The 57,671-nt window shown below is 44.0% G+C and carries 55 protein-coding genes (2 of these 55 running past the window's edge); 50 read left to right on the plus strand and 5 right to left on the minus strand.

Annotated features, from left to right (window positions below):
- From H8S75_RS03955 to hslO, 11 genes are all read left to right on the plus strand, one after another.
- Nucleotides 1-238: the 3' end of an NHL repeat-containing protein gene (locus tag H8S75_RS03955; RefSeq protein WP_025531444.1), read on the plus strand. The gene continues 809 nt to the left of window position 1, outside the view; only the last 238 of its 1,047 coding nucleotides appear in the window; its start codon lies off the left edge, out of view; its stop codon occupies nucleotides 236-238.
- Between the two features lie 243 nt (nucleotides 239-481).
- Nucleotides 482-1,438, plus strand: a complete 957-nt coding sequence (locus H8S75_RS03960) for an ADP-ribosylglycohydrolase family protein (protein WP_187019452.1) — start codon at nucleotides 482-484, stop codon at nucleotides 1,436-1,438.
- 224 nt (nucleotides 1,439-1,662) lie between these two features.
- Nucleotides 1,663-3,045 carry an MATE family efflux transporter gene (locus H8S75_RS03965; RefSeq protein ID WP_187019454.1) on the plus strand — a complete coding sequence of 461 codons (1,383 nt, stop codon included), beginning with the start codon at nucleotides 1,663-1,665 and terminating at the stop codon, nucleotides 3,043-3,045.
- Between the two features lie 63 nt (nucleotides 3,046-3,108).
- A complete protein-coding gene (locus H8S75_RS03970) occupies nucleotides 3,109-3,603 on the plus strand; it encodes a hypothetical protein (protein ID WP_187019455.1) in 495 nt (164 codons plus the stop codon).
- A 211-nt stretch (nucleotides 3,604-3,814) separates the two neighbouring features.
- Nucleotides 3,815-5,524, plus strand: a complete 1,710-nt coding sequence (locus tag H8S75_RS03975) for a sensor domain-containing diguanylate cyclase (RefSeq protein WP_187019457.1) — start codon at nucleotides 3,815-3,817, stop codon at nucleotides 5,522-5,524.
- A gap of 143 nt (nucleotides 5,525-5,667) precedes the next feature.
- Nucleotides 5,668-6,330, plus strand: coding sequence for a VanZ family protein (locus H8S75_RS03980; RefSeq protein WP_187019458.1), 663 nt, complete (start codon nucleotides 5,668-5,670; stop codon nucleotides 6,328-6,330).
- A 140-nt stretch (nucleotides 6,331-6,470) separates the two neighbouring features.
- Entirely contained in the window at nucleotides 6,471-6,779 is a 309-nt protein-coding gene (gene rplU / locus H8S75_RS03985; RefSeq protein WP_002603748.1) for a 50S ribosomal protein L21, read from the plus strand.
- 16 nt (nucleotides 6,780-6,795) lie between these two features.
- A complete protein-coding gene (gene rpmA, locus H8S75_RS03990) occupies nucleotides 6,796-7,086 on the plus strand; it encodes a 50S ribosomal protein L27 (RefSeq protein WP_002603749.1) in 291 nt (96 codons plus the stop codon).
- A gap of 297 nt (nucleotides 7,087-7,383) precedes the next feature.
- Nucleotides 7,384-7,893 carry an SEC-C metal-binding domain-containing protein gene (locus H8S75_RS03995; protein WP_002603750.1) on the plus strand — a complete coding sequence of 170 codons (510 nt, stop codon included), beginning with the start codon at nucleotides 7,384-7,386 and terminating at the stop codon, nucleotides 7,891-7,893.
- 65 nt (nucleotides 7,894-7,958) lie between these two features.
- Nucleotides 7,959-8,726, plus strand: a complete 768-nt coding sequence (locus H8S75_RS04000) for a class I SAM-dependent DNA methyltransferase (protein WP_187019460.1) — start codon at nucleotides 7,959-7,961, stop codon at nucleotides 8,724-8,726.
- Nucleotides 8,723-9,604 carry an Hsp33 family molecular chaperone HslO gene (gene hslO, locus H8S75_RS04005; RefSeq protein WP_187019462.1) on the plus strand — a complete coding sequence of 294 codons (882 nt, stop codon included), beginning with the start codon at nucleotides 8,723-8,725 and terminating at the stop codon, nucleotides 9,602-9,604. Before H8S75_RS04000 ends, hslO begins: the two co-directional genes overlap by 4 nt.
- 174 nt (nucleotides 9,605-9,778) lie before the next feature.
- Here the strand turns inward: hslO and H8S75_RS04010 are convergent, their stop codons facing one another.
- A complete protein-coding gene (locus H8S75_RS04010; RefSeq protein ID WP_002603753.1) occupies nucleotides 9,779-9,976 on the minus strand; it encodes a cold shock domain-containing protein in 198 nt (65 codons plus the stop codon).
- Nucleotides 9,977-10,212: 236 nt separating this feature from the next.
- Here H8S75_RS04010 and H8S75_RS04015 point away from each other — a divergent pair, with 236 nt between their 5' ends.
- Nucleotides 10,213-10,758, plus strand: coding sequence for a DUF5662 family protein (locus H8S75_RS04015; protein ID WP_002603754.1), 546 nt, complete (start codon nucleotides 10,213-10,215; stop codon nucleotides 10,756-10,758).
- Between the two features lie 13 nt (nucleotides 10,759-10,771).
- Entirely contained in the window at nucleotides 10,772-11,581 is an 810-nt protein-coding gene (locus H8S75_RS04020) for a helix-turn-helix transcriptional regulator (RefSeq protein WP_243270161.1), read from the plus strand.
- Between the two features lie 32 nt (nucleotides 11,582-11,613).
- Here the strand turns inward: H8S75_RS04020 and H8S75_RS04025 are convergent, their stop codons facing one another.
- Nucleotides 11,614-12,711, minus strand: a complete 1,098-nt coding sequence (locus tag H8S75_RS04025) for a ribonuclease H-like domain-containing protein (protein WP_187019466.1) — start codon at nucleotides 12,709-12,711, stop codon at nucleotides 11,614-11,616.
- A gap of 240 nt (nucleotides 12,712-12,951) precedes the next feature.
- On the opposite strand from H8S75_RS04025, the gene ruvA reads away from it, so the two are divergent.
- From ruvA to H8S75_RS04180, 31 genes are all read left to right on the plus strand, one after another.
- The gene (gene ruvA, locus H8S75_RS04030) at nucleotides 12,952-13,560 is read left to right on the plus strand and encodes a Holliday junction branch migration protein RuvA (protein ID WP_187019468.1); all 609 of its coding nucleotides are present in this window, start codon (nucleotides 12,952-12,954) and stop codon (nucleotides 13,558-13,560) included.
- 21 nt (nucleotides 13,561-13,581) lie between these two features.
- Entirely contained in the window at nucleotides 13,582-14,577 is a 996-nt protein-coding gene (gene ruvB / locus H8S75_RS04035) for a Holliday junction branch migration DNA helicase RuvB (RefSeq protein ID WP_187019471.1), read from the plus strand.
- Between the two features lie 116 nt (nucleotides 14,578-14,693).
- Nucleotides 14,694-15,134: a cell division protein ZapA gene (locus H8S75_RS04040; RefSeq protein WP_055652982.1), complete on the plus strand. Its 441-nt coding sequence runs from the start codon at nucleotides 14,694-14,696 to the stop codon at nucleotides 15,132-15,134.
- Nucleotides 15,135-15,204: 70 nt separating this feature from the next.
- Complete coding sequence (locus H8S75_RS04045) at nucleotides 15,205-17,436, plus strand: U32 family peptidase (protein ID WP_187019473.1); 2,232 nt, start codon at nucleotides 15,205-15,207, stop codon at nucleotides 17,434-17,436.
- Between the two features lie 6 nt (nucleotides 17,437-17,442).
- Nucleotides 17,443-18,771, plus strand: coding sequence for an FtsW/RodA/SpoVE family cell cycle protein (locus H8S75_RS04050; RefSeq protein ID WP_187019475.1), 1,329 nt, complete (start codon nucleotides 17,443-17,445; stop codon nucleotides 18,769-18,771).
- Complete coding sequence (locus H8S75_RS04055) at nucleotides 18,758-20,185, plus strand: peptidoglycan D,D-transpeptidase FtsI family protein (RefSeq protein WP_187019477.1); 1,428 nt, start codon at nucleotides 18,758-18,760, stop codon at nucleotides 20,183-20,185. The genes H8S75_RS04050 and H8S75_RS04055 overlap by 14 nt, the downstream gene beginning before the upstream one ends.
- Before the next feature lie 179 nt (nucleotides 20,186-20,364).
- Entirely contained in the window at nucleotides 20,365-20,817 is a 453-nt protein-coding gene (locus H8S75_RS04060) for an NUDIX hydrolase (RefSeq protein ID WP_002603763.1), read from the plus strand.
- A 287-nt stretch (nucleotides 20,818-21,104) separates the two neighbouring features.
- On the plus strand, nucleotides 21,105-22,598 hold the full coding sequence (locus tag H8S75_RS04065; protein ID WP_187019479.1) for a carboxypeptidase M32: 1,494 nt from the start codon (nucleotides 21,105-21,107) through the stop codon (nucleotides 22,596-22,598).
- A gap of 109 nt (nucleotides 22,599-22,707) precedes the next feature.
- A complete protein-coding gene (gene cysK / locus H8S75_RS04070; protein ID WP_187019481.1) occupies nucleotides 22,708-23,637 on the plus strand; it encodes a cysteine synthase A in 930 nt (309 codons plus the stop codon).
- A gap of 230 nt (nucleotides 23,638-23,867) precedes the next feature.
- The gene (locus H8S75_RS04075) at nucleotides 23,868-24,710 is read left to right on the plus strand and encodes a tyrosine-type recombinase/integrase (protein WP_187019483.1); all 843 of its coding nucleotides are present in this window, start codon (nucleotides 23,868-23,870) and stop codon (nucleotides 24,708-24,710) included.
- 238 nt (nucleotides 24,711-24,948) lie between these two features.
- A complete protein-coding gene (locus tag H8S75_RS04080) occupies nucleotides 24,949-25,293 on the plus strand; it encodes a helix-turn-helix domain-containing protein (protein WP_187019486.1) in 345 nt (114 codons plus the stop codon).
- 182 nt (nucleotides 25,294-25,475) lie between these two features.
- A complete protein-coding gene (locus tag H8S75_RS04085; RefSeq protein ID WP_432764175.1) occupies nucleotides 25,476-27,623 on the plus strand; it encodes a polysaccharide biosynthesis protein in 2,148 nt (715 codons plus the stop codon).
- A 135-nt stretch (nucleotides 27,624-27,758) separates the two neighbouring features.
- Complete coding sequence (locus H8S75_RS04090; protein ID WP_187019490.1) at nucleotides 27,759-28,790, plus strand: DegT/DnrJ/EryC1/StrS aminotransferase family protein; 1,032 nt, start codon at nucleotides 27,759-27,761, stop codon at nucleotides 28,788-28,790.
- 375 nt (nucleotides 28,791-29,165) lie between these two features.
- Nucleotides 29,166-30,449 (plus strand): DegT/DnrJ/EryC1/StrS family aminotransferase, encoded by a 1,284-nt coding sequence (locus H8S75_RS04095; protein WP_187019492.1) that lies wholly within the window; start codon nucleotides 29,166-29,168, stop codon nucleotides 30,447-30,449.
- A 31-nt stretch (nucleotides 30,450-30,480) separates the two neighbouring features.
- Nucleotides 30,481-31,125, plus strand: coding sequence for a sugar transferase (locus H8S75_RS04100; protein WP_187019494.1), 645 nt, complete (start codon nucleotides 30,481-30,483; stop codon nucleotides 31,123-31,125).
- Nucleotide 31,126: 1 nt separating this feature from the next.
- On the plus strand, nucleotides 31,127-32,392 hold the full coding sequence (locus H8S75_RS04105) for an ATP-grasp domain-containing protein (RefSeq protein ID WP_187019496.1): 1,266 nt from the start codon (nucleotides 31,127-31,129) through the stop codon (nucleotides 32,390-32,392).
- Between the two features lie 297 nt (nucleotides 32,393-32,689).
- A complete protein-coding gene (locus H8S75_RS04110) occupies nucleotides 32,690-33,724 on the plus strand; it encodes a GNAT family N-acetyltransferase (RefSeq protein WP_187019498.1) in 1,035 nt (344 codons plus the stop codon).
- Between the two features lie 51 nt (nucleotides 33,725-33,775).
- Nucleotides 33,776-34,828, plus strand: coding sequence for a glycosyltransferase family 2 protein (locus H8S75_RS04115; protein ID WP_187019500.1), 1,053 nt, complete (start codon nucleotides 33,776-33,778; stop codon nucleotides 34,826-34,828).
- A 28-nt stretch (nucleotides 34,829-34,856) separates the two neighbouring features.
- The gene (locus tag H8S75_RS04120; RefSeq protein ID WP_187019502.1) at nucleotides 34,857-36,050 is read left to right on the plus strand and encodes an O-antigen ligase family protein; all 1,194 of its coding nucleotides are present in this window, start codon (nucleotides 34,857-34,859) and stop codon (nucleotides 36,048-36,050) included.
- Nucleotides 36,047-37,198: a polysaccharide pyruvyl transferase family protein gene (locus H8S75_RS04125; RefSeq protein ID WP_187019504.1), complete on the plus strand. Its 1,152-nt coding sequence runs from the start codon at nucleotides 36,047-36,049 to the stop codon at nucleotides 37,196-37,198. The genes H8S75_RS04120 and H8S75_RS04125 overlap by 4 nt, the downstream gene beginning before the upstream one ends.
- Nucleotides 37,199-37,230: 32 nt before the next feature.
- The gene (locus H8S75_RS04130) at nucleotides 37,231-38,415 is read left to right on the plus strand and encodes a Coenzyme F420 hydrogenase/dehydrogenase, beta subunit C-terminal domain (protein WP_187019506.1); all 1,185 of its coding nucleotides are present in this window, start codon (nucleotides 37,231-37,233) and stop codon (nucleotides 38,413-38,415) included.
- Nucleotides 38,416-38,432: 17 nt separating this feature from the next.
- Entirely contained in the window at nucleotides 38,433-39,857 is a 1,425-nt protein-coding gene (locus H8S75_RS04135; protein WP_187019508.1) for a lipopolysaccharide biosynthesis protein, read from the plus strand.
- Between the two features lie 67 nt (nucleotides 39,858-39,924).
- Nucleotides 39,925-41,265, plus strand: a complete 1,341-nt coding sequence (locus H8S75_RS04140) for an MmgE/PrpD family protein (RefSeq protein WP_187019510.1) — start codon at nucleotides 39,925-39,927, stop codon at nucleotides 41,263-41,265.
- 11 nt (nucleotides 41,266-41,276) lie between these two features.
- Nucleotides 41,277-42,236, plus strand: coding sequence for an aldo/keto reductase family protein (locus tag H8S75_RS04145; RefSeq protein WP_187019513.1), 960 nt, complete (start codon nucleotides 41,277-41,279; stop codon nucleotides 42,234-42,236).
- A gap of 14 nt (nucleotides 42,237-42,250) precedes the next feature.
- The gene (gene aepY / locus H8S75_RS04150; protein ID WP_187019515.1) at nucleotides 42,251-43,375 is read left to right on the plus strand and encodes a phosphonopyruvate decarboxylase; all 1,125 of its coding nucleotides are present in this window, start codon (nucleotides 42,251-42,253) and stop codon (nucleotides 43,373-43,375) included.
- A 90-nt stretch (nucleotides 43,376-43,465) separates the two neighbouring features.
- Nucleotides 43,466-44,368 (plus strand): hypothetical protein, encoded by a 903-nt coding sequence (locus H8S75_RS04155; RefSeq protein WP_002603778.1) that lies wholly within the window; start codon nucleotides 43,466-43,468, stop codon nucleotides 44,366-44,368.
- Between the two features lie 47 nt (nucleotides 44,369-44,415).
- Nucleotides 44,416-45,564, plus strand: coding sequence for an HpcH/HpaI aldolase/citrate lyase family protein (locus tag H8S75_RS04160; protein WP_002603779.1), 1,149 nt, complete (start codon nucleotides 44,416-44,418; stop codon nucleotides 45,562-45,564).
- A 48-nt stretch (nucleotides 45,565-45,612) separates the two neighbouring features.
- The gene (locus H8S75_RS04165) at nucleotides 45,613-46,122 is read left to right on the plus strand and encodes a fumarate hydratase C-terminal domain-containing protein (RefSeq protein ID WP_187019517.1); all 510 of its coding nucleotides are present in this window, start codon (nucleotides 45,613-45,615) and stop codon (nucleotides 46,120-46,122) included.
- Nucleotides 46,115-46,975 carry a fumarate hydratase gene (locus H8S75_RS04170; RefSeq protein WP_187019519.1) on the plus strand — a complete coding sequence of 287 codons (861 nt, stop codon included), beginning with the start codon at nucleotides 46,115-46,117 and terminating at the stop codon, nucleotides 46,973-46,975. Before H8S75_RS04165 ends, H8S75_RS04170 begins: the two co-directional genes overlap by 8 nt.
- Nucleotides 46,976-47,145: 170 nt before the next feature.
- Entirely contained in the window at nucleotides 47,146-47,586 is a 441-nt protein-coding gene (locus tag H8S75_RS04175) for a DUF3796 domain-containing protein (RefSeq protein WP_187019522.1), read from the plus strand.
- Nucleotides 47,587-47,588: 2 nt separating this feature from the next.
- Nucleotides 47,589-47,795, plus strand: coding sequence for a helix-turn-helix transcriptional regulator (locus H8S75_RS04180; protein ID WP_187019524.1), 207 nt, complete (start codon nucleotides 47,589-47,591; stop codon nucleotides 47,793-47,795).
- Between the two features lie 498 nt (nucleotides 47,796-48,293).
- On the opposite strand, the gene H8S75_RS04185 is transcribed toward H8S75_RS04180, so the two are convergent.
- Entirely contained in the window at nucleotides 48,294-49,127 is an 834-nt protein-coding gene (locus H8S75_RS04185; protein WP_187019526.1) for a YihY/virulence factor BrkB family protein, read from the minus strand.
- Nucleotides 49,128-49,342: 215 nt separating this feature from the next.
- On the opposite strand from H8S75_RS04185, the gene H8S75_RS04190 reads away from it, so the two are divergent.
- Both H8S75_RS04190 and H8S75_RS04195 read left to right on the plus strand, forming a co-directional pair.
- Nucleotides 49,343-50,242 carry an SPL family radical SAM protein gene (locus H8S75_RS04190; RefSeq protein ID WP_187019648.1) on the plus strand — a complete coding sequence of 300 codons (900 nt, stop codon included), beginning with the start codon at nucleotides 49,343-49,345 and terminating at the stop codon, nucleotides 50,240-50,242.
- 28 nt (nucleotides 50,243-50,270) lie between these two features.
- Nucleotides 50,271-51,530 (plus strand): MFS transporter, encoded by a 1,260-nt coding sequence (locus H8S75_RS04195; protein WP_187019528.1) that lies wholly within the window; start codon nucleotides 50,271-50,273, stop codon nucleotides 51,528-51,530.
- Here H8S75_RS04195 and H8S75_RS04200 read toward each other — a convergent pair.
- Nucleotides 51,481-52,407 carry a LysR family transcriptional regulator gene (locus H8S75_RS04200; protein WP_187019530.1) on the minus strand — a complete coding sequence of 309 codons (927 nt, stop codon included), beginning with the start codon at nucleotides 52,405-52,407 and terminating at the stop codon, nucleotides 51,481-51,483. The two genes, H8S75_RS04195 and H8S75_RS04200, sit on opposite strands and share 50 nt — an antisense overlap.
- A 116-nt stretch (nucleotides 52,408-52,523) precedes the next feature.
- Here H8S75_RS04200 and H8S75_RS04205 point away from each other — a divergent pair, with 116 nt between their 5' ends.
- From H8S75_RS04205 to H8S75_RS04215, 3 genes are read left to right on the plus strand one after another with little or no spacing between them, the layout of a single operon-like run.
- A complete protein-coding gene (locus tag H8S75_RS04205) occupies nucleotides 52,524-54,254 on the plus strand; it encodes an ABC transporter ATP-binding protein (RefSeq protein ID WP_187019532.1) in 1,731 nt (576 codons plus the stop codon).
- A 1-nt stretch (nucleotide 54,255) separates the two neighbouring features.
- On the plus strand, nucleotides 54,256-56,001 hold the full coding sequence (locus H8S75_RS04210; protein WP_187019534.1) for an ABC transporter ATP-binding protein: 1,746 nt from the start codon (nucleotides 54,256-54,258) through the stop codon (nucleotides 55,999-56,001).
- Between the two features lie 30 nt (nucleotides 56,002-56,031).
- Complete coding sequence (locus H8S75_RS04215; RefSeq protein ID WP_187019537.1) at nucleotides 56,032-56,625, plus strand: hypothetical protein; 594 nt, start codon at nucleotides 56,032-56,034, stop codon at nucleotides 56,623-56,625.
- Between the two features lie 185 nt (nucleotides 56,626-56,810).
- On the opposite strand, the gene H8S75_RS04220 is transcribed toward H8S75_RS04215, so the two are convergent.
- Entirely contained in the window at nucleotides 56,811-57,296 is a 486-nt protein-coding gene (locus tag H8S75_RS04220; protein ID WP_187019539.1) for a hypothetical protein, read from the minus strand.
- Between the two features lie 298 nt (nucleotides 57,297-57,594).
- Here H8S75_RS04220 and H8S75_RS04225 point away from each other — a divergent pair, with 298 nt between their 5' ends.
- Nucleotides 57,595-57,671, plus strand: the 5' portion of a protein-coding gene (locus H8S75_RS04225) for a LacI family DNA-binding transcriptional regulator (protein ID WP_187019541.1). It continues 934 nt past the right edge of the window; 77 of the gene's 1,011 nt are visible here — the first part of the coding sequence; the start codon lies at nucleotides 57,595-57,597; its stop codon lies beyond the right edge, outside the window.

Genomic DNA, 57,671 nt, shown 5'->3' on the forward strand with positions numbered 1-57,671 from the left:
CAACATGGGAATGCCCTCCGGCGTGGATACGGACGGCGAATATATTTACGTCGTGGGGCGCGCGGGCTACCTGACGGTCTTCGACCTGGATTTGAACATGGTGGCACAGCTGGGAACCTTTAATTCCGATCTGCGCGCCCACGATCTGGCGGCCAATAAGCAGGGCGATCTATTCCTGTTCCCAACGCACGCAAATGAGGATCACCAGGTAATTAAACTGCGCCGGATACGGAATTAGTGATAGGAATAGCGAAAAATACAGATATTAAGAAGAAACGTCTCATGATAATAAATGCAGGCGTTTCTTTTGTTTACTTTTTTGACGTTCCCTCTGCCCGTTTTTCCCAAACTCATGACGAGACAAAACAGTACTGCGCTATACTTTTATAGCATTATTGAAACGGCCATGGTATAATTGTCTATATATTTTTGGAAGCAAACGGCATGGTATCGGCAATGGATTATTTTATTGGAGGAAATTTTGAAGAAATTATACGATGGAATGATTGGTCTGGCAATCGGAGATGCGCTCGGTGTACCTGTTGAGTTTAAAACACGGCAGGAAATAGCGGAGAATCCCGTTCGGGAAATGAGGGAATATGGAACCCACCATCAGGCCAGGGGCGTATGGTCGGACGATACAAGCCTGACGCTTGCTCTGGTGGACAGCATTGTAAAATGCAGCGGTATAGATTACAACGATATCATGGAAAGATTTTCGGCATGGCTGCTGTATGGAGATTATACGGCGACGGGCGAGGTGTTTGATGTAGGGAATGCTACAAGCAGGGCAATCATGAATTATGGACACGGGACAGCACCGCTGCAGTGCGGTATGGTATCTGAATACGAAAATGGCAACGGTTCCTTAATGCGTATTCTGCCGATGGCATTTTATCTGTATTTACATGATCAATGGCCTGTGAAAGATCAAATCAGGCTGATCCATGAAGTGTCTTCCTTAACGCATCGCCATATGAGAAGCCTCGTGGGCTGTGGGATCTATGTACTCACTGCAAAAGAATTTATCCGGGAAAAGGGGACTTTAATGGATTCCGTAGAACGGGGAGTCGATGCTGCATTCTCCTGTTATGATGCAGCGGGGAATCCGGAGACGGCGGCCTATGAAAGGCTGAGAAACATAAACGGGTTTAGCGCGTTGCCGGATCATGAGATAAAGAGCAGCGGATATGTAGTCCATACACTGGAAGCCGCCATATGGTGCCTGCTGAATACAGATTCCTATAAAGACTGTGTCTTAAAGGCTGTAAACCTCGGAGATGATACCGATACGGTTGGTGCAGTCGCCGGAGGTTTGGCAGGTATTTATTACGGGAGCGAAAACATTCCAGCTAAATGGTTGAACGCGGTTGTTAAGAGACAATATATTGAAAGCTTATGTGAAGGTTTTAGATTGACGCCCCTCTTAAAACGATAGACATGATTCCGGCAGCAGGGCATAATCCCAGGTACGAGCGGCCGGAGGAGGAATGCACTGCGGCGCTTCGGGCTGTGCGTGAGACTGTGTTACGATATTATTTGGGACATATGGAAAAAAGCTTGTAGTTTCCTTTGATATTCGATATAATAAATATATTCGCCTGAAAACAGAGTCTTGAGATCAGGCGTTTATTTCGAAAGAGAAGGAAGTTGGAAGAACGTATGGGTGGAAAGTTAAAAGCTTTATTTGCGCAGACAGATATGACGGTGGGGAAACCATGGAAGCAGATCGTTATCTTTACGATTCCCATGTTGATCGGCAATATCGCACAGCAGCTTTATAACACGGTAGACAGTATCGTAGTCGGAAAGTATGTAGGAGATAACGCCCTTGCGGCGGTTGGAAGTGCCAGCCCGATTTTAAATCTGCTGCTGGTACTTTTTATTGGTATATCGATGGGAACCAGCATCATGGTGTCCCAGTTTTTTGGAGCAAAGGACAGAGAAAGCTTATCGAAGACCATCGGAAGCACGATCACTCTTACCGCGGTGTCCTCGCTGATCATTATGGTTCTCGGTTCGGTGACGATCCGGCCGCTTTTAAAGATGCTGAACACGCCGGCCAGCATTATTGACTGGTGCACCTCTTATCTGCTGATTCTGATTGTAGGCATCATGGGTGTGGCATATTACAACATGTTCTGCGGTATTTTAAGAGGGCTGGGAGATTCACTGTCGGCTCTGGTATACCTGCTGGTAGCGACGGTCATCAATATTGTCCTGGATCTCTGGTTTGTGGCGGGACTGCAGATGGGCGTGGCGGGGGTGGCTTTAGCCACGGTTATTGCACAGATGGTATCTGCGGTCCTCTGTTTCTTCAAGCTGAAACGGATGACGGATGTCTTTGATCTGAAATTTAAATACTTAAAGCCGGATATGGATAATATCATGACGATCCTGCGACTGGGGCTTCCGTCCGGTATCACCCAGGCCATCTTCTCCATGGCTATGGTCGTGGTTCAGTCGCTGACCAACAGCTTCGGCGAGATGGTGATTGCAGCCAACGTTATCATCATGCGTGTGGATGGATTCGCCATGATGCCGAACTTCTCCTTTGGTACGGCGATGACCACATATTCCGGCCAGAATGTAGGCGCAAGAGAGTTCGACCGGGTACATAAAGGAGCAAAACAGGGAACCATCATCGCGGCGGGAACGTCAGCGGCGATCACAGGCCTGATTCTGATTTTCGGAAAATATCTGATGGGTATCTTCACCAATACCTCCGAGCTGGTGACGCTGAGCGCCAATATGATGAAGATCCTTGCGGTCGGCTATATCGCCATGGCGGTGACACAGAGTCTCTCCGGTGTCATGAGAGGCGCCGGTGATACCATGACCCCCATGTGGATTTCCATCGTAACGACGGTATTTATCCGAGTTCCGCTGGCATACGGCATCGCTCATTTTACGAAGACCCCGGAGCTTCCGGGCGGCAGATATGAGTGTATCTGGGTATCCCTTCTGATTTCCTGGGTACTGGGTGCGGTATTGACCGTGGTATTCTACCGGATTGGTAAATGGAAGAATAAGGGACTGGAGTAATAGTGGGATGATAAGAAGCGGGAATAATACGCGAAATAACGGTTGAATTTGAGGTGGAGCGATATGGATGAATTAAGATGGTATTTATACGATCTTGTCCGCGAGATCATGGAAAAACATGGGATTGAGGAGACGGTCTATTCGCTGGAGACTGTCCGGGAAGGGGCCGTGTGCCTGATCCCCTCCGACCACGGATTTCTGGTAAGCAGCGGCGGAGACGAAGATTCGGAACAGGAAGATTTTTACCGTGGTTGCCGGGAACTTTTCCTGCGGATTTTCAGGGATGATGCGACGGCGGAAACGGCCATGCAGGAATTTTTGACAAGGACGCTGGATCTTCCGGTTATTATGAAAGGGCCGAGTGTATCGGGTCTGGAAGCCCGGATCCGGAAGTGTCAGGAAGAGATGGAAGCGCTGAAGAAAAAGGCGCAGGAGCCCGATGGTCAGAAATGGAAGGCGAAGCTGAACCTCGACCGCATCTATCTGGAGGGCCTTTTAAAAAATTTAAAAGACACTGATAAAACACGGTACGAGAAAATGAAAACAGAAATAATTTAATCGGGAAGTGTATAAAAATCTCTCTTTGGTTTAAAATAGGAGTATACCAAAGATGAGTGAATACTTATCCTCCCCTTTTTAGTGCGGAAGCCAGAAAACGTAAGGTTTACAGGGCTTCCGCATTTTTTATGGAAATCCGGCTGTACAGTTATCCTTCAAGAGGATATAATGAAACAAGATGCGGACATCGGACGAGAAAGGCGGCAGACATATGGAAGGATCGATATTGGAGCACTACAAGAACATACTGGACCTGGTACCTTGTGGTATTTGCCAGGTGGCACTTGATGATGATCTGACAATTTTGTATGCGAACCAGTTTTATTATGATATCTATGGCTATACTTCGCAGGAGGCAGAAGAAGAGGGATTTACAAATGCCAGATTTATTCTGCCGGAAGCGGATTTTCAGATGATCCATAAAAAACTTTTGGATCAGGTCGTGTGCGGTAAGACAAAATTTCAGATGGAATACCGGGGAGTACATAGTACGGGAAAAATTTTGTGGCTGTTGGTCCAGTGCACCTATGACCCCAATATACCCGGGAGCGTACTCTGTTCCCTGATGGATATTGCCGACCGGAAACGGATGGAAGACGAGATCCGCATGAGCATGGAGGAGAGCAAAACTGCCTTTGCACTCACGGATAAATACATGTATATATTCGATGTGGAGAACAGACGGCTTTTTCAGCCGGAGGCAGCTGCGGAAGAATTCGGTTTACCTGTTGTTGCAGACAACGCACCATACAGCATTGTGGAGTCGGGGACCATCGACGAGGAGAGCAGACAGGAATATATTGATTTTTACGAATCTATCATACAGGGAGAGCCAAAGGGACAGACAGTCGTTAAAAAGAGGAAAAAAGATGGAACCACCGGCTGGTATTCCGCGAAATTTGCGATGATTTACGACAGTGAGGGGAGACCCCGCCGCGCTATTATTTCCAGTGAGAACATTACGGAACAGCGGGAGAAAGAGCTGACTTATCAGAAATGGAGTCAGCATTTTAAGGCACAGGAAGGCAAGACCATCGGCTATTATGAGTATAATCTGACAAAAGACACAGTGGAGGCAGGGGACGATCCCCCTGATTATCTCAGGCCATTTGAAAAATACACAGAGACGGTGCGATACATCGCAGAGCGGTTCGTATATGAAGGAGACCGGGCAAGATTCTATAATTTCTTTAACAGAGACAAACTGCTGCTGCGCTATTATAACGGGCAGTTCTCCGGAAACATGGATTACTTGAGAAAAAGGGACGACGGAAGCCTTTACTGGGTCCGTGCAACCGTTCAGCTGATCGCTGACCCATATAATAACGACGTCCGGCTTTTTATGATGACGCTGGATATCGACGAGGAGAAATCGGAAACGCTCAGGCTGCAGCGCCGGGTGGAACACGATGGAATGACAGGAGTCTTAAACCGCGACACCTTTATGACCAGGGTGACAGAGGCACTGGAGGAGAGCGGCCCAGCAGCACGTCACGCGCTGATTATGCTGGACATCGACCAGTTTAAAGTACAGAACGACAGCTACGGACATCAGTTCGGTGATCAGGTCATCAAGGAGACCGCCGGGATACTGAAACATTTCCTCAGAAGAAATGACATCTGCGGCCGGATTGGCGGAGATGAATTCATGGTCTTCTTAAATGATATCACCTCCGAGCAGGATGTGATTCCCAGAATCGCTCAGCTTTGTGACCTGCTTAAGCGGAAGTACCCGGAAAAAGGAGAAGTCTCCTGCAGTCTGGGCGTCGTCTTTTATCCGAGGGACGGAGAAAACTTCAAAGAGCTGTACCGCAACGCGGATATCGCGTTGTATGAGGTGAAAAGGGCGGGGCGGTGTGATTTCAGGGTGTATGAAGGGGAGGCATCAAGAAGCAGCCTTCATTCAGAAACAGGTGTCTGATTTCAATATCTAACAGGTAGTTTTCATTTTAAGAAATTATGTTATAATTAATGGAATACAAAAAAGTTTTAATATGATAGAATGATTACAAAGTAATGCAAATCATACCTATTCCATCTACCAGAAAAGGAGACCACGAAGACATGCTTAATAGCATCACAAACCTAATCCCATGGAACAGCATCTGGAATCCGTACACATTTCCGGGGGCTCAAACCATTGTGATGCTTGTAATCCTGGCAATGGTTGTAACCGTAAGTTTCACAGCACTATTTTTTGGAAGGAAGGCAGCGGCAGGAGTTCTCAAAAAAGAATTGCTTCTTTACTGGCTGTTCACAATCTTCTCAGCCACGCTGCTGGCCAGAAAGGAGACAGCAGAACCGAGGATCAATATGGAATTGTTCTGGACTGTCAGGTATGCGTGGGAACGGCACTCAAGGATACACTGGTTTTATATACTGGGGAATATTGCCCTTTTTATCCCGCTGGGGTACCTTCTGCCAATGAATGGAAAGATCTTTAAATTCTCTCTGCTGACGGTTTTATTTGGGTTCCTTTTGTCGGTGGCAATCGAAGCAGCCCAGTATTTTTTCAGGTTAGGCCTGTGTGAACTGGATGATATGTTTAACAATACATGGGGCACACTTTTGGGATATTCGATCTACCGGCTTACAGTACCCGGATTAAGAGGGCAGTCCAGAATGAAAGAGATTCTGAACTTTGTCAGTAAATGTGGCTGCGCACTTATAATTTTAGGGACAGTGGTCCTGTTTTTTACATTACTTAAAATAAATCTGGCGGGATAGAATGTAAAACAGCCGGAATTTTCTTGACATATTAACCAAATAATGCTATCCTAACTAAGTATGTGCCGCTCAACAAGGTCCTAAGCGTCCGGCTTCCCGGACCACCGAAATTGGCGAGTAAAGAAAACAGGAGGTGCCATATGTACGCAATTATCGCAACAGGTGGCAAGCAGTACAAAGTATCAGAAGGTGACACAATCAAGGTTGAAAAGCTTGGTGTCGAAGCAGGAGAAACAGTAACATTTGATCAGATTCTGGTTGTGAACAACGGAGAACTGGCAGTTGGATGTCCTACCGTAGCAGGAGCTACTGTAACGGGTACTGTTGTAAAGGAAGGCAAAGCAAAGAAAGTCATCGTTTACAAGTATAAGAGAAAATCCGGCTATCATAAGAAGAATGGTCACAGACAGGCTTATACACAGATCAAGATCGATAAGATCAACGCTTAATAAGGGGGACTGACAAATGTTAAATATGAATCTTCAATTTTTTGCACATAAAAAAGGTGTTGGATCTACAAAGAACGGCAGAGACTCCGAGTCCAAGAGATTAGGCGCCAAGAGAGCGGACGGCCAGTTCGTTTTAGCCGGCAACATTCTTTACAGACAGCGTGGTACACATATTCATCCAGGCATCAACGTAGGCCGTGGTGGAGATGATACACTGTTCGCTACCGTGGATGGCGTTGTCAGATTTGAAAGAAAGGGCAGAGACAAAAAGCAGGTTTCTGTTTATCCAAGAACAATCAGCGAATAATAAAGTAAAATCCCTGTGCCTGGCATGGGGATTTTTTCATTTTCAAAAAAAATGGTATCTCCCTGTATAAAAAAATCCAGAATGGGAATTATAATACTATCAACAAAAGAAAAAAGAAATACTTATCCTCCCCTTTTTAGTGTGGAAGGCTGAAAAACCTCGAGTTTATGCAGCTTTCTGCACTTTTTTTTGATTCCGTGTCCAAATAATCAAAAAACGTTTTGCAAATTTGTCAAAGTTGTTATATACTGATTCATGAAGTATTACAGAAATAAGAGATAAAAGGATGGTTGAGCGATGACTATTTTAGAAAATTGGAGAACCCTGGCGTATGGCGATGGGCTGGATGATAAAGCAAGGGAAGAGTTATGGTCTAATTACTTCGTAGTGGAGAAAGGCATCTATGAGCAGATTCTCTCCGCGCCGGAGACTGTAGTGGAAGGAACTGTGAAGGAACTGGCTGAAAAGTACGGTACTGATGTTCAGACCATGACAGGATTTTTAGATGGTATCAATGAGAGCTTAAAGGGATATGAGAATCCGATCGACACCATGGACGAGGATACTGTTGTAAAGATCGAGATCGATCCGGAAAAGTTATATTACAACATGGTAGAGGCGAAAGCGGAATGGCTTTACGGTCTTCCTCAGTGGGAGCAGCTTCTTCCGGAAGAGAAGAAGAAAGAGCTGTACAAGAAGCAGAAAGCTTCCGGAACCATTGTAAAGGGACCGAAGATCGGAAGAAATGATCCATGTCCGTGCGGAAGCGGCAAGAAGTATAAGAAGTGCTGCGGAAAGAACGCATAGTAACGCAAACTGATACCCTGCATGTTATGTGCGGGGTATTTGATTGTTAAGAGGAGGAGATGCAGATGGAGGCCTATACCGGATTTGCAGAGGTGTACGATACCTTTATGGACAATATTCCATATGGAGAATGGTGCCGGTATCTAACCGGACTTTTAAAGAAATACGGCGTAGAAGACGGCCTGGTCCTGGATCTGGGATGCGGAACGGGAAGCGTGACGGAGCTTCTGTCTGAGAAAGGCTACGACATGATCGGCGTCGACAATTCCGAGGACATGCTTCAGATCGCCATGGACAAGCGCGCTGCCTCCGGGCGTGATATTCTATATCTGCTTCAGGATATGCGGGATTTCGAGCTGTACGGCACAGTGGCAGCCGTGGTCAGCATCTGCGACTGCATGAACTATATCCTGGAATACGATGATCTGGTGGAGGTATTTTCTCTTGTTAACAATTACCTGGATCCGGAAGGTATTTTTATTTTTGATTTAAATACAATCTATAAGTATGAAAATGTGCTTGGGGAATCCACCATTGCGGAAGACCGGGAAGAGAGCAGCTTCATCTGGGAGAATTATTACGATCAGGACACCATGGTCAATGAATACGATTTAGCCCTGTTTATCCGGATGGAGGACGATCTCTACCGGAAGTATGTGGAAACTCACTACCAGAAAGCCTATTCTCTGGACACAGTGATAATGGCACTTAGAGAGGCGGGAATGGACTTTGTGGCGGCTTATGACGCATTTACGGAGAATCCCATAAGGGAGGACAGTGAGCGTATCTACGTCGTTGCCCGGGAACGCGGAAAGAAAGAGGAAGAACGATGACGGATTATATTGTACGAGCTACAGCCGGAGACCATCAGGTCCGTGCATTTGCGGCTACAACAAGAGAACTGGTGGAACATGCAAGGCTTGCCCATAATACGAGCCCTGTGGCCACAGCGGCCTTAGGACGCCTTTTAACGGCGGGAGCCATGATGGGTGTTATGATGAAGGGCGATGACGATTTACTGACCCTTAAGGTGCAGGGGAGCGGACCGATCGAAGGCCTGACTGTGACCGCGGACTCTAAGGGCAATGTAAAAGGCTATGCCTTTAATCCGGGAGTCATGCTGCCGCCTAATGAGAAAGGCAAGCTGGATGTGGGCGGAGCCGTGGGAGAGGGCGTTTTAAGCGTGATTAAGGATATCGGCTTAAAGGAACCGTACGTAGGTCAGACAATTTTGGTCGGCGGAGAGATTGCGGAAGATTTAACCTATTACTATGCTACGTCGGAGCAGACGCCGTCCTCTGTAGCACTGGGAGTCCTGATGAATAAGGACAATACGGTGAAACAGGCGGGAGGCTTTATCATTCAGCTTCTGCCGGGCGCGTCGGACGAGATGATCGATAAGCTGGAAAAGAAGCTTGGTGAGATCACCTCCATTACTTCACTGCTGGATGAGGGAAATACCCCGGAGATGATTCTGGATCATATATTAGGGGAGTTTGGCCTTGAAATCATGGATAAGGTTCCGGCGGAATTTACCTGCAACTGTACGAAAGAACGTGTGGAGAAAGCATTAATCAGTATTGGAAAGAAAGAATTAAATGAAATGATTGATGAGGGCGAGAGCATCGAGGTGAACTGCCATTTCTGCAACAAGCACTACAATTTCTCTGTGGAAGAACTGACGGATATCCGCGACCGTGCGGTGAGATAGGGTTTCATAGGGTAAATATCTCTGTGCAGTCAAAAAGAGCCATCCGAAATCGGGTGGCTCTGTCTGTAATCATGTAAAACAATCGTACTTCTTCCTTTATGTTATTTCAATCCACGCATGGGAAATTCGCAGTGGCGGTCACATCTTGAAAAAGGTACATCGCTAAGTCAATGATTAAAATTTGGTAACGTTTACTGCCTGAGGTCCCTTAGCACCATCGACTACGTCGAATTCTACGCTGGCGCCTTCGTCTAAAGACTTGAAGCCATCCATGTTCAGACCTGAGTAGTGTACGAATACGTCGTTACCCTGCTCGTCGGAAATAAATCCGTAACCTTTTTGGTTGTTAAACCACTTAACTGTACCTTTCATTGTGATACCTCCAAAATGAATAAAAAAATTATAGTATATTGAGCTGCAGCATCTCTGCAACTTCCCTAAGAATAGCATAGTTTGGGAAAGGTGTCAAACATTTTCAGCTTAAAAAAATAAGAAATCTAAAAAATAAAAGAAGAAAGAAATTATAGTGGCATAGAGTAGGAAAAGTGTGGTAAAATGGGAACGATTTGAAGCGTATTCTGCGCTTTTAAGAACAGATGGAGGCGGCCATGACGTTACATAATCTTTGGGGACATTTTCATACGATAACGGTGCATAAATTCAGAGTCATGAAGAATTGTTTCCGGGTAGGGCTTTATAAACAGGGACTCCTTCATGATCTGTCGAAATACGGTCCGGAAGAGTTTATTCCAGGGGTGATTTATTATCAGGGGACGAGGAGTCCCAACGCTGCAGAAAGGGAGGAGAAGGGCTTTTCGAAGGCGTGGCTTCACCACAAGGGGAGGAATAAGCATCATTACGAATACTGGATCGACTTTACGACAGATATGTCGAAGGGTCTGGCCGGCCATAAGATGCCGCTGAAGTACGTCATCGAGATGATGATGGACCGGATCGCTGCGTCCAAAACATATAAGGGGAAGGACTACACGGATGCATCCCCCTGGGAGTATTACAGCCATGCAAAGAAGTATATGGTCATAGCGCCGGAGACGGCTAAGCTGCTGGAAGAACTCCTTCTGATGCTGAAGGAACATGGAGAAGAGCGGACCTTCGCCTATATGAAGGCCCTGCTGAAAAATGGTGATTATTGATTGGGGGAAAGCTATGAAGTGCAACATCAGCCGCACAAAGCGGTCTTATGAGTTTTACATGGCGGAAAGCCACTGGCATACGCATTACGAGTTTTATTATCTCTATTCGGGACACTGCAAGATATTTATCAACCATACGCTGTATTACGTTGAGCCGGGGGATATTATCTTCTTAAAGCCGGGGGAGATACACCGGACCACATACCATTCGAGTCCGGTAAATGAAAGGGTTACCATCAGCTTTGACGGGGAATATCTCGACAGTATGAAAGAACTGTGCGGGGAAGAGAATGTGGAATATATATTCCGCAACTCGAAGGTTACCGTTCCAAGTGGAAACCGGAGCAGGGTGGAAGAACTGATCAGCCGGATCGAATACGAGGAGACAGGACAGGATGGATTTTCACCGCTCATGAAAAGAGGGTGTTTTTATGAACTTTTGGTGTCACTGTCCCGCTGTCAGGAGGCGGAGACGGATCACGGCCGGCTGGAACTGGGAGAAGAGACCATCGAGGAAGCTGCCAAATATATCTACGATCATTATCAGAATCCCATTACTCTGGAGGAGATGGCGGAATTAAGCCACATGAGTCCCGCCTATTTCTCCCGGAAGTTTAAGGCGGTCACAGGTTTTGGGTATAAAGAATATCTGACCAATATCAGAATCCGGGAGGCGTCGAGACTTCTTCTCAATTCCGATTGCTCTGTCACAGAGATTGCAGACCGGTGCGGATTTGGAGACGGAAACTATTTTGGAGACGCGTTCAGAAAGGCGAAAGGTGTATCTCCGCGTGCATTCAGAAAGATGCAGGGGGGCGTTTGAACGAATGCTCTTTGGCGTAGCATTCGGCGCCCTTATTTACTGCACAGGTAATCCAGTAAATGACGGACGTAACCGCCGTTACGTTCCTGTTCCGCAAACTGCCTGTCATCATATGGAAAGTATGTGATACGGTCCTTATACTCCTTTTGAAGAACCGGCTCAAAGATGGGAGCAAACTGGGGCAGATAACAGCCGTCACGGCGTGTATAGCAGGTCTTTGCCGTTGCCTTGATGCGGGCTTCCCTGTCCACGTATTCGGCGACGCTCTTATGGATAGCCCGGTCCTCATAGATAAGGTAGTAATAATTTTTGTAATCAGGATAAAAATACTTAAGCTCCCCCTCATACAGATCGACAGAGGCCGTGAGCTGTCCGCCCTTCGCATCAAGATCGGCCACGGAGGAGGAACGGGAAAATGGAACCGGCACGGTATAGTCGCTTTGGTAAATTAGTTTGAGGGCGTGATATTCCCGGCCGAAGAGATCGTTCCGTGTCAGAAGCTCCTGATCTACCAGCGTGAAGCTGTGCTCCAGATAGTCCGGATAATTGAGTATCGGCAGGATGCCAGGCATCCCCCGGAGATCATCGGCATTATGTAAGAGAAGCATGTCCAAAAGCACCTGTTCGTGCGAAAATAAATAATCCTTATATACTTCAATCAGCTGGCCGCCGGAGTAGATATCTTCCCGCTCGACGCCGAGAAACTGTTCGATGGCTTTCTGTTTCATGCTCTCCAGGCCAAGCAGGTTCCGGTAAGGGCGGATTTTTTTATAGATATCCAGACTCGTCACTCCGGAAAAATCGTAAGGCAGGTCGTAGACACGGCAGCGCTTTAAAAGATAAGGAATATCGAAGCCGTCCCCGTTAAAATGAACGACGATAGGGTAACGTTTTAGAAATTCGAAGAAGGTTATAAGCACCTCTTTCTCGGCAGACACGGTGTCGGCAAACCACTGAACCAGGTTCCATCGGCCGCCCTCGTAATAGACGCATCCCACTAAATACAGGTTGGAATATTCTCCGGAAAATCCGGTCGTTTCTATATCAAAAAATAAAAGGTCTTCCCGCTTTCCGAGACGGTCCAAAGGGTATGTCTCAGGGAAAAGCGGTGTTTCGTGTATGGTAATCATTGTGATGTCTCCTGAAATCCGTTTTTATGGAGTCATTATATCATAAGGAGAAAATTCAGGAAAGACTTAAACCTGTCTTTTTAAGTGTGGATTTACCGGAAAAATGGATTCCTCCCAGTTTGTGAAGGGCAACCTCCGGGCAGGAAAACAGAATATTTGTTCGATTAACTGCTTGCATATGAATACACGGTATGATATGATAAAAGGCAAAGCAGAGAAGAGAAAAAGGAGACTGAGCGCGTGATTTCTTATGTAAAGGGACCTCTGGTCGATATCTTTGAAGACACCGTGATCATTGAAGCGGGATACATCGGTCTGGAAATCCATGTACCGTTATCCGTACTGGACCGCTTGCCGGGCATTGGTATGGAGACGATTTTGTATACATATTTTCAGGTGAGGGAAGACGGGATGTGCCTTTATGGTTTCTTAAACCGGCAGGACTTACGGATGTTTAAACAGCTGATCAGCGTCAGCGGGATTGGACCGAAGGGGGCGCTGGGCGTCCTGTCGGCCATGACGCCTGATGATTTGAGGGTCGCTATTATTTCCGGCGACGCGAAGGCAATTTCCAGGGCGCCGGGGATCGGAGTGAAGACGGCCCAGCGGGTGATTCTGGATTTGAAGGACAAGATTGATATGGCGGATGTTCTGCCTGCACACTTTGTGGCAGCGGAAGGCCCCGAGATATCAGCCGGAGGTGTGGCCAAAGAGGCGATCGAAGCGCTGGTCGCTCTGGGATACTCCCAGACCGAGGCGAACCGCGCGGTAGGCAAGGTGGAAGTGACTGACGTCATGACCTCCGAGGATGTCCTGAAGGCATCGCTGAAGCATCTGGCATTCCTATAAAAACAGCAGGTAGATGAGAAGATGGAACGAAGAATCATAACGACAGAAGTTACGGAAGAAGATAAGCGGATTGAGCCCAACCTCCGTCCGCAGAGTCTGAACGATTATATTGGCCAGGAGAAACTGAAGGCCAACTTAAAGGTGTATATCGACGCGGCGAAGGCCAGGGGAGAATCTCTTGACCATGTGCTGTTTTACGGACCGCCGGGACTGGGGAAGACAACATTATCCGGGATCATTGCCAATGAGATGGGCGTGAACATGAAAGTGACCAGCGGCCCCGCGATTGAGAAGCCGGGGGAGATGGCGGCTATATTGAATAACCTCCAGGAAGGCGATGTCCTGTTTGTGGATGAGATACACCGCCTTAACCGTCAGGTGGAGGAAGTCCTGTATCCGGCTATGGAGGATTACGCAATTGACATCATGCTGGGCAAGGATTCCGCAGCGCGTTCGATCCGCCTGGATTTACCCAGGTTTACGCTGGTCGGTGCAACCACCAGGGCGGGACTCTTGACAGCCCCGCTGCGGGACCGGTTCGGCGTGGTACAGAAGATGGAATTTTATACGCCGGAGGAGCTTCAGATTATCGTCTGCCACTCGGCTAAGGTATTAGAGGTGGAGATTGAGCCGGAAGGCGCCGCGGAGATCGCCAAGCGCTCCAGAGGTACGCCGCGGTTGGCGAACCGTCTGTTAAAGCGGGTTCGTGATTTTGCCCAGGTGAAGTACAACGGCGTGATTACGAAAGAGGTGGCAGATTTCGCACTGGATATTCTGGATGTGGATAAGTTTGGACTGGATAACAATGACAGAGCCATCTTAATCACAATGATAGAAAAATTTTCGGGAGGACCGGTGGGGCTTGAGACGCTGGCGGCTTCTCTCGGCGAGGATGCAGGGACTTTGGAGGACGTGTATGAACCCTATCTGCTGATGAACGGGTTTATCAACCGAACGCCCCGCGGCCGTGTGGCGACGGAACGGGCGTATCACCATCTGGGACTTGCTCTGGAATAGCTGCGAACAGGAAGAAATGTAAAAACTCAGTGCAGGAAAACACTTTGACATCCGTGTAAAATATGGTATATTATGATAAGAAAGCGATACAGCAAAAGATAACAGGAGAGCATGACATGGATACCAAGCACTATACCGAGGTTTTAATAGATGGAAGAATATATACTCTGGGAGGCACCGAGGATGAGGGCTACATGCAGCGTGTGGCCAGCTATATCAATGAGATGATCACAACGCTTAAGAGGCAGGAAGGTTTTACGAAGCAGAGTGCAGAGTACCAGACCGCCATGGTAGAACTGAATATGGCGGACGATTACTTCAAAGCGAGAGAACAGATCGCGCAGCTGGAGCGGCAAAAGCATGAGATGGAAAAGGAAGTCTACAGCCTGAAGCATGAGCTGGTGACGACCCAGATGAAACTGGAGGCCGCGAATAAGGAACTGGCAGCAGGCAGAACCTCCAGACAGGCTGCATCTGCCGGGAATGCTTCGGAGAGTAAGAAGAACGCAGGTCAGACCGGCGGCACAGTCCGGACAGGCAGTGAGAATAAGGAATAAAATCGGGGGATGTCTCATGAGCAGGGAGACATCCCCTTATTATTAGAAAAAGTTTATCAGGGAGGATTACGTGAAACAGAAAAGAGTAGAGATTCTCGCTCCGGCGGGGTCATTGGAAAGTATGAAGGCAGCAGTGGCGGCAGGGGCCGATGCAGTCTATATCGGCGGCAGCAGGTTTGGAGCCCGCGCTTACGCGGATAATCCGGAAGAAGACCGTCTTTTAGAGGCGATTGATTATGCCCATCTCCATGGATGCAGACTGTACATGACCGTAAACACGCTCATGAAGGAAACGGAGCTGGCAGATTTATATGCGTTTCTGGAGCCTTATTATATGCGGGGAGTCGATGCGGTTATCGTTCAGGATATGGGGGCGTTTGCACTGATCAGAGAGCGTTTCCCGGAACTGCCGGTCCACGCCAGTACGCAGATGACTATAACTGGAGTGTATGGGGCACGTCTCCTGAAGGAACTGGGCGCGGAGCGTGTGGTGACTGCCAGGGAATTGTCTCTGGGGGAGATTGCGGGAATTCACCGTGATGTGGACGTGGAGATCGAAAGCTTTGTCCATGGGGCGCTTTGCTACTGCTATTCAGGGCAATGTCTGTTCAGCAGCCTGATCGGCGGACGGAGCGGCAACCGGGGGAGGTGTGCCCAGACCTGCCGCCTGCCTTATGACGTGAAACGGGACGGGAAGACTCTGAATGGGAAGGACAGCCGGTATGTGCTGAGTTTAAAGGATTTATGCACCCTGGATCTCATTCCCGATATGATAGAAGCGGGAATCTACTCCATGAAGATTGAAGGCCGGATGAAGAGCCCGCGCTACACGGCCGGAGTGGTGGAAATCTACCGCCGCTACACGGACCTTTATCTGGAACGGGGACGGGCCGGTTACCGGGTGGATGAAAAGGACAGAAAGCGCCTTCTGGAGCTGTTTGACCGCGGAGGCCAGACGGACGGATACTACCGCCGCCATAATGGAAAAGATATGGTGGTATGGAAGGAAAAACCGTCCTTCCGTGAAGGCAACCAGGAGTTGTTCGATTATCTGGATAAGAATTTTGTGGAAAAGCAGCTGCAGGAGCCGATCCAGGGAACGGTTGTCCTGGAGACGGGAAAGCCTGCATTGCTGGAGCTTTCCTGCGGAGACTGCCGCGTGTCTGTGTCCGGTGATCCCGTTCTGGAGGCGTTAAAACAGCCCATGGATGAAGCCCGGATCAGAAAGCAGCTGGAAAAGACCGGGAATACTCCATTTTACTTTGAAACTCTTACCGTAGAGCTTGCCGGGGAAGTGTTTCTTCCGGTGCAGTCTTTGAATGATCTGCGAAGAAGAGGGCTGGAAGCACTGGAAGACGCAGTGCTTAAGCAGTACCGCCGTGAAGCGCCGCAAACGGTGCCGCAGACGGTGGAAACAGTGCCGCAGATGGTGGAAACGGCGGACGAAAAGAATCGCGGTACGGTGGAGACTGCCAACCGCAGAGAAAGCGGTTTGGCGCGTATTTTCGTTTCCCTCGAACGCCCGGACTGTCTCCGCGCAGTTCTCGATAATCCTCATGTGAAGCGTGTCTATGTGGATGCGGCTGAGTTCGGGCCGGAGCTTTGGAAAACGACGGTCTCGGCCTGTCACGACGCGGGAAAAGAGTGTATGCTGACGATGCCCCATATCTTCCGGACCGAGGCGGAACGGTATTTCGAACACAGTCAGAAGGCTTTTTGCGAAGCCGGATTTGACGGAGTGCTGATCCGTTCCATGGAAGAGATCGGATATTTGAAGGAACATGGCCCGGAAATCCCCTGGGTTTTCGACTATGGGATGTATGGAATGAACGACAGAGCGGAATCCTTTCTTATGAAGATGGGTGCCGCAGAGCTGACCTGGCCGGTAGAATTAAACGAGAGAGAGCTTTCCCGGCTCTCCAAATCTGGCGAGCTGATTGCATATGGCCGTCTGCCCATGATGGTGACGGCGCAGTGTATTCACCAGGGAACGGAGAAGTGTGATAAAAAGCCAGGGCTTCTTATGCTGAAAGACCGTATGGGCAAGGAATTTCCTGTGAAGAATCACTGTGCATTCTGCTATAACTCGATTTATAATGCGGCGCCGGTATCTCTCCTGGGAATGGAGAAACAGATAAAGGCACTGGCCCCGGCGGCGGTAAGACTTCAGTTTACCGTTGAGACATTTGAGGAGACGGCGGCGGTGATCCGGTGCTTTACAGACAGCCTGCTGTCGGGGAAACGGGTGGAACAGCCCTTTGGGGACTTTACAAGAGGACATTTTAAACGCGGTGTGGAGTAGGAGCCTATGGTGAATCTGATTGTCGATGTATCCAGGTATTTGATGATACTGCTGATTGCGGTGTATACCTGGTTGAATTTCCGGTATTTTTCTTTCCGGGATGAAGGAAAACAAAAGAAGATATGCGCACGTCAGAACCGGTGCATGTTTCTGATTCATTTTCTGGCATACGGGATACTGTGGCTGAAAACGGGAGATGAGCGCATCCTCGCGTTTTATGTGGCGCAGGTGGTATTTTTTCTGTGTTACATTTACGTTTACCGCCTGTTCTACCACAATGTTTCGCGGCTTTTGGTCAACAATATGTGTATGCTGCTCAGCGTGGGCTTTATCATTCTAACGCGGCTGTCCTTTGACCGGGCGCTGAAACAGTTCGTGATTGTGCTGGCGGCCGCGGTCATTACCTGGATTATACCGTTTATTATGGACCGGGTATGGCAGCTGTCGAAGATTCCGTGGGTCTATGGGATCCTGGGACTGATTCTGCTGGGCGTCGTGCTGATTACCGGGATTAGCAGCTATGGAGCTCAGCTTTCCATCGGAATCGGAGACTTTACCTTCCAGCCGTCTGAATTCGTAAAAATCAGCTTCGTCTTCTTCGTGGCGACCATGTTTTACCGTTCCACGAAGTTTAAGACGGTGTGTATGACTACGCTGGTGGCCGCCCTTCATGTGCTGATTCTGGTGGCTTCCAAGGATTTGGGCAGCGCATTGATTTTCTTCGTAACCTACGTGCTGATGCTGTTTGTGGCTACGGGGAAATGGGTGTATCTTCTGGGCGGAGCAGGTGCGGGGACCGCGGCTTCGGTGCTGGCCTATCAGCTTTTCGATCATGTCAGGGCGAGGGTGCTTGCCTGGAGAAATCCATGGTCGGATATTGAAAATAAGGGATACCAGATTACCCAGTCCCTTTTCGCCATCGGTACGGGCGGCTGGTTTGGCATGGGACTCTGCCAGGGAATGCCTGGGAAGATACCTGTGGTGGAAAAGGACTTTGTATTTTCCGCCGTCTCGGAGGAACTGGGAGGAATCTTTGCCCTGTGCGTTCTGTTCATCTGCTTCGGATGCTTCCTGCAGTTTATGATGATTGCCAGCCGCATGAAAGCGGTGTTTTACAAACTGATTGCCTTTGGCCTGGGAACGGTCTATATCGTCCAGGTATTTTTAACCGTGGGAGGCGTGACGAAGTTCATTCCTTCTACCGGAGTGACCCTTCCCCTGATGAGTTACGGCGGAAGCTCTGTGTTCAGCACGTTTATTCTGTTCGGAGTCATGCAGGGGCTGTATATTTTAAAACAGAATGAAGAGGAAGAGAAACAATATGAAAAAGGCTGACCCGAATCCCAAGGCAAACCGCCATATTCTGATGATTACCTATGCGGTGGCGGCTCTTTTCGCAGGACTGGTCCTGTATTTTGCCTTTTTTCTTCAGATAAAAAGTGAAAATGTGATCAACAATTCCTACAACGCCCGGCTCGACAGTTTTTCGGACCGGGTGGTAAGGGGAGAAATCTTAAGCAGTGACGGAAGAGTTCTGGCTCAGACAAATGTGGACGAGAACGGCGGCGAAACGAGGTATTACCCCTATGATTCCATGTTCTCCCATGTGGTTGGGTATTCTACCAAGGGAAAGACCGGCCTGGAGGCACTGGGTAACTTTTATCTGCTGACCAGCCACGTGAATCTGGCCGAGCAGGTGATCAATGAGCTGTCCTCCGTTAAAAATCTCGGGGACAATGTGATCACGACTCTCGACGTAGACCTCCAGAAGGCGGCGTATGACGCTCTGGGCAGCCGGAAAGGTGCGGTGGTCGCTATGGAACCGGACACTGGGAAGATACTCGCCATGGTCTCAAAACCGGACTACAATACCAATATGCTGGCTGCGGACTGGGACGCTCTCGTGGCAGGCGGCAACAGCGAGGGACAGCTGTTAAACCGTGCCACTCAGGGGCTTTATCCGCCGGGCTCGACGTTCAAGATCGTGACGGCATTGGAGTATATAAGGGAGAATCCGGAGAATTTCAGGGATTACCGGTTCGACTGCAGCGGTTTTTTTCACTATGAGGATTACACGATAAAATGTTACCATGAGACGGCGCACGGCAGTCAGGATTTTGTCAGGGCCTTTGCAAATTCCTGCAACGGCGCTTTTGCGAATCTCGCCCTGATGCTGGATTTAGGAAGGCTTAAGACCACGGCGGATCAGCTTCTGTTCGATACGCCTCTTCCCATCGCCATTCCATACAGTCAGAGCGCCTATACGCTGACGCCGGACGGCGATACGTGGCAGATACTTCAGACCTCCATCGGACAGGGGCAGACCCAGATGACACCCATACATGGCGGCATGATCGCGGCAGCCATCGCAAACGGCGGCACTCTGATGAAGCCGTACCTCATCGACCACGTGGAAAATGTAGGCGGTGATGTCATTAAAAAATTTATGCCCCAGTCATACGGCAATCTGATGACCGCGGAGGAGTCGGCCAGCTTAACAGAGCTTATGCGGGCCGTTGTAACGGAAGGAACCGGTTCCGCGGTGCGTACGGATGCCTATACGGTAGCGGGGAAGACGGGATCGGCGGAATTTGACAAGGACAAGGAGACTCACGCATGGTTTATCGGATTTGCCCCGGCGGAGCATCCGAAGCTGGTGGTAAGCGTGATCGTGGAGGAAGGCGGTTCCGGGGGAAAAACGGCCGCTCCAATAGCCAGATCGCTGTTTGATACCTACTTTTCGAGATGACAGGGTTCCGTTTCACAATCCGCCGGGCACCGAAAACTCCAGACGGATCGTGAAACGGAACATGACAAGAACACTCTTGCATATAAGTTTAAAAAGAGGTATACTATACCCAGTCTGTGAGACACACCAAAACCGGAATCCCGGACAGGGATGCAAGGTTTCAGTCTGGAGGAATTGCAATGATAGAGGCAACGAGCTGTGGCGGTGTGGTTATTTTTCGAGGTAAAATTCTGGTTTTATATAAGAATTATAAGAACAAATATGAAGGTTGGGTTTTGCCAAAAGGAACTGTAGAAGCGGGAGAAGAATATAAGGAGACGGCCCTTCGTGAAGTGAAGGAAGAGACGGGAGTCAGTGCGTCGATTATTAAGTATATCGGAAAGAGCCAGTACTCCTTTAACACGCCGCAGGATATGGTGGAGAAGGATGTTCACTGGTATCTGATGATGGCGGACAGCTATTACAGCAAACCACAACGGGAAGAGTATTTTATCGATTCCGGGTATTATAAGTTCCATGAAGCGTATCATTTACTGAAATTTTCCAACGAGAAACAGATTTTGGAAAAAGCCTATAATGAATATCTGGATTTAAAAAAGAGCAACTTATGGGGCAATAAGAAGTATTTTTGATGCATGGAATCGTGGATATACACGGATCACACGAAAAAATGGATGCAGGAATGCCGGAAATACCGGTTTCCTGCATTTTTCGTTTTTTGACGTTTGCAGGCGGAGAATCGGCAGACGGATAGTAGTAATTTCTGAGTTTTCGTATATACTGTTTGGTAAGACTGTCTCTTACCGTTTGCAGCATGCCTTGTGGGCCGGATTTCCATACTTTACAGGATATGGCAGAAGAGGTATACTGAATACATGTTTGACAGAATATGAATAAAGAAGCAAGGAGATAAGGCATCATGAGCAAAGCATATGAAAGACTGGAAAAAGTACTGGAAAAGACAATGGCGTTACAGACCGCTCTGATTTTGTTTGAGTGGGATAATGAGACGCTGGCACCCGAGGAAGCCGGAGCCCATACGGCCAGAGTGATCGGAGCTTTATCTGAAGAGTATTACAACATGGTGGCAGGCGACGAAATGAAAGAAGCCATCGAAGCGTGTGAGAAGGAAGAGGGCCTCACAGATGTGGAGAAAGCCATTGTGAAAGAGGCGAAGGAGACAAGAGAACAGCTTGTCTGCATCCCGGCGGAGGAGTACCGCGATAACGCACAGCTGGTATCGGAGGCTACGAGAGTGTGGTCTAAGGCGAAGAAGGAGAATGATTTCGACAAATTTGTTCCCACTCTGAAAAAGGTAGTGGACTACCAGAAGAAATTTGCCTCCTACCGCGCAAAGGATGGCGTAAAACTCTACGATTCCATGCTGGATCTATACGAGAAGGACTTTAACATGGAATTGCTGGATCAGTTCTTTGATGAGCTGAAAGAGGCCATCGTTCCCCTGATCCGTGAGATCAAGGAGCGTGGAAAGAAGATTGAAAACGCCTTCTTGACAGGAGATTATCCGGAAGAGAAGCAGAGAGAGCTGGCGGAATTTCTGGCAGAGTACGTGGGATTTGATTTTAATAAGGGCGTGCTGGCAGTCAGTGCCCATCCATTTACGACGAATTTGCACAATCATGACGTAAGAATTACGACCCATTACAGCGACCATGTGGACAGCTCCCTGTTCTCGGTGATCCACGAGGCGGGCCACGGAATCTATGAACTCGGTATCGGCGACGATCTGACACAGACACTGGTGGGCCAGGGCGCTTCCATGGGAATGCATGAATCCCAGTCCAGATTCTTCGAAAATATTATCGGCCGCAACGCCGCTTTCTGGGTACCGCTTTATGAGAAGCTCCAGTCCATTTTCCCGGAGCAGTTAAAGGGAGTCAGCAGGGAACAGTTTGTGGAAGCCATCAATAAGGCAGAACCGGGCCTGATTCGTACAGAGGCGGATGAGCTGACATACAGCCTTCACGTTCTGATCCGGTATGAGATCGAGAAGATGATCATCGAGGAAGACCTGGATTTAAAGAAGCTTCCGGAGATCTGGGCGGACAAATACGAGGAGTACTTAGGAATCCGTCCTGAAAATGCCTCCGAAGGCGTACTGCAGGATATTCACTGGTCTCAGGGCTCCTTTGGCTACTTCCCATCCTATGCGCTGGGCAGTGCGTTTGGGGCACAGTTGTATTACCATATGAAGAAAGAGATGGATTTCGAGGGCCTTCTGGAGAGAGGGGAGATCGGAGTAATCCGTGAATATTTACGGGAAAACGTCCATCGTTTCGGCAAGCTGAAGACCAGCAGAGAGATTCTGAAGGATACGACAGGAGAAGATTTCAATCCGAAGTATTACATTCAGTATCTGAAGGAAAAATACAGCCGCTTATACGATTTATAGAAATATTTTCCATAATCACAAAAAAACAGTTGACAAATGGCAGTAACAAGACTAAAATCAGTAAAAAGAATTCATATAAGAACACTATGAATTGGAAAAGAGGATGATTATGGAAAAGATCAGAAAGAGTGCAATGGAACTGATTGGCAGCACCCCGCTGGTGGAGCTGACTAATTACGAGAAGAAGCATCAGCTGAAGGCGTCCGTCATCGCAAAACTGGAGTATTTAAATCCGGCAGGCAGCGTAAAGGACCGTGCGGCGCTGTTTATGATTCTTGACGCGGAAGCGGCGGGAACCTTGAAACCGGGCGCAACCATTATCGAACCGACTTCCGGTAATACCGGCATTGGCATTGCCAGCATCGCGGCGATGAAGGGCTACCGTGCAGTTCTCACCATGCCGGAAACCATGAGCGTGGAGCGACGGAATTTACTGAAGGCCTACGGTGCAGAGATTGTACTGACCGATGGCAAGAAGGGGATGAAGGGAGCGATCGCGAAGGCAGAAGAGCTGAGAGACGAGATACCCGGATCCGTTATCATGGGTCAGTTTGATAATCCGGCTAATGTGAAGGCTCATAAGGAGACGACCGGTCCGGAGATCTGGAGGGATACCGATGGTACTGTAGATATTTTCGTAGCAGGAGTCGGAACCGGCGGAACGATTACCGGAACCGGCGAATATTTAAAGAGCCAGAATCCTGACGTGAAAATCGTAGCGGTAGAACCGGAGGGATCTCCCATTCTTTCCGGCGGAAATCCTGGTCCTCACGGACTTCAGGGAATTGGCGCCGGATTCATTCCAACGATCCTGAACCAGGATATTTATGATGAGATCATTCGGGTGAAGGACGAAGATGCCTATGTGACCGGTCGTGAGATTGCTCAGAATGAAGGAATTCTGGTTGGTATTTCATCCTCGGCAGCGGTATGGGCTGCAAAGGAACTGGCCGGAAGAACGGAAAATGAAGGGAAGAGAATCGTTGTTCTGCTTCCCGATACGGGAGACCGGTATTTCTCTACGCCGTTGTTCTCCTGATGTATATAGAAAAAGTTCGCCGCAGGAATGTGATTGGTTCCTGCGGTTTTTTTGTATCATCAAGGTGCTTTTTGGTGACACGGATGGTTTACGATACCTCATCGGCTTGTTCCTATACGGCTGATGGGGCATTTTTTATGCATGAAGCTATGGGGGTGTGCTAAACTTAATTGCGGCAAAGGGAAAAATATGAGTATGCAACAATACGAATGGGGAAAGAGGTAGAAGGAATGAATGGACTTAAGATTAAAAGAACAGAAGTTGAAGAGTTTAAAAAATATTTAATTATGGAAGAGAAAAGTAAAATAACGATTAAAAAGTATATTCATGACATCGGATGCTTTTTAAGCTATATAGGGAAAAATCCGGTGACCAAAGAGCGGATCATCAGCTACAAGGAGTCCCTGCAAAAAAAATACAGCGCAAGAAGTGTGAACACCATGCTCGCGTCCTTAAACAGTTTCTTTCGCTGGCTGGATCATCCGGAATTTCTTGTTAAGCAGCTAAAAATACAGCAGCAGGCCTTTTGCCTGGAGGAAAAAGAACTGACGAGACAGGAGTATGTCCGCCTGGTAAAAGCAGCGAGAAGGACCGGCAATATCAGGCTGGAGATGATCCTGCAGACGATCTGCTGTACGGGAATTCGAGTGAGCGAGTTGTGTTTCGTGACGGTAAAGGCTGTCAGGCTGGGATACGCAGAGGTGTGCTGTAAAGGGAAAAACAGAAGGATCATGATTCCGGGAAATCTGAGAAAAAAACTGCTTCTTTACATACAGAAAAATGGAATCGAAAAAGGGGAGGTGTTTATCACGAAAGCCGGCAATACCATGGACAGAAGCAATATCTGGCGCAAAATGAAAGGTTTGGCGAAAGAAGCCGGGGTTCTGGCCGATAAAATATTTCCGCATAATCTCCGTCATCTGTTTGCCAGAAGCTTTTACGAAATTGATAAGGATATTGCGAAGCTCGCAGATGTGTTGGGGCACAGCAGTATCAATACAACAAGAATCTATATGATTTCCACTGGAGAGGAACACCGGAGGCAGCTGGAACGGCTGCGGCTGGTGGTTTGAGGGGATACAACATAATAAATATTATGTTGTAAGTATAACTATTATATCTGTTTTAAACCGAAACTCCATATTATACTAGCACGCATTTCGACTTTTTACAACTCTTAAAATCCAAAATCCCCTAAAATATGTGAATGAATTTTCAAAACATTGTTATCCGAATGTAAGCAACAGGCGACTTGTCGTCCTATATACAACATAATATTTATTATGTTGTTTAGGCGAAAGGCGGGATGAAATGGTTACCTATAACAGGCAGGAAGTAGGCAAGCGTCTGGGCTGCCGTCGACGCGAAATGGGACTGACCGGGGAGGAAATGGGAAGAAGAATCGGGAAGAATGGCCGGTATTACCGGGATATTGAGAATGGCCGATGCGGCATGTCTGTTGAGACATTAATTCTTCTTTCTGAGGAGATGGGATTGTCACTGGATTATCTGATCTACGGCGCCTCGTCTGATGACGGCGGCGACCGGCTGGATGAACAGAAGCAGATTGTAAATAGATTGTCCCACTGCAATGGACGCATTCGCGAGGGGGCGGTGAATCTGTTGAAGGTTTATTTGGAATCTGTTCCAAAGTGATACGGATAAAAGTAATCCCGATTATATACAACCCGATAGATGCAATGAACAGATAACCCCGAAGTTTTTCGGGGTTAGGGGAGAATGGAGTATGAAGTACAGTGAAAGTTAATACAAATGAACGAAAGAATAAGGACAAAGCGTTAAACCATGCAAATGATAATACCTCAAAAAAAAGACATATCGAACATTGGAAAGTAGTCGCTTTCTATCTCATCATATATGACATAATCGCAGTGAATTTTTCTTACTTTTTTGGTTTGTGGCTGCGGTTTGATTTGCGTTTTTCGAATATCCCACAGACATACCTTAATTCATACTTGAGATTTGCACCGTTCTATACGGTGTTTGTGTTGGTTGTATTTTATGCGCTGCATCTGTATAAAAGCCTATGGAGATTTGCCAGCTTTAGTGAATTAAATCGAATATTTGCATCGAGTGTGATTACTACAGTATTTCATATTGTATGCATCACGTTGCTCATTAAGCGTATGCCGATTTCTTATTATGTGATTGGTGCAGCCATGCAGCTTGCATTGGTAACTGCAATACGATTCGCTTATCGCTATATTACGTTGGAAAGGACGCGAAGAGAGAGAAGCGTTAAGGCAGTTCACAATGTAATGGTAATTGGAGCTGGTGCCGCAGGACAGGTTATCTTAAAGGAATTAAAAAGTTCAACAGAAGTCCTGTCAAAGCCATGCTGTGTGATTGACGATAATCCTAATAAATGGGGCCGATTCATGGAAGGCGTGCTTATCGTCGGAGGACGTGATTCAATCATGGAATCGGTAGAGAAATACAGTATTGACCAAATATTATTAGCAATTCCGACAGCGTCTCCGAAGGACAAGCGAGATATTTTAAATATCTGTAAAGAGACACATTGTGAGTTGAAAAGTTTGCCTGGTATTTATCAGCTGACAAACGGTGAGGTATCTTTAAGCAGAATGAAGGCAGTGGCTGTGGAGGATTTGCTGGGCAGAGATCCAATTAAGGTAAATATGGAGGAAATATTTCGATATATTAAAGGAAAGACCATTCTTGTCACTGGAGGAGGTGGTTCGATCGGTAGCGAGCTCTGCCGCCAGATTGCAGGTCATGAACCGAAACAGCTTATTATCTTTGATGTCTATGAAAACAATGCTTACGATATCGAACAGGAGTTGAAAAGAAAATACAAGGATAAGCTGGATCTGGTTGTCTTAATTGGTTCCGTGCGGGACAGCAGAAGAATCAATATGGTCTTTGAAAAGTATAAACCGGATATTGTATACCATGCGGCTGCGCATAAGCATGTTCCATTAATGGAGACAAGTCCCAATGAGGCCATAAAAAATAACGTAGTGGGAACCTATAAGACGGCCTACGCTGCGTTGAAACATGGCACACAGCGTTTTGTTCTAATCAGTACAGATAAGGCTGTCAACCCGACCAGTATTATGGGGGCGAGTAAACGGCTCTGCGAGATGGTTATTCAGAGTATGGATGCAATCAGCAAGGAAGGTAAGATGGATCTACTTCCATTTTTGCATGCTCATGCTAATAAAGTAATTGATGGACAGATTGTGCCTGATCCGGTGGACCATATGGCTGTTAATGGTTTGGGAGAAGATAAACGGTCGGATAGTGCAGGCAAAGGCATTAGTAAAAACAATAAAAAAGATATAGGGTTTGACATTGCTAAAAAAGGAAAAGACCCACAGTTTACTGAGTCTAAACGAACACAATTTGTGGCAGTCCGTTTTGGTAATGTACTTGGAAGTAACGGCTCAGTTATTCCGTTGTTTAAAAAGCAGATCGAGGCAGGAGGTCCGGTTACAGTTACTCATCCAGATATAGTTCGTTATTTTATGACAATACCAGAAGCAGTAAGTCTCGTTATGCAGGCAGGAACATATGCAAAGGGCGGGGAGATATTTATTTTGGATATGGGAGATCCCGTTAAGATTGATACACTTGCCCGAAATTTAATTAAATTATCAGGGTATGAGCCCGGAATTGATATTCAAATGGCATATACCGGTTTGAGGCCTGGTGAAAAGTTGTTTGAAGAGAAACTGATGGCTGAAGAGGGAATGTTGAAGACAGCCAATGAACTGATTCATATAGGAAAACCAATTCCATTTGATAAAGAGGTATTTTTAAAACAGTTAGAGAATCTCGCTAAGGCAAGTTATGAAAATAGTGATTATATCGTCGACATGGTGAGGAAGATAGTAACGACATTTCAGCCCGTGGGTGACAAGCCTACGGGAAATGAAATTGTAAGAAAGAATCAGATTAGTAGTGCCATGGTAGAGGCGGCGGTTACAAATATGACTGAATAACAAGAATATGGAGAAGAACTTTCTGCATAAAGCATTATGTACAAAGTGGAAGTCTATAGTAAGTAATGTGGAAATAAAAGCAACATGTCGCCAGGGAAATATTAATGCGATTTATTTTACAGGAGCAGAGAATATATGGAGATTGGAAGCGAATTCTGGGAAGCGGATTCCTTAACTGGAAGAAAAAAATACTTTTTATCTGGAAGAACGGCTTTGGAATATATCATTAGGGACATTCTGGAGGATTATAGGATAGAATCGGTTTTGCTGCCCGGATATTGTTGCCATACGATGATTGAACCATTTAGCAGACATGGGATTTCCGTTCGCTTCTATGATGTGTTCTACGATAAGAGCAGGGGGCTTTGTGCAGACATACCAGAACGCCAAAATAATGAGATATTTTACTACATGACTTATTTTGGCTTTTCAAATATAGCTGGAGTTAATATGAGTGAGATCAGGAAAGCGTATGACGTAATCATTGAGGATAAAACACACTCTTGGCTTGAGAAGGGCTTGGAGAATTTCGCTGATTATACATATGCCAGCTACCGGAAATGGACAGGATTTTACGGGATTGCGGAAGCCAATAAACGAGTCGGGAATTTCAAACCAATAGAAGGTGGTATTGGCGAAACTTACAGCAGAATGCGAAAAACAGCTATGTTTATGAAGAAGAGATATATTGAGGCAGGAACGGATAATAAGGAGTTATTTCTTACCAGGTTCGATGAAGCCGAGGCATTTCTGGAAAAAGATTATGTCGGATATATTCCAACAGAAGAGTGCCTGCTGCAATTGGTCAATACAGATTTTGAGTTTATAAAAGGGCGACGAAAAAGAAATGCGGATATTTTACTCTGGGGGCTAAGCGGAATGCGGAGCTGCACACTGTTACATAAAAGTAGAAATGAGGATAATACGCCGCTATTTGTTCCAATTCTTGTTAATGGAAATCGGGATGCGCTGCGGAAGTATCTGATTGACAATCAGGTGTATTGCCCTGTGCATTGGCCTCTTTCCGATTATCATCGGAGATTAAGTGAACGAGGAAAAATAATTTATGAAGAAGAGCTTTCACTGGTATGTGACCAGCGATACGGGGAAGAGGATATGGAAAAAGTAGTCAAGCTGATAAGAGACTATTTTAACGAAAGGACTTAAGCAAAGATGATAACAGAGATTGGAGTCAATAAAAGAACATTGGAATAAAACGGTTTCACCCTTTTGCAAATTACGATGTTTTTTATCTAAATAAATATGTCTCCTCGTTTATGAAAGAAAATAAAAGCAATGGAGAGCCGATACTGCTGTATTATGTAAATGGTTCAGACAGGGCAATGAATGTACTTTTTAAAAGGAATATGTGGTTGATTATGATGCTTTAAGAAAGCATTTTATTGAGAAATAGATTGTGGAGTAAAAATGTGAGGAAGACGAGTAAATGGTAAAAGTGTTTATGACGAATATCTAGCGTTGCAAGGTAAATTGAATAAGGCATTCCCAATTGTTATTTATACAGGAAAGAGGAAAAGAATCATGTTTGTTAGATCAGAGAATATGAAGCCCTTTGAATCAAAAATATGGCTGGCTTCACCCACAATGCACGGTGAAGAAATGAGATACGTGATAGAGGCGTATGAAACAAACTGGATGTCTACAGTGGGAGTTAATATCAATGAAGTAGAGCGTACTGCAGCAGAGAAAGCAGAAGTAAAGTATGCCGTAGGTCTGTCTTGCTGTACTGCAGCATTACATCTTTGTGTGAAGCTTGCGGGGGAAAAATTGTATGGTAAATCAGCAAATGGTCATGGCGCTGTTGAAAGTAAGCGTGTGTTCTGCTCTGACATGACATTTAGTGCAACTTTGAATCCGGTTGTGTATGAAGGCGGTATTCCGGTGTTTATTGATACTGAGCGTGATACCTGGAATATGGACCCAGTTGCACTGGAGAAAGCGTTTGAGATTTATCCGGAAGTAAAGCTTGTTGTAGCAGCGCATTTATATGGATTCCCTGGAAAAATAGATGAACTGAGGGCTGTATGCGACAAACATAGTGCGCTGCTGATAGAAGATGCAGCTGAATCTATGGGAGCTACATACAAAGGTAAGCAAACTGGCTCTTTTGGTGATTACGCGGCAATTTCTTATAATGGGAACAAAATTATAACCGGTTCCAGTGGTGGTTGTTTACTTACGAATGATCTGGAGGCCGCAAACAAAGCACGTAAATGGTCTACACAGGCACGTGAAAATGCTGCCTGGTATCAACATGAGGAAGTCGGATATAACTATCGCATGAGTAATGTTATTGCAGGTGTTGTTCGTGGTCAATATCCATATCTGGAAGAACATATTAAACAGAAAAAGGCAATTTGGGAGAGGTATAAAGAAGGCTTTAAGGATTTGCCTGTATCAATGAATCCATTTGAGGAGGATAAATCTGTTCCAAACTACTGGTTAAGTGCAATGATACTTGATAAAGATGCAATGTGTGAACAGGTACGTGACGACAGTACAGCTATATATCGTCCAGAACATGGCAAGAGCTGTCCAACGGAGATATTAGATGCAATCGCAGATATCAATGCAGAAGGGCGTCCAATCTGGAAGCCAATGCATATGCAGCCTATGTACAGAATGAATGCGTTTATTACCGCTGCTGGTAATGGTAGAGCAAAAACAAATGCTTACATTGCTGGTAGTATAGAGGATATTGGCTCTGATATCTTTAAACGTGGTTTATGCCTGCCTTCGGATAATAAGATGACTGTAAAGCAACAGGATAGAATTATTGAAGTTATTAAAAGATGTTTTGAATGATAATAATGCTGTGTTTTAAGGAGATAGGATTATGAAAAATAACCAATTATATAAGAATTATATAAAGCGTATAATCGATATTTTGGTTGCAGTTACATTTATTGCTTTATTCTGGTGGTTATTATTAATTATTGCTGTATTGGTTCGAATTAATATGGGAAGCCCTGTTCTCTATACTACAGAAAGAGTAGGTAAAGATGAGAGGATTTTTCGTATTTATAAGTTTAGAAGCATGACTAATGAAGTCGATGAAAATGGAGTTTTATTACCAGGTAATAAGCGTTTGACCAAATTTGGTGGGTTATTGCGGAGTACAAGCCTTGATGAACTCCCGTCTCTGATAAATGTGTTAAAAGGAGAATTGAGTATTGTTGGACCTCGTCCACTTCCCGTAAAATATATGCCTTATTATTATGATCATGAAAGAATCCGTCATTCTGTTAATCCTGGTCTTACAGGGTGGGCCCAAATTAATGGCAGAAATGCAATTACATGGGATCATAAATTCGAACTTGATATAGAGTATGTTAATAACATTTCATTTCTATTTGATATAAAGGTGATTTTATTGACAGCGTGGAAAGTAATCAAAAGAAGCGATATTATTCAGGATGACCAGCAAACAGGAAGTCTTTATATAGTTCGCAAAGAGATGAACCGTGTTGAGGGAGATTAAAATGAGTACTTTAAATAAGAAGATTTTGGTAATTAGCAGCGATAGAAATGATATAGCTTTTGTTGAAGCGGCTCATGAAATGGGATTATATGTCATTTGCTGCGACCGTTATAAAGACTGGCGTGTAAGCCCTTCAAAAATGATTGCAGACGAGGCATGGGATATTGATTACTCAAAAACAGAAGAGATAGCCAAGAAATGCATAGAGAATAATGTAGATGGTGTGATTGCGGGGTATGGTGAAGATCGAGTAACAGCTGCGTGCAGAATTTCTAAAAGAATTGGAAAACCTTTTTATGCAACAGAAGAACAAATTAGCATGACAAGGGATAAAAGATTATTCAAAAAAATGTGTGAAAAAACTGGAGTCCCAACCCCTAAAGATTATTCGCTAAGTGGTGATGGCAGTGAAAACGGATTTGATCAAATTGTATTTCCTGTCATTGTTAAGCCATCTGATAATGGCGGTAGAAAAGGAATCAGTATTTGTAATAATGTCGATGAATTAAGAACCGCTATTCCATACGCATTAGATTATTCAGCAAAGAAAAAAATTGTTATAGAGGAGTATCTTGTTGGAATTGAATTATGTGCAGTATATACATTTTCAGATGGATATATCAGCTTGTCATGCCTTAATGACAAATATATCTCAGAAGATACTGGGGGAGCAAAACTATGTGATGCAGTGCTTACACCTTCAAAATACTATGAAAAGTTTGTTCAGGACGTCCATCCTGGAATTGTAAAACTTATCGAGACACTGGGACTCGAAAATGGTATGGCTAATTTTCAGCTGATTGCAAACAAAAATGGTATCTATGCTTTTGAGATGGGGCTCCGTGTAAATGGGAATGACGATTTTAAAGTGATTAGAAAAAATAATGGAATCGATTTTATGAAACTGATAATAAATTATTCCATTACCGGTAAAATGGGAAATGATTTGGCTCAGGATGATCCTCGGTTTGAGAGATATTATGGAACATTTTGTGCATTTGTGAATGCAGGAACTATTGGAAAAATTAGTATTGGAAAGATTACAGAAAATGAAAACATTTATGATATCACATATTTACATAGTGAGGGTGATGTTGTTGCAAATACAGGGACAAACGCACATAAGGCGATGATGTTCAAATTTGTCGGTAAAACCATTAGAGATATTCAAGATACAATTTCGTTTATTCAAGATAATCTTATCGTCCACGATATACAGGGGATGAATATGCTGATGAAAACATTTAATGTAAAAAGATTGGATTAATAATATGCGAGAGATAGAAAGTGAAATTGGGGCTATTTCCGTGATTATATTGGAGAATAACTTTTTCTAATTATGATGGGATTAATATTAGAGATTCGGCACATTCTCTAATATCAAATATACATTATGACGCAAGTTACTTTTTTAGAAGTGTTCGAAAGTGGTGCGGTTGCTGGACGGATGGATATGCATACGACAACTTTAAATATGGTGTACAGATGTCTGACTGTAATAGTTCATTCATTAAATTCCAGATATGGAGTATATATGCAAAATTATTAAGAAGGGGATAGAAGAATGTTAAAAGTATATACATTAGAGGAGAGTAATAAATGGGATACAGTTGTTCGTTCTTTTTCTGAGTATGATGTATATTGGCTAAGCGGATATAGTAAAGGATTTAAATTACATGGCGATGGAGAACCGTTGCTATTTTACTACGAAAATAGGCATATACGTGGAATTAATGTTGTTTTTAAGCGTGATATATCAAAAGTTACTTTCTTTAAAGGAAAACTTCCTGAAAATACATATTTTGATTTTTCCACTCCCTATGGTTATGGTGGTTGGATTATCGAAGGTGTAGGATACCATGAATTGTTTAGTACATTTGAAGATTGGTGTAGAAAAAACGGTGTTATAAGCAGTTTTGTCAGATTTCATCCAGTTGTGAAAAACTACATATTTTCAGAGGGGATATATAACATTATTCCGTTGGGACAAACGGTTGCTATGGATTTGAGATCGCCGGAAATTATATGGGAAAATATAAGTAGTAAAAATAGAAATATGATCAGAAAAGCAGAAAAATCTGGAGTGAAAATTTTTAGTGGCAGATCGGAGGTATTATATAAAGAATTTATAGGTATTTATAATGCAACAATGGAACATGACAATGCAGATGATTATTACTTCTTCAGACCAGAATTTTACAATAGCATTTGTTTTGATTTACCTGAAAATGCACAAATATTTTATGCAGTAAAAGACAATGAAATGATTGCAGCGTCTATCATGATTGCAGCAAATGGATATCTTAATTATCATTTATCTGGATTAAAATATGAATATCGAAGTTTGGCACCATCTAATTTGCTTTTGTATAAAGCTGCTTTATGGGGCTGCGCCAATGGATACAAAACATTTCATCTTGGAGGCGGGGTAGGATCACAAGAGGATAATCTATTTAAGTTCAAAAAATCATTTTTCAAAGGCAGCAATCTTTGTCAGTTTTATATCGGGAAAAAGATATATATTCAGGAAAAATATGATGAGCTGATAAGTATGAGAGAGCCAATTAATAGTGGATTTTTTCCTGAATACAGAGCCTGACTTTTGAGAAACGACTGTATATTTTATTATTGGATCAGGAGGCATAAGAAGATGAGAATGGCATTTATTGTTCCTTTTTATAAGGTTAAAAAGGAATATATGAAACAATCTATTACGAGTATTATTAATCAGACATATAAAGATTTAGAAATAATATTAGTGGATGACGGCTCTCCTGACGAATGTGGAGCAATATGCGATAAATATGCATCAATGGACGAGCGTATTAAGGTAATACATAAAAAAAATGGCGGATTATCTGATGCAAGAAACGCAGGAATAGATATAGTAACAGCAGAATGGATTACATTTGTTGATGGTGATGATTGGGTAGACGAAAATTTTATAGAACAATTTATACTGTATATTTCTGAAAGGCATGATCTCGCAGATATCTATTATTTTTCCGGCTATAGAAATTTTCCTGATAAAGAAGTCAAAGGCGTTCCTTATTTTGAAACAGGTCGAACATTTAGTACATATGAGGAACGAGAATTTTTACAAAGTATGTGTTTAACAAATCATGTTTCTAAAGATGGAAATAGAAAAGGCATTACAATTAGTTCAGCATGGGCCAAAATATACAAAACTGATTTTATTCAGCAATATAAACTTAAATTTCCTATTGTTCCATATGATGAGGACAGTTTATTTTATGTTGAATCAATAGAAGTTGCAAAAAAAATAGAATATATTGCAATCCCTGTATATCACTATAGATACACGTTGGGAAGTATAGTAAATCGCTATAGGCCAAATGCAGATATGGAGCAAGAAATTTATTTAGAGTATCTATTTTCCTTTGCAAAGAGATGTGAAAAAAAGGAAGACTTTATTAAAAAAATATATATGAGAGTTATGACTTCAATGATATTACTGATAAAACTCAAATATTTTAACAAAAATAATAAAGATTCTTTTCTGAAAAAGAGAGGGGAATGTAATAAACTTTTTTGTACGTCGCCATATAAAGATGCTTTAAATAATATAACAATTAATCAGTTGGGACGAAATGCAAAAATAAAATATTTTTTATTAAAGTTTAAATTTTATTATTTGCTTGAAATATTGAGAAGAAAAAATTCGGAAAATAGCATAAGGTAGTTTATTTTCTATTTGGGAGATTATCTGTATGAATTCCTCTATGAAGTCAAAGGTTCTATACATAAATATACGTAGTACACCTTTCATATTGGCATATGTAGTATTTTTGGTTAATTATATTATAAATGGCTATGAATTTGGTGCCACGGTAGAAAGTGTAAGATTAACTTCTGTAATACTCCTCCTTTTTGCTTGTGTTCAAAAAAGGAGAAGAGATAGTTTTTTATATATAAATGGCTTTCTGCTTATTTGTGTTGCCATTATATCAACACTGTTTTCAGATGTGGTAAATCCAGGTGAATCAAGAATCTTTAATCTTATATTTTGTATGATTTTATTTATTGTTCTATCAGATACTGCCATAGAGGCAAATAGTTTCGAAAAAATACTATACTTTTATACCAATTTCGCTTTTATTTTAGCGGCTATTGTATTGATTGGATATGTAGTTGGTTTTGGAGTTGATTCATATGGAAGAGCATCGATTTATTATGGATCATTCTATAAAGATCAAAACTATCTTTCTGCCTATTTAATGCCGGCTTTTACAATTAAAGTGTATCGTTTTCTTATTGGTAAGAAAAAAGCTTTTTCAGACCTGTTGTATCCTATAACAATAATATTAGCTGTTCTACTAATGGGATCTCGAGGTGCATTTGTAACAGCATTATTAATAGTATGTCTGATAATATTGAAATTGATTTTGTTTGATAGTAATTCTACACATAAGTTTTTTTGGATTATGCTTGTGTTTGTAGCTGCCATTGTTGTATATGCTGTTTTATCAAAGACACCTCTTTTTCAAAGAATGACTGGATTTAGAGAATATGGTTCAGATGTCAGAATAAGGTTATGGACTGCAGGTTTAAATGGCTTTTGGAGACATAAATTTATTGGAAGCGGAGTAGGCGCCGCTTCACAATTTGCATGGCAGATGATTGGGAATGCAGTACATAATAGTTTTATCGAGTTATTATCTGACAATGGATTAATAGGAGTAATATTGGTATTCTGGTCATTTTCTCGGGTATTTTGTGCACGAACGAATCACAAGATTTTAATAGTAGCCTTTTTTACTGGATTATTTATGCCGCTGTTTTTTTTGACAGGATATTCAAATATGACATTTTGGATGCCGATGTTTTTTCTCCAGAACTTTATAAGCTATCTTGAACAGAAAACGATAATGATAGAAGACAATGAGATGAGGGCAGATAAATGAGAATTGGAACCATCACGGTACAAAATGGAAACAATTATGGCGCATCATTGCAGGCCTTTGCTTTAATAAAATATTTGAGAAAAAATGGATGGGATGCTTATTTAATTGATTATAGAAATCAGAAAATCGAAGATAGGCTGACAGAACAATCGTTTATTACCAGTTGGAGGGGGAAGAATCAAATAAAGAAAAATATTCGGATTATTTTATCGAATGCAATATGGAAAACGGATAGATTTGTTAAGGAAAAAAACAAAGCTTTTTCTGAATTTCATAAATCTATATTTGATCAGTCTGGCGGTACATTATATGATGTGTCGGAGTTGAAAAAACTTAATAGCTTATATGATGCTTTTATTTGCGGAAGCGATCAGATTTGGAATAAAGATATCACGGGACTGGATGATGCATTTTTTTTGTCCTTTGCCAATTCCGATAAAAAAAGAATTGCTTATGCTCCAAGTTTAGGAAAAGAAAGTGGAGCTATTGTTGAGGAAGATTATGATATATATCGTCATAAGCTAAGGAGTATTGATTTTCTATCTATTAGAGAGCCAAATAATAAAAAATTTATCGAAACTGTTACACATAGGGAATGCTGTGTTGTATTGGATCCTGTATTATTATTGGATAAACAGGAATGGGAAGAAGAAATTCTAAATGTTTCGCCAATAATTCAAAAAGGGTACGCATTATATTACCCCGTAATTAATCAGCCGGAACTTGAAAAGTATGCAATTCAAAAAGCTAGAGAAAAGGGGATAAAATTGTTCAATCCTAGATTAGTCCCTTCATATGCAAAGATGAAAGGCTATACAGCTATTTCTAGTAAACCAGTTGGACCAATTGAATTCGTAAAATTAATAAAAGAATCTGAATGCATATTTACAAATTCTTTCCATGCTACTGTTTTTTCATCAATTTTTAATAAAGAGTTATATGTAATTAAACTGAAAGGAAAAAACAAAAACAGAAACAATAGAATAATCGAGTATCTAAAAATGATAGGTATTCGTCAGTCTCTGATTGACACGAGTGATCTTATTCATATAAAAGATTTTGAATCAACTATGCAATGGGAAAATGTAACTGAGCGGAAAAAAGAGTCAGTCGAATACTTGAAAAAATCATTGGATTACAATTCATAATAACTTGATTATGATACCGGAAGGAAGGGGCTATGCCTGAGATTATTTCAATTATAGATAACAAACAATGTTATGGATGTGAGGCCTGCTATAATACATGTCAATTTAATGCAATTACAATGAAGAAAGTAGAAGATGGGTTTAGATATCCTGTGGTAGACAAAGACAAGTGTATTGAATGTGGAGGTTGTTCAAAAAACTGTCCTGCTATACCTGGTAATATGAGTGTAATAAAAGATAATAAATATAAACAGAGAGTCTATTCAGTGAGATTAAAGGATACAGGCGTAAGAAAAATTAGTTCTTCGGGCGGTGCGTTTACCGCAATATCGGACAAAGTATTAGAGCAACATGGTTGTGTTGTTGGTGTTGTATGGAATAATGATTTCTCTGTAAAACACATAATTGCTACAGAATTATATCAAAGAGATATGATGAGACAATCAAAATACATTCAAAGTGAGATTGGTAGTTGCTATAAATTAATTAAAGAAAAAATAAAAAATGAACAATTAGTTCTATTTACCGGTACACCATGTCAAAATGCGGGACTCAAGCTATATTTAGGTAATATGGATTTATCGAAGCTTATATTGTGTGATGTATTGTGCGGTGGCAATGTAAGTCCAGTATTTTTTAAAGATTATTTAAAATATATAGAAAAAAAACAAAAAGATAAAGTGACAGATATATGTTTTAGAACAAAAATAATAGGCTGGAAACAACATCATATTCTTATTAATTTAAAAAAAACTATATATCAGGGAGCTAGGCGCGATAATGAACCATTCTTTTACTTATATTTAAAAAAATATATTATTAGAAAATCTTGCTTTTCTTGCAGCTTTGCATCGATAGATCGAATTACCGATATTACATTAGGCGATTTTTGGGGAATAGATCAAGTAGAACCAGAAATAGATGATGATCTGGGAATTTCTTTTGTATCAGTGAATACACAGAAAGGCCAAGACTTCATTAGCTCAGTGACAGATAAAATAATGATGGAAGAGAGAGAAATAAATTTAGCTATTCCTCGGCAAATAAACTTAAGAAAGGCAGCAGAGAAGCCAGAAAAATATGAGCTTTTCTGGGAGGAATATAAAAAATTTGGCTCAGAATATATTTTGAAAAAATACACAACATTCGGCATGAAAAATAAAATTAGATGTTTGATGAAAAAATTCTTTGAAAAATATTTGAATCATAAAGAATAGAGGGAGGTTCTGGAAAAATGCAGAGAGAAAAAGCACTTGCAAAAAATACTGCTGTTTTAATGTTTGGAAAAATATGTACTCAATGTATTAGTTTTCTGCTTCTTCCTTTATACACAAGTGTTTTAGATACTGCTGAATATGGTACTTTTGATATAATGATTACCTACTCAATGTTAGTTCTCCCAATAGTTAATCTACAGTTTGATCAGGGCCTTTTTAGGTTTATGTTAGAACATCGAGGAAAAAATAACAAAATAACAAATATTTTTTCTTCGATATTTTTGTCTTGTATTATACAAACTGCAGCATACAATGTGCTCTTAATAATTTTAAATTTTATTCATCCGGTAGAAAATATCCAGTTCTTAATGATTTATGTTTCACTTCAGGTTTTTGTATCTATTATGCTTCAATTTTCACGTGGGCTAGGAAAAAGTACTTGTTATGCCATTGCAAGTTTTATTTCAGCAGTTTCGACCGTTGTATTTAATGTCATTGCGCTTGTTTTTTTGAACAAAGGAGTATATGGATTATTTGCAGCATCTATTTTAGGGCAAGTTGTTACAATTATTTATCTCTCTTTCAACAATAAGATATGGAAGTATGTGAGCATTCATGAGTTTAAATTCTCAACAATAAAAGAAGTAAGCCAGTATTCACTGCCACTCATACCGAATAATTTGGCATGGTGGGTGGTTAATGTATCGGATAGATTGGTAATTAAATACTTTTTGGGAATAGCGTCAAATGGAATATTTACTGTGTCCAGTAAATTTCCAAATGTTTTTATAAATTTTTATAATATTGTAAATTTATCCTGGACAGAAAGCGTTTCGCTGCATTTTACTGATGAGGATAGAGATGTCTTTCTCAGTGAGATGATGACAGTCTTTTTTAAACTGTTTTCTACATGTTGTTTTCTAATAATATCTTTAATGCCATTTGTATTTCCGGTTCTGGTTAACTGGAAGTACAAGGAATCTTATAACCAAATTTACATTCTAATGATGGCGATGCTCTTTAGAGTTATGGTAGGGCTCTATAGTTGTGTATATATTGCTGAAAAGAAATCAAAAAAAGTTGCAACAACATCAATAACAGCAGCTGTTATAAATCTAACATTAGATATTTTGCTTATGAGAAAGATAGGGTTATATGCTGCATCGGTGTCTAGCTTAATTGCTTTTATGAGTATGTTTGTAATTCGATATTTTGATATTAATAGATCCATTCGAATGAAAATAGAATCAAAGACATTATTCCTTGCGCTTACTTTAGGTGTTCTTTTAGGTATTATATATTACTCTGAAAACATAGTTATTCAATTTATTGGATTTATAATAGTTTGTATATATTCAATTTTGACGAATAAGGATTTGATAAAAATTATATTGGAATACATAGTAAAGTTTTTCCGACAAATTAAAAGAAAAAGCAATTGACCTGTTCACTTATTGGACTAAATATTAATTAACATTATTTTGTTTTTTTTGAAGAATTGGAGGGTATATGAATAAATCAATCGAGTTTTTTAATGCTATTGATTGTGTTTATAACCAGCAAATTGCTGAAAATGTGATAGAACGAGCGAGACAATCATTACTTGATTATCTTGCTGTAACCTGTGCGGGTGCAAAGTTTCAGGATTATAAAATAAAAGAATATTTTAAATTTGCAGAACCAGAGAACGGAAATTATAAAGCAATAGGAACAGGTAAAAACATAGCTTTTAAAGAAGCAGTTTTTCTCAATGGATTGAATGGTCATGCCCTTGATTTTGATGACGGGACTAATTCAGGAATAATTCATTTAGGCAGTCCTGTTTTTTCGTTATTAATACCATTGGCAGAGAAACATAAAATAAGTATTGGCGACATGCTGAAAGCTGCAATTATAGGATATGAAACCTCTTACACTATGGCTGTTTCGATTCAGCCAGGGCATAAAGCTAAGGGATACCATGCGACTGGAACGTGCGGAACCTTAGGTGCTGCGATTGCCGCTTCTTATATGCTGGGGTTTAACAAAGAGGAGCGTTTTCATGCCTTTGCATCTGCAGCTGTTGCAGCCTCTGGTATGTTGAAGGTACTGGATGATGGCTCTGAACTGAAGCCCTATAATGTTGCGAAAACTGCGCTCCTTGCGCTTACGAGTATCCAAATAGCGAAAGCAGGATTTAAAGGACATGTTGATCCACTAGGAGGCCGCGGTTTTTTTAAGATGATGACAGACCGGGATGATATTGAATTGAAACCAGTACTTTTAAATGGGACATATGCCATTATGAAAAGCTACACAAAACCATATGCGTCGTGCCGTTATACTCATCCGGCAGTAGAAGCTGCAATTCATCTGCGGACTCAGTACGGGTTGATAGCTAGTGATATTAAACAGATTGATATCAAAACATATAACCTTGCGGTAGATGGCCATGATCACATAGAAATACCAGGCTCGTACAGTGCAAAAATGAGTATTCCGTATGCTGTGGCGGCTGGGGTGATTTATGGAAGAGCCGGACTCCAGGAATTCAGTGAGGAAATGGTGAAAAACAAAGAGATTCTTGAATTAACAAGGAAAGTCCATGTGATATCAGATGAGCAATTAAGCAAAGAATTTCCTGAGATTCAGCCTGCGATCGTTAGCATTATGACAAAATCCGGAATGGTTTCAGAACGAGTAGATTTTCCAAAGGGAGAGCCGGAAAATCCATTAACAAATGAAGAGTTTAAAAACCGTTATGACATGCTAATGCAATATGCTGGTGTATATACTGATGCCAGTGATTCTATATTTGATACAGTACACCGTGAATCAGCATTAGTTCATGATATTATGAAGTATTTATAGAGAGGTCTGTTATGAAAAATGTAAATATTGTGCTTGGAACCATGACTTTTGGGGAATCGGTGTTTGCTCCAGAGGTTGAGGGATTTATAAACACATTTTTTGACTTGGGCTACGACGAATTCGATACAGCTTTTGTATATAACGAGGGTAATTGTGAACGATTACTTGGTGATGTTCTGCCTAAATTGGATAAAAAATTTCGAATTGCTTCAAAAGTAAACCCCAGAATAAGTGGAAAACTGGATGGAGAAGCTGCATATAAGCAGGTAAATGAATCACTGGAAAGACTGGGCTTAGACTGTGTGGATATAGAATATCTGCATTTCCCAGATCCTGCAACTCCAGTGGAATCTGTGCTGGAAGCAATGTCAATTCTTTATGACCAGGGAAGATTTAAGGAACTTGGTTTAAGTAATTTCCCGGCATGGATGGTAGCTGATGTGTGGAATAAATGTGATAAATATGGCTGGGTAAAGCCTACTGTTTTTCAGGGAGTCTATAATCCTCTTACCAGAAAGGCTGAGATTGAACTCAATGCATGCCTTAACCATTATGGAATGCGTTTTTATGCCTATAATCCTATGGCAGGCGGTCTGTTAACCGGAAGATACGGTCAGTTTGAAGAAGAACCAACTGATGGACGATTTACACATAGACCCAATTATCAGGGACGTTATTGGAAAAAGAATTTTTTTGAAGCTGTCAATGTAATTAAATCTGCATCAGAGAGATATGGTATCACAACTATTGAAGCTACCTACCGTTGGCTTGCATATCACTCTATGTTGGATGGAGAACGAGGGGATGCGATTCTGATCGGAGCTTCAAAGTTGGAACATATGAAGCAGAATATATCCAGCATAAAAGAAGGACCCTTACCAGCAGATATTGTTGATGCGTTTGAAACGGCATGGGAAATCAGCAGGGTAGACAGTCCGGAATATTTTACCCTTTATAAAGGTAAAAAATAGGGAGGTTAAGAGAAATGTTAGATCAGGAAAGAATATTTGAAAAATTAGGTAACTGTGGTGTGACGTTTTTTACAGGGGTACCGGATTCCTATTTAAATGGCTTTTGCAACTACGCATTAAAACACTTCCCAGAAAAGAATATTATTGCGGCTAATGAAGGAAATGCAATTGGTATTGCAGCAGGTCATTATTTTGCAACAAAGGAACTTCCTCTGGTATACATGCAGAACAGTGGAATGGGTAATATGATCAATCCACTGGTATCTTTGGTTGATGAGCATGTCTATAGTGTTCCTATGTTACTTCTGATTGGCTGGCGCGGCCAGCCTGGAATGGGAGACTGGCCACAGCACGAATTGCAAGGAGAGATTACAATCCCTCTTTTGGATGCCATGCACATCAACTACTCTATTCTTACAGATGATATCGGTCAATATGAGAGGATTACAGACGAAGCTGTTAATTATTGTATCAAATATAGAAAGCCGTATGCACTGATTGCCCCAAAAGGGGTTATGGCAGAAGAAAAGCTGAATAATAAAGATGACTTATATCCTATGAGCCGTGAAGAAGCAATTGAGATTATTCTTAACCACATGCCTTCCAATGCAATCTTTTCTGCAACAACTGGTCGGGCTACTAGGGAGTTATTTTTTCTGCGTGAAAGAAGAAATGAAAGCAAGGAAAACGATTTCCTGAATGTCGGTTCTATGGGGCATGCTTCTTCTGTAGCATTAGGAATAGCATTGGAAAAACCGGAGAGAAAGGTAGTGGTATTGGATGGCGACTCTGCTGCTATGATGCATATGGGGGCCATGACTATGGTTAGTAAGCTGCATGTGCCGAATTATTTACATATTATTTTGAACAATGGCGCACATGAATCGGTAGGAGGCCAGCCATCTGCTGGTTATAAAATTGACTTTACAAAGATCGCGGAGGCCTGCGGATATGAAACGATGCATCATCCTGTGACGGGAAAAGAGGAACTGATCGCTGCACTCGCTGCGTTGAAAGACTGTGGTAAAGCTTCTTTTATTGATGTGCGTATTCATAAAGGGCTGAGTGGAAAACTGCCTCCGCTGGATTTTTCCCATAGAGAAGCCATTGATGCCATGATAGAAGAATTGAATAGATAAAATCACTAAAAGGATTAATAACCTTATAAACAGCGAGGTAGTTTGCTTATGTTATGTGTAAGTTATCTTGAGTGAAAGGATGGATAGACGATGAACAGTATGGACAAAACGAGAGAATTTCTAAAAACAATCGGTCTGCCAGGAGGGGACGCTTATGACCTTCCTGAATCAAAAAAACGATTTAAAGACAATGGGCAGTATCGATTTGAGGTTCCGGGAATTCAGGGACCGAAAGTGATGAGGGCACTTCTGGAGGCAATGGATTCTTATGGACTTTATCTTCACAGAGTAACACAAACACAGGGAATTATGCGCCTTACGGATGAAGAAATCGAGAGGATGGTAGAGCTTGCACATAAATGGGAGACAGATCTGATCCTTGCCATAGGGCCAAGAGCAACGACAGATACATCTGCTTCGGTCCATACCGAAGAAGGAGTCCGTATGGGGTACCGTCTTCGAGGGCAGGAGCAGATCGTAAGAGCAGTAGAAGATGTAAAACGGGCTGCTGGAATCGGTTGCAGGGGATTCCTCGTTTACGATGAAGGCTGCCTGTGGGTGCTGGATCAGATGAGAAAGGCAGGGGAGATCCCCGCGGACTGTCATTTTAAGGTATCGGCTCATGCCGGCCATGGTAACCCGGCATCGGCAAAGGTGTTGGAGAGCATTGGTGCTGATTCCATCAATCCAGTTCGTGATATACAGCTCCAAATGTTGGCGGCAATGCGTCAGGCAGTGGACTGTCCGATTGACATTCATACTGAAAATCCGAAGTCCACGGGTGGGTTTATCCGTCACTATGAGGTGCCGGATATGATACGGATCGCAGCACCGCTCTATTTAAAAACAGGAGGCTCTGTTGCGGCTACACACAGCTGGGACAGCACGGAGGATGACGCTAGAAAGAGGGCAAAGCAGTGCGTGCTTGTGAAACGAATGATTGACGAGTATTATCCGGAGGCTGTGTGGTCACCGAAAGGGAGCTTAATATAGAATAGTAAAGCAATGATAAAGTACATAATAGGGAAGGATAAAAAAAGATGAGACACCATCTATATAACAAAGATTTCAAGTTTTTGGTAGAACCGGAGGAATTCAATAAATATACCGATAGGGAGCTGCTGCAGTATTGTCTTGGCGCTACGATGTATATGCCTGGTATCAAGGATTTTGCACCGAAGATACTTGGAGGTGCTATGCCTGGACTTACGACCATTGTTTTGTGCTTTGAGGATGCTTGTCCGGAAGATCGGGTGGAGGAAGCAGAGCAGAATGTATACCGGCTTTTGGATACGGTGACGGATGCTGTGGATAAGGGGAATCTGGCGCCGGAAGCGGTTCCGCTTATTTTTGTGCGCATACGTAATCTCACACAATTTAAACATTTTGGTCAGGGCTTGACCAAAAAACAAGCGCGATCGCTGTGCGGAATTAATTTCCCTAAGTTTAATGCAGAAAATGGGTACGAATATTTTGCTTATTTGCAGGATTTAAACGACCGCCTTGAGGAGATTTTGTATGGCATGCCAATCATTGAGGACTCGGAAGTAGCCTACAAGGAAACACGTATATCGGAATTGGTAGGTATCAAGAAGATTCTTGACAAATATCGTGAACTGGTCTTACAGGTACGTGTTGGCGGTACAGATTTCTCCTCAGTATTTGGCGTGCGCAGGGGGGTCGATTATTCCATTTACGACATCATGACCGTCCGCGAATGCCTGACAGATATTATCAATGTCTGTGGACGGGATAACGATTATGTGATTTCCGGACCTGTATGGGAGTATTTCCGTGCGCCGAAGGAATTAATGTTTGAAGAACTTCCGAAACATGGGCTGGAAGATTATCTGATGAAGCGGCTGCCAATTGTGAACAATGAGATAGATGGTCTGCTTCGCGAAGTGATTCTGGACAAAGCCAACGGCTTTGTAGGACGTACCGTGATTCATCCGACACATGTCAAATTTGTCAATGCGCTGATGGCAGTTACGAAGGAAGAGTATGATGATGCGTGTATGATCCTTGGCCATAGTGAAGGCGGTGTGGTAAAAGGCAGTGGTGCGAATAAAATGAACGAGATCAAGCCGCATACGAATTGGGCGGTGAAGATTTATAATCGCGCGCGTGCTTTTGGCGTGATTGAAAACGAAGGCGCATATGTGAGACTTTTTGCAGTCAATGACTAAAGGGCCTGGGCAGGGAACCAACACAGTGGAAAAGGATTGGAGGACACTATGGCGATTGAGATAAACACACCGATTTCTGAAGTGGCGGCAGTAAGTCTGCAGGTTGGTGATACCGTGCTGATTACAGGATATATTCTTTGTGGACGGGATGCTGTGCTGCCGAAGGTGGTTAGGCTGATTGAAGAAAGCAAGTCTAATACACTCGGGTATGAGTTAAAAGGAAGTGTTTTTTTTCATACAGCAGTGAGCCCGGCGGGAGTAGGTCCTACATCGAGTAATAAACTGGAAATCGAGAGCAGTATAGAGCCACTGTCAAAGGCTGGTGTGAAGCTGCATCTTGGAAAGGGCCAGATTCATAAAGAAACGATAAAGGCCTTGAATATAAACAATGCGGTGTATGCGGTAATCCCCCCAGTGACGGCGCTGTTAGGGGATAAGACGACAGAACAGACATTGATTGCTTTTCCGGAATTGGGGATGGAGGCCTTGTATCGGCTTAAGGTGAATCGGTATCCTGCTATTATTGCAGCAGCGCATGGGAGGAGTATCTATGAGTGAATTTAGTTATGAAAAGACAGTTTCTCTTGTCCGGAACACGCTGGTAGAGGCAGGGTCAACGTTTCGAGAGGATAAGAAAGAAGCTTATCGAAAAGCGATAGCTAATGAAACCAATGAAAAGGCAAAGTGGGTTCTTGAGACTATATTGGAGAATGCCAATGCAGCAGAAAGGAATCATAGCCCTCTTTGCGACGATACTGGAATCCCGCATATGGTACTTGAAGTAGGTCCAGATGCGGCAGTAAGTGGACGGATGCTGGATGCTATCAAGGAAGGTATAGCAGAAGGACTACAACAACTGCCAGGACGTCCTATGGCGATTATGGGAGATGACAGTCAGAGGATTGACCAATCTGGTGGTTTAAATCCAGAAAGTGCAGGTGTGGAGCCGGCTCCGATACTTATCAGGCGATGTAGAGATAATGTCGTAAGGCTTCATATACTGATGTTTGGTGGTGGTCCTGCGATCAGAGGAAAAACGTATCGTGTATTTCATAAGCACAGCACAGATGTGGTGCTGAATGAAATCGTAAAGTGGGCGATTGAGGGAGTCTCTCAATTGGGCTGTTCTCCATGTACTCTTGCAGTTGGCATTGGCAGAAGCCATTTTGAAGCAACATCCATGATGCTTCAGGCGCAGGTGGATGGAAAATTCGATGTTCAGTCGGAAATGGAGCAGGAGATTACCAGAAGGGTGAATGAGGCTGAAATCGGTCCGCTTGGACTCCATGGAAAGACCAGTGTAATCGCTACATTTATGAAGGTTGGTCCTCAGAGAGCCAGTGGTGTAAGGATTATCTGTGTCCGTCCGGCTTGTTGTTTTGAACCAAGAATCGCCACCGTAGATTTGTAGATGATGATGGCAGAAGGGCTGGATTCGAAGGGAATAGTAAAGGACAGATTATAAATGAAGAATCTAAATGATAGTAAGCAGAATTCAAAAGCAAGGGATTGACAATCAGCACAGAAAAGTGATATATTTATCCTATAAAGAGATAAATATATCACTATAAGGAGGCTGTCATGAATAATAAATACTCCGCAGGTCAAAAACCTACATTTACCAGAAAAATCAGTCCGAAGATGGGGCTGTTAGGTTTTTTGGGGTTGTCAGGATTTCTGGGTTTTCTGCCCCAGTTTTTTCGTGAAGACGGTATTTTGCCTGTGCCGTTTCCGCTGATATTTTTCTGCTTTTTTGGATTTTTCGGTTTTTACTATGAGGGGAAGATGTCCGGTACGATGATTGATGAGCGTTATTTAGCTAATGAGACCAGAGCCAGTGCCATGGCTAACAAAGTGGCCCTTACTCTGATTATCGCTGTGGCGCTTCTCTCTATGTCGGCATTTCGGATCAATAATCCATATGTGATGCTAAAACTTTTAATTGCTGTTATCGGTTTTGCATTTGGCTTATCACTGTTTCTTCAACAGTACCTGCTGTACCGCTTTGAAAATGGAGAGTAGCCATGGGGGAATTTACGTGCAATCTTAAAAAGTACAGACAACTGAAGGAGATGACCCAGGAACAACTGGCTGAAAAAGTCGGTGTAAGACGGGAAACTATCATGCGACTGGAAGCGGGCAGATACAATCCATCGCTGAAGCTGGCGATCGATATTTCGAGAGAGGTGGAAACACCAATCGAAGTTTTGTTTATTTTTGAGGAAACATAGCCATAAATACAGCAGAACTGTGATGGTATGGCAGAAGATTCCTTGTGGATTATTAAGATTGTTACACTATAAAGCTTTTTCAGTCGTGTTGTAATGGTTTCATAAATCCGGGATTAACATACACTATAACAAAAATGCGTCATAGTTACTACCAAACAATAAAATCATGAAAACCTGTCAAACGGGTATTCATGATTTTGCGCATTAAGCGTTCAACCGGCTAAAGTCATAATAAGAGCAGGCTGTACATCAGCCTGCCCACATGTAAAGGGAACCATTTTCACTATCCTTGATCTGGGAAAATGTTGCTTCAATCCCTCATCTTCAAGTCATCTTCCCCAAAGTAGAGTTCCATATTATGAGTTCCTCACGGGCCTTTTTCTTCCGGTATCAGGCGGATTCCAGCCGTAAGGAAATTCTGCAGCAAAGCAAAACATTAACTCCATAATCCTGAAACACTTCGCATTCCGATCTCTTGCAGGCCACCTGGCTTGACCATTATCCCGCCTTTTTCTGCTCCTTCCAATCCCCGGAATAAAAATAATTTATTTCCGCTCCAAGAAACAGTATACAGATACACACATACAGCCACAGCATCAACAACACAATAGCCGTAAGGCTCCCGTACATAACAGAGAAATTGCTGAAATTGTTAAAATAAATAGAAAACGCAAACGAAAACGCAATCCACCCCAGTGTCGAAAAAATGGCGCCGGGCAGCTGCTTTTTAAAATGCTGCTTCTTTTCCGGCACATACGTATAGAGGAAAGTGAAGCAGATCGTCAGGATCAGAAGGAGCACGGTTCGAAAGCTGATAACGTAATGGGTGATCTCTGCAATGACCGGAAAATGGTGTTCGACGAATCCCTGAATGGAGCTCCCAAGAACCAGAAGTACCAGTGTCAGTATACAGATAAGCATAAACACAATCGTATAACCGGCGCAGATCATCCTCGTCACCACGTAATTTCTCTTCTTCTGTTTCCCGAATACCCGGTTCAGTCCGCGCTCGATGCTCAGCATGCCGCGGGAGGCCGACCAGATGGCGGCGATTGCCGTTACGGATAAAACGGTAGCGGGAGAGTTGGTATAGATATTTTCGACGACGCCGAAGACCAGGCTCTTTAGGTTGGCCGGTACCAGACTTGTAATTACCTGCAGCAGGTTAGACTTTGTTATCGTTGGTATCAACTGGATCATAGCCATCAGCAGCATGATGAACGGAAATGCCGCGATGATGGTAAAAAAAGACGCCTGGGCCGCGTAAACAGTCATTTCATCCTTGCTGAATTTGTCGTAGATCTGTTTGCCTCGCAGTATTAATCCAATCATGATATCCCCTTTTTGTTAATGATATAACTAAAATATTACCATGACCGCAAAAAAATATCAAGCGAGACACCGGAATTTCAAATCAGGTTATCGGCAAAAGCATTTTAACAGTTCAAATTATTTTGAAAAACAAACTATTTTTCGAAAATAAGTTGCCCTACCGTACTGCATTTGATAGAATGGTACTAATGGAATCAATCAGAAAGGGAGCGCGTATGGAATATATACCGGCGAAAACCATCGTGACGAAGACGAAGAGCTCCGAATGGTTCGGCATCGATTATAATATGAATATTTATAAAGGCTGCTGCCATGGCTGTATCTACTGCGACAGCCGGTCTTCCTGCTATCGGATCGAACGGTTTGACACGGTGCGGGCCAAGGAAGATGCCCTTCGGATTGTCCGGGATGATCTGCGGCGGAAGGTAAAGACCGGAGTGGTAGGCACCGGAGCCATGAGTGATCCCTATAATCCATTTGAAAAGGAGCTGGAGCTGACCAGACATGCGCTGGAGCTGGTGGACGCCTTCGGCTTCGGAGCAGGGATTGCCACGAAAAGCACTCTTTTAAAAAGGGATGCGGATATTTTAGAGAGCATAAAAGAGCATTCGCCTGTAATCTTAAAAGTGACGGTGACAACTGCGGATGATGAGCTGGCGGGGAAGATCGAACCCGGCGTGCCGTCCTCGACCAAGAGGTTTGAACTGATCGATTACTTAAGCTCCAGAGGGCTGTTTACCGGTATTCTGCTGATGCCGGTCCTTCCATTTCTGGAAGACAGTCCGGAAAATATTACGGCTGTCGTGAGAAAGGCCCATGAGGCGGGAGCTTCTTTTATTTATGCGGCTTTTGGTGTGACGCTCCGTGATAATCAGAGGGAGTGGTACTATGATAAGCTGGGTCAGTTGTTTCCGGAGCGGGATCTGGCGGCGGAATACAGAAAACGGTACGGAGAACGCTACGAATGCCGGAGTCCGGCGGCAAAGCGGCTCTGGGCCATATTTGCGGCAGAGTGTGAGAAATACGGGATTCTGTACCGTATGAAGGACATTATTCACGGGTATAAGAAGAATTACGAAAACAGCCAGATGAGTCTGTTTGATTTTCTGCAGTGAAAACAGAGAAAGTGAGAGGAAACCTTACATGGGACAGGAGAAAAAAGAAAAGCTTACAAAAATGGAGATAAACTGGATTCTGTACGATGTAGGAAATTCCGCATTCGTGCTGCTTGCGACGACAATTTTGCCCATTTACTTTAATTATCTGGCGGGACTGGAGGGCGTCTCCGAGGTGGATTATCTGGCCTATTGGGGATATGCAGCCTCGATTGCTACGCTGCTGGTGGCTTTTATCGGCCCGGTCTGCGGCGCCATTGCCGATACGAAGGGGTATAAGAAACCGATATTTATGATCTGTATGATGGTGGGCGTTCTGGGATGTGCCGCACTTGCCATACCAAAATCCTGGATTGTATTTTTGGTGGTATTTGTGATTGCAAAGGTGGGCTACTCTGCGAGTCTGGTGTTCTACGATTCCATGCTTCCGGATATCACGACGCCGGAACGTCTGGACGCGGTGTCCTCCCATGGGTTTGCATGGGGGTATATCGGAAGCTGTGTTCCGTTTGTGTTCAGCCTTGTGTTTGTACTGTTCTATGAAAAGATCGGCATCACTATGGTGACTGCCATGGTGATTGCGCTCATCATTAACGCCCTGTGGTGGTTCGTGGTTACGGTGCCTCTGCTCCGCCACTACAAACAGGTTCACTATACGGGCAACGCGGAGTCGGGACGCGGAGTGGTGAAGGAGAGCCTGCGCCGCCTGGGGCATACGCTTCTTGATTTGAAGAATCATAAGAAGATCTTTGTTTTCATGATTGCATACTTCTTCTATATTGACGGGGTCTATACCATTATCGAGATGGCTACGGCTTATGGAAGCTCTTTGGGGCTCAATTCCCAGGGACTTTTGCTGGCGCTTCTTTTAACTCAGATCGTAGCGTTCCCATTTGCGCTGTTGTTCGGCAAAGCGGCGAAGAAGTACAGGACGGAAAAACTCATTCGCCTGTGTATTCTTGCATACCTTTGTATTGCGCTTTATGCGATTCAGCTGGATAAGCAGTATGAGTTCTGGGTGCTGGCCGTTTGCGTCGGCATGTTCCAGGGAGCGATCCAGGCGCTGTCACGGTCGTATTTTGCCAGAATCATTCCGCCTGAGAAATCGGGAGAATTTTTCGGTATTTTTGATATCTGCGGAAAGGGCGCTTCTTTCATGGGAACGGCTCTGATGGGATTATTCGCTCAGATTACGGGAAAGAGCAACGGCGGTGTTGCGATTCTGGCCGTGATGTTTCTCATCGGATTTTTCGTGTTTGGGAAGGCTGTGAAGCTGAATGAGGCTTAGAATGTGTTTCAAAATAAGTTACAAATTCTTTGGCTATGTTTGAAACATAGCCATTTTTTTTGTATATGGCAGTCATGCGGGTGACCGTTTCCGGAGAATCAATGATCCGGACTGTCAGGCCTTCGACCGTTCTCATGCTGCTGATGGATTCCGGCACCAGGGCCACGCCTAAGCCGGCGCCAGCCCATTGGAGACACGTCCTGGCGTCGTCATTGCGGCAGAAGATATTAGGCGCTGCGCCGATATTCTGAAACGCCATGGATATGATGGCGTCAAAGCGCCGATAATAGATGAGAGGCTTTCCTGCCAGGTCTGTAAGACGGATTGTGCCGCCTGGGATCGCGTCAAACCAGGAGGAAACTCCGACTGCCGTAAGCGGTTCTTCTGATCCGAAGACACAGTGAAAACCATCGGTATTAAACGGTGTTCGAACCACAGCGCATTCGATAATACCGTTTTTCAGCTTTTCCAGAAGCTCGTAAGTATTCCCCTCGGAGATTTCAAAACGAACATTGGGATGAAGCCGGCAGAAGTCCGGCAGGATGCTGTCCGCCAGAAAGCTGCCGGAGGAGGAGATCGTTCCCAGCTTTAAGATTCCCTTTGATGAGGAGGGAAAATTCTGGAGCTCATCAGCGGCCGTATCCATCATGGACAGGATATCCTTAGCCCGGGCATAGAGATAGGAACCAGCCTCGGTAAGCTCGGCCTTCCTTGCCCCGCGGGTCAGAAGACGGACGCCTAAGTCCTCCTCCAGCATCATGATCTGCTTGCTGAGCGGCGGCTGAGACAGCCCCAGCTTTTTTGCTGCCGCCGTAAAACTGCCTGTTTCCGCAATCACTGTAAAATAATAGAGCTGCCTTGAATTCATCTGTCCCATGGAATACACCTCTTTAATAATTATTTTTCTGCAATAGATACTTGTAATATTATACCAGAATGCTATAATATTACAATGAATTATTCTAAAAACATATGAGTCCGGAGGAAGGATAAATGAAAAAACTCCTGAAATACTTAAGGGAATACCGGCTGGAAAGCTTCTTAGGGCCGTTATTTAAGCTTCTGGAGGCCAGTTTTGAGCTGATGGTGCCTCTTGTGATGGCGAAAGTAATCGATGTCGGAATTAAGGCACAGGACCTCCCGTATATATTAAAAATGGGCGGAATTCTGGTGCTTCTGGGTGTTGTGGGGTTGGTCTGTTCCATCACGGCCCAGTATTTTGCTGCAAAGGCGGCTGCGGGATTCGGTACGGCGCTGCGAAATGACCTGTTCTCCCACATCGGCAGCCTCTCCTATGCGGAGCTCGATAAAGCGGGGACCGCCACGCTAATCACCCGCATGACGAGTGATGCAAACCAGGTACAGTCAGGAGTTAACTTATTTTTACGTCTCTTTCTGAGGTCTCCTTTCATCGTGTTCGGGGCCATGGCCATGGCTTTTACCATCGATGTGAAGGCTGCTCTGATTTTTGTCGTTGTAATACCGGTGCTGTCCGTGGTTGTATTTGGCATCATGCTAATCAGTATGCCTCTCTATAAAAAGGTACAGCGGCAGCTGGACCGCGTGCTTCTGACCGCCAGGGAAAATCTAAGCGGTGTCCGTGTGATCCGGGCCTTTAACCGACAGGAGGATGAAGGCCGCCGGTTTGATGAGGAAAACGGTAAGCTGGTGAAAATCCAGGTGTTTGTCGGGAAGATTTCTTCCCTTTTAAATCCTCTTACCTATGTGATTATCAACCTGGGCATCATTGTGCTCATTCAGACCGGAGCGAAGGAAGTGGACCGCGGGATTATCACTCAGGGCGAGGTAGTGGCTCTGGTGAACTACATGTCCCAGATTCTGGTGGAGCTGGTGAAGCTGGCTAATCTAATCATCACCATATCCAAAGCGCTGGCCTGCGCGAACCGGATCAGTGCCGTGTTCGAGCAGAAGCCGGGAATCACGGATAAGAACCATACGTGTCTGGAGGCCTGCGAAGGTGCTCCGGCGGTAGAATTTAAAGATATGACATTTACCTATGATGGAGCGAGGGAACCGGCCTTAAGCAGCATCTCATTTTCCGTAACGAGAGGGCAGACCGTGGGTATCATCGGCGGTACGGGATCGGGTAAATCGACGCTTGTCAATCTGATTCCCCGTTTCTACGATGCGACGGAGGGCGGGGTATTGGTGGACGGCCACGATGTCAGGGAGTATCCGCTGGATCAGCTGCGCGGCAAGGCGGGGGTCGTTCCGCAGAAGGCGGTGTTATTCCACGGGACACTGCGGGAGAATATGCAGTGGGGAAAGAAAAATGCCACAGACGACGAGATCTATGAAGCGCTTAAGACGGCTCAGGCCCTTGAATTCGTGGAAGAAAAGGCCGAGGGACTGGAGCTCTACATCCAGGCCGGCGGCAAGAACTTATCCGGCGGACAGAGACAGCGTCTCACGATTGCCAGGGCGCTGGTCAGAAAACCGGAGATACTGATCATGGATGACAGTGCGTCGGCCCTGGATTTTGCTACGGACGCCAGGCTTCGGAAGGCCATTAAGGAGAGGACGCAGGATATGACTGTATTCATCGTATCCCAGCGCGCAACCACGATCCGGAACGCGGATCAGATTGTCGTCCTGGATGACGGCGCCATGGTGGGATGCGGAACCCATAAGGAGCTGCTAGAAAAATGTGAGGTTTACCGGGAAATCTGTCTGTCCCAGCTTTCGAAGGAGGAGGTGCAGTAGGATGAATATGAAAAAGCATAAAACGACCATACGGCGTATACTCTCCAGCATCGGCCGGTATAAATGGGGCGTCCTGGCTTCACTGGCCTGTGCATTGATCACGGTGGTCCTGACTCTCTATGTGCCGATTTTGACCGGTAAAGCCATTGACTGCATTCTTGCACCGGGAAGTGTGGATTTTGCCGTCATGGGAAAAATTCTCATGAAGATTGGTGTCATTATCCTGATTACCGCTGTATCCCAGTGGCTTATGAGCCATATCAACAATATCATCACGTACCGTGTGGTGAAGGATATCCGTGTCCGGGCGTTTGCAAAGGTGGAAAGCCTGCCGCTCAAATACATCGATTCCCATTCCCACGGCGATATCATCAGCCGCCTGATTGCCGATATCGACCAGTTTTCCGATGGACTTTTGATGGGATTTACGCAGCTGTTTACGGGTATCCTTACGATTTTAGGAACCCTCATTTTCATGTTTACAATCAATCCGGCTATAGCGGTTGTCGTGATTTTGGTTACCCCGGTCTCTCTGTTTGTGGCCAGCTTTATTGCAAAGCGGACTTACACTATGTTCCGGAAACAATCGCAGACGAGGGGCGAACTCACCTCCCTTGTGGAAGAAATGCTGGGCAGCCAGAAAGTGGTTTTAGCATTCGGCTATGAGGCGGAGGCTCAGTCCCAGTTCGAGGAAATCAACGAGCGTCTGCGGGTATGGGGACTTAAGGCTACATTTTTTTCTTCCATTACCAATCCGGCTACCCGGTTCGTCAACAGCCTGGTGTACGCCAGCGTGGGAATTGCAGGCGCGTTTGCGGCTATTTCCGGCTATTTGTCGGTGGGGCAGCTCTCCAGCTTTTTAAGCTATGCAAACCAGTATACGAAGCCGTTTAATGAGATTTCCGGCGTGGTGACGGAGCTTCAGAACGCATTGGCCTCGGCGGCCCGCGTCTTTGAACTGATCGATGAGGAACCACAGATTCCGGATGCGCCGGATGCAGCCGTCCTGTCGGAGGTAAAGGGGGAAGTGTCTTTGAGCGATGTGAATTTCTCTTATGATTCTGAAATACCGCTGATCGAAAATATGAATCTGGAAGTAAAACCGGGGCAGCGTGTCGCCATTGTGGGGCCGACCGGATGCGGAAAGAGCACGGTCATCAACCTGCTCATGCGTTTCTACGATGTGGATTCCGGTTCGATTCAAGTGGATGGAACCGATGTGCGGGAGATTACGAGAAAGAGCTTAAGAACGAGTTACGGCATGGTCCTCCAGGAAACATGGTTGAAATCCGGCACGATTCGTGATAATATCGCATATGGAAGGCCGGAAGCCACGGACGAGGAAGTGGTCAAAGCGGCGAAGGAGGCTCATGCCCACAGCTTTATCAAACGAATGAAGGATGGGTACGACACGGTTATCTCTGAGGACGGAAGCAATTTGTCCCAGGGACAGAAGCAGCTCCTGTGCATTGCGCGTGTGATGCTGTGTCTGCCGCCCATGCTGATTCTTGATGAGGCCACGTCTTCCATTGATACGAGAACTGAGATACGGATTCAGAAGGCATTTTCCAAGATGATGGAAGGCAGGACCAGCTTTATTGTCGCCCACCGTCTCTCCACCATACGGGAAGCAGACATGATTCTGGTCATGCGGGACGGCCATATCATCGAGCAGGGGACTCATGAGAGCCTGCTTGAGAAGAACGGTTTCTATGCGGAACTGTACAACAGCCAGTTTGCCGTGTGACCGGGTATAACAGGACAGGTGATTAGACAAATGAAAAAAACAGGATATTACGCCGCTTTTATCGGACTTTTCATGGCGGCCGCGCTTACGGTGACCGCCTGCGGTGCTTCAGCGAAAGCACCGGATGTGAGCAGCGTCGGAAGATCAGAGACGGCTGCTGACAGCGCCGTCGGTGGAACAGAGGCTGCTGCGTCAGAGGCAGATCATGCAGGAAAGAACGGCGCAGGAACGGATACGGCAGACGGAGAGGTGCTTTCCGGCATACCGATTGATACAGAGAAGTCGGAAGCGGTTTCCATTTACTATGGCTCTGTGTGTTATTCGTTCTTCAGCGAGGATAAAGGCAGGATTAAAGCGGTGGCCGACTTATTTACAGGCTTCTCCTTAGAGGAGGTCCCGAACGGCCAGCTGGACGAGGCAACCACGTACCAGATATATTTTTCGGCGGATACAGAACAGATTGCAGCCATAAACGTGGATAAGAGCGGGATGTTCTATATTCCGGAGGAGAAGAAGTTCTATAAAGTGAAGGCGGGAACCTTCCGCTTTGATACGCTGGATGAGATATATAAGGACAGTATGTATGCGGATGGGTTTGATGAGAATCAGTGTTTGATTCAATAGAAGGAGCGGCTCAGCCATAAAAAGGGACAGAGAACATCGTCGGTTACATAAGTGACAATGTTCTCTGTCCTTTTCTTTTAAAATCATAATTGCAAATTCCTCGATGGTGTTCGCTTTTATAGCAAGCCTGAGTCAACGCTTTAAATCTGTCAAGCAACATACTATAGGTCTTAACTTTTCTGTCGTTATAAAGCTGACTTACGCACATTAACCTCTGCACAGACCAGACCAGCTATATGCTCCGCTGTTTCATTTGTCAGCAGGAAAAACATTCCGTCATTACGGCATTTTTTATGTGTATCGCCATTCAAGGCATAGATAAAACCTTTAACACAGGTATCACTACAAGCATTAGGGTCAAACAATCTCTTGCAGTCACGGGAGGTAGTCATTTTCTTTTGCATATCAGCAGGCAGAGAAGCGATTGTATCCTCATACTTACCAGCATTGTCACCGTAAATCCGTGCCAAAATACCGGACTTGCGAAACACCCAATTCATCACTGTTTTCTTCTCTAGTTGATATGAAGCAGCATAACCGCTTTTTGCTTCCTTAATTACAAGATCACATCCCTGTTCAATAAGTTTGGTATTAAGTTTTTCGACAAACGCTTGGTGTTCTGGCGCAACTGCCGATAGAAATTCTTTAAATGACCCCTTTTCTTTTGCCATTATCTTTTTCCTCCACAATTTTCGATTTGTCGTTCTGCACCTTATCCGCCTAAAGCGTACAACACATAACCCGGTTTTTTTATTCTAATATATGCGCGTGAAAATGTCAAACGGCTCATTTCGTTTCATTACAAACTACTGTTTATAACCCTAGATAACAGAGATGATGACCACTGCAGCAGGGGAGGGAGCAAGGAGCAGCAACCGTCTGTAAACAGAAAAATAAAAATCATATTGACAAGTGGAGTGGAGCTGGTTATAATAAACATAGAAATCGTTTTCTATAGGAGCGTGCGATGTGAAAAATGTTACGATAAAAGAAGTGGCAGCCCACGCGGGTATGTCCATAACCACCGTGTCGCGGGCACTCAATAA

Origin of the sequence: Hungatella hominis, from assembly GCF_014288005.1 — a bacterium.
Taxonomy (GTDB): domain Bacteria; phylum Bacillota; class Clostridia; order Lachnospirales; family Lachnospiraceae; genus Hungatella; species Hungatella effluvii.

Excerpts from the sequence above, each read along its gene's own strand:
- H8S75_RS04015 (WP_002603754.1), top strand. The coding sequence starts at position 10,213 with ATGACGTTACATAATCTTTGGGGACATTTTCATACGATAACGGTGCAT.
- H8S75_RS04140 (WP_187019510.1), top strand. The coding sequence starts at position 39,925 with ATGAATAAATCAATCGAGTTTTTTAATGCTATTGATTGTGTTTATAAC.
- H8S75_RS04050 (WP_187019475.1), top strand. The coding sequence starts at position 17,443 with ATGGTGAATCTGATTGTCGATGTATCCAGGTATTTGATGATACTGCTG.
- H8S75_RS04075 (WP_187019483.1), top strand. The coding sequence starts at position 23,868 with ATGAATGGACTTAAGATTAAAAGAACAGAAGTTGAAGAGTTTAAAAAA.
- H8S75_RS04160 (WP_002603779.1), top strand. The coding sequence starts at position 44,416 with ATGAGACACCATCTATATAACAAAGATTTCAAGTTTTTGGTAGAACCG.
- H8S75_RS04220 (WP_187019539.1), bottom strand. The coding sequence starts at position 57,296 with ATGGCAAAAGAAAAGGGGTCATTTAAAGAATTTCTATCGGCAGTTGCG.
- H8S75_RS04185 (WP_187019526.1), bottom strand. The coding sequence starts at position 49,127 with ATGATTGGATTAATACTGCGAGGCAAACAGATCTACGACAAATTCAGC.
- H8S75_RS04180 (WP_187019524.1), top strand. The coding sequence starts at position 47,589 with ATGGGGGAATTTACGTGCAATCTTAAAAAGTACAGACAACTGAAGGAG.
- H8S75_RS03975 (WP_187019457.1), top strand. The coding sequence starts at position 3,815 with ATGGAAGGATCGATATTGGAGCACTACAAGAACATACTGGACCTGGTA.
- H8S75_RS04000 (WP_187019460.1), top strand. The coding sequence starts at position 7,959 with ATGGAGGCCTATACCGGATTTGCAGAGGTGTACGATACCTTTATGGAC.
- H8S75_RS04175 (WP_187019522.1), top strand. The coding sequence starts at position 47,146 with ATGAATAATAAATACTCCGCAGGTCAAAAACCTACATTTACCAGAAAA.
- H8S75_RS04120 (WP_187019502.1), top strand. The coding sequence starts at position 34,857 with ATGAATTCCTCTATGAAGTCAAAGGTTCTATACATAAATATACGTAGT.
- H8S75_RS04170 (WP_187019519.1), top strand. The coding sequence starts at position 46,115 with ATGAGTGAATTTAGTTATGAAAAGACAGTTTCTCTTGTCCGGAACACG.
- H8S75_RS04095 (WP_187019492.1), top strand. The coding sequence starts at position 29,166 with ATGTTTGTTAGATCAGAGAATATGAAGCCCTTTGAATCAAAAATATGG.
- H8S75_RS03970 (WP_187019455.1), top strand. The coding sequence starts at position 3,109 with ATGGATGAATTAAGATGGTATTTATACGATCTTGTCCGCGAGATCATG.
- H8S75_RS04190 (WP_187019648.1), top strand. The coding sequence starts at position 49,343 with ATGGAATATATACCGGCGAAAACCATCGTGACGAAGACGAAGAGCTCC.
- H8S75_RS04195 (WP_187019528.1), top strand. The coding sequence starts at position 50,271 with ATGGGACAGGAGAAAAAAGAAAAGCTTACAAAAATGGAGATAAACTGG.
- rpmA (WP_002603749.1), top strand. The coding sequence starts at position 6,796 with ATGTTAAATATGAATCTTCAATTTTTTGCACATAAAAAAGGTGTTGGA.
- H8S75_RS04100 (WP_187019494.1), top strand. The coding sequence starts at position 30,481 with ATGAAAAATAACCAATTATATAAGAATTATATAAAGCGTATAATCGAT.
- hslO (WP_187019462.1), top strand. The coding sequence starts at position 8,723 with ATGACGGATTATATTGTACGAGCTACAGCCGGAGACCATCAGGTCCGT.
- H8S75_RS04105 (WP_187019496.1), top strand. The coding sequence starts at position 31,127 with ATGAGTACTTTAAATAAGAAGATTTTGGTAATTAGCAGCGATAGAAAT.
- H8S75_RS04010 (WP_002603753.1), bottom strand. The coding sequence starts at position 9,976 with ATGAAAGGTACAGTTAAGTGGTTTAACAACCAAAAAGGTTACGGATTT.
- H8S75_RS04205 (WP_187019532.1), top strand. The coding sequence starts at position 52,524 with ATGAAAAAACTCCTGAAATACTTAAGGGAATACCGGCTGGAAAGCTTC.
- H8S75_RS04115 (WP_187019500.1), top strand. The coding sequence starts at position 33,776 with ATGAGAATGGCATTTATTGTTCCTTTTTATAAGGTTAAAAAGGAATAT.
- H8S75_RS04135 (WP_187019508.1), top strand. The coding sequence starts at position 38,433 with ATGCAGAGAGAAAAAGCACTTGCAAAAAATACTGCTGTTTTAATGTTT.
- H8S75_RS04210 (WP_187019534.1), top strand. The coding sequence starts at position 54,256 with ATGAATATGAAAAAGCATAAAACGACCATACGGCGTATACTCTCCAGC.
- H8S75_RS04065 (WP_187019479.1), top strand. The coding sequence starts at position 21,105 with ATGAGCAAAGCATATGAAAGACTGGAAAAAGTACTGGAAAAGACAATG.
- H8S75_RS04090 (WP_187019490.1), top strand. The coding sequence starts at position 27,759 with ATGGAGATTGGAAGCGAATTCTGGGAAGCGGATTCCTTAACTGGAAGA.
- aepY (WP_187019515.1), top strand. The coding sequence starts at position 42,251 with ATGTTAGATCAGGAAAGAATATTTGAAAAATTAGGTAACTGTGGTGTG.
- H8S75_RS04145 (WP_187019513.1), top strand. The coding sequence starts at position 41,277 with ATGAAAAATGTAAATATTGTGCTTGGAACCATGACTTTTGGGGAATCG.
- H8S75_RS04165 (WP_187019517.1), top strand. The coding sequence starts at position 45,613 with ATGGCGATTGAGATAAACACACCGATTTCTGAAGTGGCGGCAGTAAGT.
- H8S75_RS04200 (WP_187019530.1), bottom strand. The coding sequence starts at position 52,407 with ATGGGACAGATGAATTCAAGGCAGCTCTATTATTTTACAGTGATTGCG.
- H8S75_RS04155 (WP_002603778.1), top strand. The coding sequence starts at position 43,466 with ATGAACAGTATGGACAAAACGAGAGAATTTCTAAAAACAATCGGTCTG.
- H8S75_RS04060 (WP_002603763.1), top strand. The coding sequence starts at position 20,365 with ATGATAGAGGCAACGAGCTGTGGCGGTGTGGTTATTTTTCGAGGTAAA.
- ruvB (WP_187019471.1), top strand. The coding sequence starts at position 13,582 with ATGGAACGAAGAATCATAACGACAGAAGTTACGGAAGAAGATAAGCGG.
- H8S75_RS04130 (WP_187019506.1), top strand. The coding sequence starts at position 37,231 with ATGCCTGAGATTATTTCAATTATAGATAACAAACAATGTTATGGATGT.
- H8S75_RS03965 (WP_187019454.1), top strand. The coding sequence starts at position 1,663 with ATGGGTGGAAAGTTAAAAGCTTTATTTGCGCAGACAGATATGACGGTG.
- H8S75_RS04080 (WP_187019486.1), top strand. The coding sequence starts at position 24,949 with ATGGTTACCTATAACAGGCAGGAAGTAGGCAAGCGTCTGGGCTGCCGT.
- H8S75_RS04040 (WP_055652982.1), top strand. The coding sequence starts at position 14,694 with ATGGATACCAAGCACTATACCGAGGTTTTAATAGATGGAAGAATATAT.
- cysK (WP_187019481.1), top strand. The coding sequence starts at position 22,708 with ATGGAAAAGATCAGAAAGAGTGCAATGGAACTGATTGGCAGCACCCCG.
- H8S75_RS03995 (WP_002603750.1), top strand. The coding sequence starts at position 7,384 with ATGACTATTTTAGAAAATTGGAGAACCCTGGCGTATGGCGATGGGCTG.
- rplU (WP_002603748.1), top strand. The coding sequence starts at position 6,471 with ATGTACGCAATTATCGCAACAGGTGGCAAGCAGTACAAAGTATCAGAA.
- H8S75_RS04110 (WP_187019498.1), top strand. The coding sequence starts at position 32,690 with ATGTTAAAAGTATATACATTAGAGGAGAGTAATAAATGGGATACAGTT.
- H8S75_RS04055 (WP_187019477.1), top strand. The coding sequence starts at position 18,758 with ATGAAAAAGGCTGACCCGAATCCCAAGGCAAACCGCCATATTCTGATG.
- H8S75_RS04125 (WP_187019504.1), top strand. The coding sequence starts at position 36,047 with ATGAGAATTGGAACCATCACGGTACAAAATGGAAACAATTATGGCGCA.
- H8S75_RS04215 (WP_187019537.1), top strand. The coding sequence starts at position 56,032 with ATGAAAAAAACAGGATATTACGCCGCTTTTATCGGACTTTTCATGGCG.
- H8S75_RS03980 (WP_187019458.1), top strand. The coding sequence starts at position 5,668 with ATGCTTAATAGCATCACAAACCTAATCCCATGGAACAGCATCTGGAAT.
- H8S75_RS04025 (WP_187019466.1), bottom strand. The coding sequence starts at position 12,711 with ATGATTACCATACACGAAACACCGCTTTTCCCTGAGACATACCCTTTG.
- H8S75_RS04020 (WP_243270161.1), top strand. The coding sequence starts at position 10,772 with ATGAAGTGCAACATCAGCCGCACAAAGCGGTCTTATGAGTTTTACATG.